The organism is Burkholderia sp. E168m15 (assembly GCF_016586105.1).
Classification (GTDB): domain Bacteria; phylum Pseudomonadota; class Gammaproteobacteria; order Burkholderiales; family Burkholderiaceae; genus Burkholderia; species Burkholderia orbicola.
The window spans coordinates 1-55719 of the sequence record NZ_BCPO01000029.1; the positions used below are offsets into that span (position 1 = coordinate 1).

A 55719-nucleotide genomic window follows, 5' to 3' on the forward strand; every position below is an offset into this window, starting at 1 on the left:
CCGCGAGCGCGCAGAATGCGCCGCCGGCCTACCTGAAGCAGAGCGACACACCGTGGTCGGTGTTCGGCCGGATCGTCGCGGCGCGAGCGCGGCGGCTGTTCGATCGCGCCGGCCAGCGCATCACCCAGCGCACGTTGCGCATCGGCGTGTCGGCGCGGATCTTCCATCCGGAGCCGGGCGCGAAGGGGCTGCGCGGCAAGACGCTGCAGTATCTCGAGGAATCGATCGCCCACTGGGTGATGTCGCGCGACGTGCTCGTGTTCATGATTCCGACCGTCGGCCATCAAGGCATGATCCATCCGAGCAACATCCGCCTGCGCGATTACGCGAAGCATCTCGATGGCCTGCTGCTGCAAGGCGGCGCCGACGTATCCCCGCAGACCTACGCGGCGTCGGACGCGCGTCCCGAATGGCCGGGCGATCGCGTGCGCGACATGTACGAGCTCGAGCTGCTGCACGAATTCGTCGAGTCCGGCAAACCCGTGCTCGGCGTGTGTCGCGGCTGCCAGCTGATCAACGTCGCGTTCGGCGGCTCGCTGTACCAGGACATCGCCACCGACGTGCCGACCGCGAATGCGCACGTGAGCGAGCATTACGACCAGCATCGTCACGCGATCCGCTTTCCCGATTCGTCGACGCTCGCGAGCATGTTCCCGGGGCGCAGCGAGGCGATCGTCAACTCGATTCACCACCAGGCGATCCGCGATCTCGGCCGCGATTTGAACATCGAGGCCGTGTCGGCCGGCGACGGGATCATCGAAGGCATTCGCCATCGGCGTTCGCCGTTCGTCGTCGGCGTGCAGTGGCATCCGGAGTTCCATCGCGCAGGCGGCTCCGAACTGCTCGACTGCACGCCGCTGCTCGATGCGTTCCTGCGCGCGGCGCGCGAAACGCGCCTGTAGCACGCCGAATTTTCCGTGTTGGACGAAGGCCGGCCGCGTCTCGATAAATTCGAGATGCGGCCGTTTCGTTTTGAACGATAATCGCGAGTTCCGATTCGTTCGCCGGAGTCTGACGTTGGCTTTCCGAAACTTTTCCCCTGCACGATGCGCAACGTGGATCGTTGCACTGGTTGCCTGCGCGCAAGCGGGCACGGCCTGGTCCGCCGAGGCAACCGCCCCCGTCGCCGGTACGCGTCCGGCGGTCACGAGCCTGAGCGGCAGCGCGTCGCCTGCGGCATCGGCCGCGGCCGAGACGGACGCCGCCGCGCAAGGCAACGTCGCCGAGCTGACGCAGATGCTGCACGACGGCCGGATCGTCGAGATGCGTACTACGTACAACGGCAGCTACGGCGCGAGCCTGATGTTCGATCCGCGCGAGATGACGTATTACGTCGCGCTGTTCCAGGACAAGAATCTGTGGCGCGTGATCCGCTCGCAGGAAAAGAATCGCGCGGAGATGGTGTACGCGAACTTCGTCCAGCAGACCGCGCAGCTCGCCGATATCGAGATCCGCCGGACCGAGCTGCAGGCGCAGAAGGCATTTCTCGAACGCGTGATCGCGCTGCAGGCGAATCGTGCGCAGCAGTTGCAGGCCGACCTGAGCGTCGCGCGCAGCCAGCAGGCCGAAGTCGCGCAGCGGCAGCGGTCGGCGCAGGAGCAGGCCCAGGCGCTGCAGGTCGAGAAGCGGGCTGCGCAGTTGCAGTTGCGCGATCTGCAGGAGCAGGTGCGGCAACTCGAGAGACAGAACGAGACGGGGCTGCCCGCGCACAAGTAACGATTCGTCGAACGGACGGAGCGAGACGAACGAAAACCCGGCGAAGCGATCTTCGCCGGGTTTTTTATTGCGCGGGCGTCAGTGCGCGAACGCGTCCGGCACGTCGGTCACGCGACGGTGCGACAGTTGCGACGTCCAGTCGAAACCGGCCACGCTCGGGTGCGCCGGGCGGGCCGGCTGCGTGGCGCGCAGCGCGTTCGCCATGGCGATCAGCGTGGCCGGATCGTCGAGTGAGTCGCGTGTATCGCGCGTGTCTGCCGTGCGCGGCGGTGGAGCGAGCCGATCGTGTGTGCCGGTGTTGGTCGCAGCGCGCTGGAGCGGCGCACGCTGGGTCGGCGGATGTGCGGCGAGTCGCGGCACGACCGGTGTGTGGGCCGGTGCCGGCATCGTGCGCTGGCCGGTTGCCCGACGGGGCGACGCAGGCGCGCCGTGCCGCATGTCGGACGCCGTTTGCGGATGAAGCGATGGGGGGCGAAGCGGGGCGCGGTGCGTGGCGGGCGGCGTTTTCATCGTGTTCGCGACAGGCGCCGCGACCTTGCGCTGCGGCACGGCGTTCGTCGAGGTGGCCGGGTGAGTCGCGGCCATATGTATGGTGCCGGTCGACGTCGTGACGTGATCGGCCATACCGCCGGTCGCTTGAATCGCATACGCGGGACCGAAGCCCGCGGGCGGGTCGTACGTGCCGATCAGCCAGCCGATGATGCCGAGTGCGCCGATGCTCCAGTAGAGCGCGTACATCGCGCGCCGGTCACGAGGGCGGCGATGGCGCAAGCGCCGGCCGGCGGCCGCAGCCGGCGGGGCAGGCAGCCCGCCCGAAGCCGGCAGCGCGGTCGCCGGCAGCGGTTGCCACCGGCATGCGGAGTGCGGCCAGTCGACGTCGATGCAGGACGTCGTCAGTGTCGCGAGGCAGTTCTTGCTGGACCGTGCACCGGGGGCACCGAGAAATCGCCATTCGCGACCGAACGGCGGGACCTGATCGAGCGGGTTGATGCGAGGGCGGGCGAGCGCGCCTTCGACCGGGACGAGGGGCGATGGGATCATGAAAGGGGTACGTCGTGCGACACGGGCGACCGTGCCGGCGCGGCGCGGAAATGTCGTCGCAAATCGTGACATTGTGGTCAGCCGGCGAAGGCAGGTCGATCAGATCAATCTGATTCTTGTGCCTTTTTGGGGGCGACTTGTACGAGGCGGATGCCGCGACGGTCGTGACAGGGGCGCCAAGGGGCACCACAAGGCAAATGTCGGCCTGGCGTGGCATGATTCGCGAATCATGCCGGCGGCGCGCCGTTACGCGCCGTGCCGCCGGCGGGCAGCGATGCCCGGGCGCGCGGGGCTCACCCTGCGCGTCGCGCATCGTCGGATTCATGCGGCGGCGCGGTATTCGCGCCACCCGAGCTGAGCGAGAAAATATGTCCACAGCGTCCCCTGCGATCGCGCAGGAATCGAAAGTCCGCACCGTCTTCCGGGTCGTCAGCGGCAACTTCCTGGAAATGTACGACTTCATGGTCTACGGGTATTACGCGTCGGCCATCGCGAAAACGTACTTTCCGAGCGGCAACGCGTTCGCGTCGCTGATGCTGTCGCTGTCGGTATTCGGCGCGGGTTTCCTGATGCGCCCGGTCGGTGCGATCGTGCTCGGCGCGTACATCGATCATCACGGCCGCCGCAAGGGGCTGATCCTGACGCTCGGGCTGATGGCGATCGGCACGCTCACCGTGGCTGCGATCCCGGGCTACGCGACGATCGGCGTGCTCGCGCCGGTGCTCGTGCTGCTCGGCCGGTTGTTGCAGGGCTTCTCGGCGGGCGTCGAGCTCGGCGGCGTGTCGGTCTACCTGTCGGAGATCGCGACGAAGGGCCACAAGGGGTTCTATACGTCGTGGCAGTCGGGCAGCCAGCAGGTGGCCGTCGTGTTCGCCGCGTTCGTCGGTGTCGTGCTGAACCGCGCGCTGCCGGTCGAGGAAATGACCGCGTGGGGCTGGCGCATTCCGTTCCTGATCGGCTGCCTGATCGTGCCGTTCCTGTTCCTGATCCGCCGGTCGCTGAAGGAGACCGACGAGTTTCTTGCGAAGCGTCACCGGCCGACGATGGGCGAGATCATGCGCTCGATGCTCGACAACTGGGGTGTCGTGGTGGCCGGCATGGGGATGGTGATCATGACGACGGTGTCGTTCTACATGATTACCGCCTACACGCCGACCTTCGGCAAGGAAGTGCTGCACCTGTCGTCGCTCGACGCGCTCGTCGTGACCGTTTGCGTCGGGATCTCGAATCTCGTGTGGCTGCCGCTGTCCGGCGCGCTGTCCGACCGCATCGGTCGCCGCCCGGTGCTGATCGCCTTCACCGTGCTGACGCTGGTGTCGGCTTATCCGGCCGTGCTGTGGCTCGTCGGCGATCCGTCGTTCCTGCGGCTGCTCGCGGTCGAGCTGTGGCTGTCGTTCCTGTACGCGTCGTACAACGGCGCGATGGTCGTCGCGCTGACCGAAGTGATGCCGGCCGACGTGCGGACGGCCGGCTTCTCGCTCGCGTACAGCCTGGCCACGACGATCGGCGGCTTCACGCCGGCGATCTCGACGCTGCTGATCCACCAGACGGGCAACAAGGCGGCGCCGGGGCTGTGGCTGAGCGTGGCCGCGATCTGCGGCCTGATCGCGACGCTCGTGCTGTATCGCACGGCCGATGCGCGCAACCAGTACAAGTCAGCCTGACGGCGGCCGGTATATCGCGCGGTGTCGGCCGCGCATCACATCGAAAAGGGAGCGCGATGCGCTCCCTTTTTCGCTTGCGGTCATGCGTTGCGCAGCATGTCGGCCACCGAGGCCGCCACGTCGCGCCACGCGCCCGGGGCCGGCTGGCGGGCGATCCTGGCTCGCGGATACCACGGACAGTCGTCGCCGGTGAACCAGCGCCAGTCGGCCGCGAACGGCAGCATGACCCACAGCGGCTTGCCGAGCGCGCCCGCGAGGTGCGCGACCGCCGTGTCGATCGTGACGACGCCGTCCAGGCGCTCGATCAGCGCGGCCGTATCGGCAAAGTCGTTCAGCCGGCCGTCGAGACGATGCACGCGCGGATGCGCGTCGACGCGCGCCCGTTCGTCGTCGTCGAGCGCGGGCTGCAGCACGATCCAGTCGATGTCCGGCAGCGCGAGCAGCGGCGCGAGCGCGTCGAACGGCATCGAGCGGTTTTCCTGCGCCTGCCGGCGCCCCGACCATGCCAGGCCGAACTTGCGCTTCGATTGCCCGCCGAGCGAACCGCGAAAGCGTCGCCGGGCGCCGTCGGGTGCGTCGAGGTAGCGCGAGCCGACGATGTCGTCCGGCTGCAGCCCGAGCAGGAACGGCAGGCTCATCAGCGTGCACGCGACGTCCGCGGCAGGCGGCTTCGCGGCGCCTTGCGGGACGAGCGTCACGCGCCAGCGCGATGCGGCCGGCGTCAGCAGCGCGACGAGTTCCGGCTGGACTTCGAGCACCACGCGCGCGCAGCGTGCGCGGGCCAGCGGCACGAAGCGGACGAACTGCAGCGTGTCGCCGAACCCCTGTTCCGCGCGGATCAGCAGCGTGCGCGACGCGATCGGCTCGCCGTGCCAGCGCGGCAGCGCGCCGAGCGGTGTCGCGCCGGGCGTCTCGTGGCGCGCTTCGTAGGCGGGCAGGCCGCGCGTGAAGTCGCGCAGCGTCAGCAGCGTGACCGCGCGGTGCAGCCGCGCGAGCGTGAGATCGGGCGCGACCCGCAGCGCCTGGTCGAAAGCACGCAGCGCCATCTCGTGCGCGCCGAGCGCGTGATGCGCGTTGCCAAGATTCAGCCATGCGAGCCCGAACGACGGATCGAGCCCGACGGCACGCTCGTAGTAGGGCAGCGCGTCGCGGTGGCGCGCCTGCGCGCAGAGCGCATTCGCGAGCCCGAACAGCGCGAGCGGAAACGGCGGGTGCAGCGCGAGCGCGGCTTCGAATGCCGCGGCTGCCTCGGCATGCCGGCCGACCGCGTCGAGCGTGTTGCCGAGATTGAAATGCGCGGCGACGAACCGCGGCTGCGCGGCGATCGCGGCCTGGAAGTGCGTGATCGCCTCGTCGGCGCGACCCATCGCGCTCAGCGCCATCGCGAGGTTGTTGTGCGCACCCGCATGCCCGGGCCGGAGCTCGAGTGCGCGACCGAACGCGGCGAGCGCGTCGTCGTGGCGGCCGAGCGCGTTCAGCGCGTTGCCGAGATTGTTGTGGATCGACGCGTCGTCGGGCGTGAGCCGCAGCGCACGACCGAAGGCGTCGATCGCATCGTCGTGACGCTGCAGTGCCGCATACGCGTTGCCGAGGTTGTAGTGCGCGAGCGGAAATTCGGGCGCGAGCGTCAGCGCGTTGCGAAAGCGGTCGATCGCTTCGTCGAGCCGGCCGAGCGCTTTCAGCGCGTTGCCGAGATTGAGCTGCAGCGCGGCATCGTCCGGACGCAGCGCGACGGCGCGGCCGACGAGATCGGCCGCCTCGGCGTGCTGGCCCTGCTGGTGCCGCAGCACGCCGAACAGGTGCAGCGCATCGGCATCGGCGGGGTTGGAGGCGAGCGCGTTGCGATAGCCGTGCTCGGCCTCGGCGAGGCGGCCGGCACGGTGCGCGGCGTACGCCTGGTCGAATGCGGAATCCATGACGCGAAAACTGGCGGAAAGCGCGTATTTTCCCACACCGCGCGGCGCGGCCGCGTATCGGCCGGTCGGCATATGGCCCCGTGACGCGGAGCGGCGTAGACTTGCAGAGTCGCGTGTCATCGAGGTTCTCATGGCTGACACACTGCCTGATATCCCGCCCGTGCTGATCGTCGGCGCGGGGCCTACCGGCCTCGCCGCGGCGATGAGCCTCGCACGGGCCCGCGTGCCGGTGCGCATCATCGATCGTCTCGTCGCGCCCGCGCCGTTTTCGCGTGCGATCGGCATCCAGGCGCGCACGCTCGAACTGCTGGAGCAGCATCGCGCGGTCGAGCCGTTTCTCGCGCTCGGTCATCGCGCGCATGCGGCCGAGCTGCACGCCGACGGCCGCGTGATCGCACGGCTCGATTTCGATCCGCTGCGAACGCGCTATCCGTATCTGATGTTTCTCGACCAGAGCGTTACCGAGCGGCTGCTCGCCGAGCACCTGGCCGGCATGGGCGTGAGCGTTGAACGCGGGACGGTGCTGACCGGCTGCGATGCGGGCGGCACGTCGCTCGACGTGACGCTGCGCCGCGCCGACGGCCGCGACGAGTCGTTCGCTCCCTCGTACCTGATTGCCGCCGACGGCGCGCACAGCACGGTGAGGCATCTGCTCGGCCTGGGCTTTGCCGGGCATGCGTTCGAACAGACTTTCCTGCTGGCCGATTTCGCGGCGATACCCGACTGGCCGGACGAAGAGATTCATCTGTTCACGACACCCGCCGGCATCGCGGGCCTGTTTCCGATGGGAGGCGGCCGTTACCGGCTCGTCGCGGACCGGCCGCCCCGCAGCGACGCGTCGCCCGACGCGCCGGCGCCGTCGCTCGACGAATGCGACGCGATCATCCGTGCGCGCGTCGGCGCATCGATCTCGCCGAGCGATCTCGCGTGGTCGTCCTATTTCCACCTGCACAGCCGGATGGTCGACCGGCTGCGTCACGGCCGCGTGTTCTTCGCGGGCGACGCCGCGCACGTCCACAGCCCGGCCGGCGCGCAGGGCATGAACACCGGCATCCAGGAGGCGTTCAACCTGGGCTGGAAGCTCGCCCGCGTCCTCGGCGCAGGCGCGCCCGAGCGATTGCTCGACACGTATCACGCGGAGCGCCACCCGATCGAGCGGGACGTATTGCGGCAGACCGGTTTCGTCACGCAGATCGTCGAAGCCGAGCGCGGCGCGATGAAGCTGCTGCGTGATCACGTCGTGCCGCTGCTGGCGTCGTTCGGGCCGATGCGCGACGCGGTCAGGCGCACGGTCAGCGAGCTCGGCGTGCAATACCGGAAGAGTCCACTCACGCTCGAGCGCGTGCTCGACGGCGGCCCGCGCGCGGGCGAGCGGGCGCCCGACGCACTCGTACACGTGCTCGACGGGCCGCTCGGTCGCGCGCCCGGTACGGCGCGGCTATACGATCTTCACGATCCGGCCTGCTTCACGCTGTTGCTGCTGGAAGAGCCGATGAATGCCGACGCCGGCGAGGTGCCGCCGATCCCGGCCGATGCGCAGGCGCTCGTGCAGGGGCTCGAGCGGATCATGCCGGAAGCGGTGCGCGTGTGGCGTGTCGCCGATGCCGAAGGCGATGGTACGGCCGGGCTCGCGCAGGAATACGGCCGCTCGCGCCCGTCGTTCTATCTGCTGCGGCCCGACGGCTACGTTGCCGCGCGCGGGCGCACGGCAACCGACGCGAACGCGCTGCTGCGCCACTGCGAAAGCTGGTTCGCGGGCATGTCGGTATCCGCGTAGCCGCGCGGTCAGGCGGGCGCCGCGGCGGGGACGAGCGACGCGCGATGCGCGGCGATCGCATCGCGCACGATCGGCGTCGCGCGTTGCCCGGCTTCGCTCGACGGATCGGCGAGCGCGGCGAGCAGCGCACGGCGCATCCGCGGCTCCCAGAAGCGCCGGATATGCTCGGCGATCCCGGTCAGCGCTTCGTCGCGATCGGGCATCGATTCGAAGAATGCGCCGATCTGGTTGGCCATGTCGATCAGGTGTTCGCTGTTCATCGCAGTCTCACTTGCCCGTCGTCACGGCGGCCGGCTCGGCGGCGCGGCGCTCGAGCAGACCGAGCTGCTCCGAGTTGAAGCGCGCATACGCTTGTTGCCAGTCGGACGGTTGCGCAACCGGCAGCACCTGAACGGCCGTCACCTTGTATTCCGGGCAGTTCGTCGCCCAGTCGGAGCTTTCCGTCGTGATCACGTTCGCACCCGATTCGGGGAAGTGGAACGTCGTGTAGACGACGCCCGGCTGCATGCGCTCGGACACCAGCGCGCGCAACACCGTCTGACCGGCACGCGACTCGATGCCGACCCAGTCGCCCGTCCGGATTCCGCGATCTTCCGCGTCGTGCGGATGGATCTCGAGGCGATCCTCTTCGTGCCACCGGACGTTCTCGGTCCGGCGCGTCTGCGCGCCGACGTTGTATTGCGACAGGATGCGGCCCGTCGTCAGGATCAGCGGATAGCGCTGCGTGACTTTCTCCGGCGTCGGAATGAACTTGGTGATCACGAACCGGCCCTTGCCGCGCACGAACGTGTCGATGTGCATGGTCGGCGTGCCTTCCGGCGCGTGTTCGTTGCACGGCCACTGGATGCTGCCGAGCGCGTCGAGTTTCGCGTACGACACGCCCGAGAAGGTCGGCGTGAGCCGCGCGATCTCGTCCATGATTTCCGACGGATGCGTGTAGTGCATGTCGTAGCCGAGCGCCTGCGACAGCAGCAGCGTCACTTCCCAGTCCGCGTAGCCCGCGAGCGGCGGCATCACCTTGCGCACGCGCGAGATGCGGCGCTCCGCGTTCGTGAACGTGCCGTCCTTCTCGAGGAACGTCGAGCCCGGCAGCAGCACGTGCGCGTATTTCGCGGTTTCGTTCAGGAAGATGTCCTGCACGACGATGCATTCCATCGCCGACAGCGCGGCCGCGACGTGCTGCGTGTTCGGGTCCGACTGGACGATGTCCTCGCCCTGGCAGTAGAGCCCCTTGAAGCTGCCGTCGAGCGCCGCGTCGAACATGTTCGGGATGCGCAGGCCGGGCTCCGGCTGCAGCGTGGCCGACCAGGCTTCTTCGAACTGCGTGCGCACGACCGTGTCGCTGATGTGCCGGTAGCCGGGCAGTTCGTGCGGGAACGAGCCCATGTCGCACGAACCCTGCACGTTGTTCTGGCCGCGCAGCGGATTGACGCCGACGCCTTCGCGGCCGACGTTGCCGGTCGCCATCGCGAGGTTCGCGATGCCCATCACCGTCGTCGAGCCCTGTGCGTGTTCCGTCACGCCCAGGCCGTAATAGATCGCCGCGTTGCCGCCCGTCGCGTAGAGGCGCGCGGCCTCGCGCACCAGTTCGGCCGGCACGCCCGTCACGTCGGCGGTCGCCTCGGGCGCATTGTCGGCCTGCGCGACGAAGTCGCGCCATTGCTCGAACGCACGCGTATCGCAGCGCTCGGCGACGAATGCGTCGGCCACCAGCCCTTCGGTGACGATCACGTGCGCCAGCGCATTGACGATCGCGACGTTGGTGCCCGGGCGCAACTGCAGATGATGCGTGGCCTTTACGTGCGGGCCGTCGACGACGTCGATGCGGCGCGGATCGATCACGATCAGCTTCGCGCCTTCGCGTATGCGCCGCTTCAGCCGCGAGCCGAACACCGGATGGCCGTCGGTCGGGTTCGCGCCCATCACGACGATCACGTCGGCCTGGCCGACCGAGGCGAACGTCTGCGTGCCGGCCGATTCGCCGAGCGTCGTCTTGAGGCCATAGCCGGTCGGCGAGTGGCACACGCGTGCGCAGGTATCGACGTTGTTGTTGCCGAACGCGGCGCGCACGAGCTTCTGCACGAGATAGGTTTCCTCGTTCGTGCAGCGCGACGACGTGATGCCGCCGATCGAATCGCGGCCATACTTCTGCTGCAGCTTGCGGAACTGCGTCGCCGCGTAGGTGAGGGCTTCGTCCCAGCTGACTTCGCGCCACGGGTCGGTGATCTTCTCGCGGATCATCGGCTTCGTGATGCGGTCCTTGTGTGTCGCGTAGCCCCACGCGAAGCGTCCCTTCACGCACGCGTGGCCTTCGTTCGCGAGCCCGTTCTTGTGCGGCGTCATGCGCACGACCTGCGTGCCCTTCATCTCGGCCTTGAACGAGCAGCCGACGCCGCAGTACGCGCAGGTCGTGACGACCGAGTGCTCGGCCTGCCCGAGCTGCACGACGGATTTTTCCTGCAGCGTGGCCGTCGGGCAGGCTGCCACGCACGCGCCGCACGACACGCATTCCGACGCCATGAACGATTCGCTTTCGCCGGCGGCGACGCGCGATTCGAAGCCGCGCGCGGCGATCGTCAGCGCGAACGTGCCCTGCGTTTCCTCGCACGCGCGCACGCAACGGTTGCAGACGATGCACTTCGACGGGTCGTACGTGAAGTACGGGTTCGATTCGTCCTTCGTGTCCTTCAGGTGATTCGCGCCATCGAAGCCGTAGCGCACTTCGCGCAGGCCGACCACGCCGGCCATGTCCTGCAGCTCGCAGTCGCCGTTGGCCGGGCAGGTGAGGCAGTCGAGCGGATGGTCGGAGATGTACAGCTCCATCACGTTGCGGCGCAGCGACTGCAGCCGGTCCGACTGCGTGCGCACCTTCATGCCGGCTTCGGCGGGCGTCGTGCACGACGCCGGATAGCCGCGTCGGCCCTCGATCTCGACGAGGCACAGCCGGCACGAGCCGAACGGTTCGAGCGAATCGGTCGCGCAGAGCTTGGGGACGTTGACGCCGGCTTCGATCGCCGCGCGCATCACCGACGTGCCGGCCGGCACCGTGACCGGCTGGCCGTCGATTTCGAGCGTGACGTCGGTGTCGGCATGCCGTTGCGGCGTACCGTAGTCGGTGTCGTCGAACGGATCGAATGCGCGCGCCTGGGCGGCGCTCTTGCACGCGCATTGGCCCGAGCCGCAGCCGCCTTGGCGGACGTTATTCGTGTCGAGGGACATGCAGGGCTCCTTCTGGGTCAGGCCGCAGCCTTGACCGGGCCCGACGCGGCATCCTTGCCGGCAGCGAGCCCGAAATCTTCGGGGAAATGGTCGAGCGCGGACAGCACCGGGTACGGGGTCATGCCGCCCATCGCGCACAGCGAGCCGGCGAGCATCGTGTCGCACAGGTCGCGCAACAGCGTGACCTGCCGCTCCGACGTATCGCCGTGGCGAATCCGCGCGATCGTCTCGACGCCGCGCGTGGAGCCGATTCGGCACGGCGTGCACTTGCCGCACGATTCGATCGCGCAGAACTTCATCGCGTATTCGGCCAGCTCGGCGAGATTCGACGTGTCGTCGTGCAGCACGATGCCGCCGTGGCCGACGACCGCGCCGATCGCCGTGTACGCCTCGTAGTCGAGCGGCACGTCCCACTGATGGTCGGGCAGGTAGGTGCCGAGCGGGCCGCCGACCTGCGCGGCGCGTGCCGGCCGGCCGCTGGCCGTGCCGCCGCCGAAGTCGAACAGCAGTTCGCGCAGCGTGACGCCGAACGCGAGCTCGACGAGGCCGCCGTGACGGATGTTGCCGGCAAGCTGGAACGGCAGCGTGCCGCGCGAGCGGCCCATCCCGTAGTCGCGATAGAACGTGGCGCCGCGCGCGAAGATCACGGGCGCCGTCGCGAGCGTGATCACGTTGTTGATCACGGTCGGTTGGCCGAACAGGCCCGCGAGCGCGGGCAGCGGCGGCTTCGCGCGCACGACGCCGCGCTTGCCCTCGAGCGATTCGAGCAGCGCCGTTTCCTCGCCGCATACGTACGAGCCCGCGCCTTTCGCGACGTGCAGCTCGAACGCATGCGCGGAGCCGAGCACGTGCTCGCCGAGCCAGCCGGCTTCACGCGCGCGGACGATCGCGGCTTCGAGCGTCGCGATCGCGTGCGGGTATTCGCTGCGCACATAGATGTAGCCGACCGTCGCGCCGGTGGCGACGCCCGCGATGATCATCCCTTCGATCAGGCAGTACGGATCGCATTCCATCAGCAGGCGGTCGGAGAACGTGCCCGAATCGCCTTCGTCCGCGTTGCATACGATGTATTTCTGCGCGGCGCGTGCTTGCCGCACGGTACGCCACTTGATGCCGGCCGGGAACGCCGCGCCGCCGCGGCCGCGCAGCCCCGATTCGATCAGCGTTTCGCAGGCGGCGTCGCCATCGAGCGCCAGTGCGTTCTTCAGGCCGGCGAGGCCGCCGTGCTGCAGGTAGTCGTCGATCGACAGCGGATCAGTCAGGCCGATCCGCGCGAACGTGAGCCGCTGCTGACGGGCGAGGTAGGGCAGCGCGTCGACGAGGCCGACACTGCTCGGATGCGTGCCGCCTTCGAGCCAGCCGGCGTCGAACAGGGCCGGCACGTCGGCGGCCGACAGGTTCGCATAGCCGACGCGGCCGGCGGCCGTCCCGACCTCGACGAGCGGCTCGAGCCACAGCAGCCCGCGCGACCCGTTGCGGATCAGTTCGACCGCGATGCCGCGCCGTTCGGCTTCGGCCACGATCGCGGTGGCGAGCGCGTCGGCGCCGAGCGCCAGCGCGGACGAATCGCGCGGAACGTAGATGCGGGTCGTCATGCGGCCTCCGGTGTGTGGGCGACCGCGTCGGCCAGCAGCGCGTCGAACTTCTCCGGCGTGACCTTGGCGTGGAGCACGCCGTTGACCGTCATCGACGGCGATTGCGCGCACAGTCCGAGGCAATAGACCGATTCGAGCGCGACGTCGTCCGGCGTACGGGGCGCGGCGGCATCGCCGTGCGCGGCATCGAACCGGCAGCCGGTGCGGGCTTCCGCATGGGCGGCGAGCGTTTCGCAGCCCATGCTGCGGCACGCTTCGGCGCGGCACATCTGGATCGTCACGCGGGCGGGCGGCGCGGTGCGGAAGTGATGGTAGTAGGTCAGGACGCCGTGCACTTCCGCGCGCGACAGGTTCAGCGCCTTGGCGAGCGGCGCGACGCAGCCCGGCGGCACGTAGCCCGCGTCGTCCTGGATCGCGTGCAGGATCGCGACGAGCGACCGGCCGGCGCGCGCATGGCGCTCGACGAGCACGTCGGGCGCAGGGGAATTCGGGGACATCGTTATGCTCCTCCAAAGTCTCATATGCGCTCGCAATTCATATATGGCGCAGCGGGACTTGGTTCTGATTGATTTTGACCAACGATAAGCGGAAGATTTCGCGGTCGCAATAGGAAATTGGAGTGCATAATTGATTCGAATCGAATGCGACGCGTATCTGACCGTACGCGACACGGAAGGCCGCTCGGCCAGTCTGTCCGACGTCGCTCCACTGCTGGAACTCGTGGCGGAGACGGGCAGCATCGCGCAGGCCGCGCAAGCCAAGGGACTGTCGTACCGGCATGCATGGGGCATGCTCCGCGCGCTGGAATCGTGCATCGGCGGGGAGTTGATCGAAACCGCGCGCGGCAAGGGTTCGACGTTGTCGGCGCTGGGGCAGGCCGTCGTCGATGCGCAGCGTCTGGCACGCAGCCGCCTCGACGGGAATCTGCGCACGCTCGCGGCCGAGGTGGCCAGTGAGCTGAACCGGCGGCTCGCGCAGCGCGACGGCGCCGTGCGCATTCATGCGTCGCATGGTTATGCGGTCGCGACGCTGGTCTCCGCGCTCGTCGATGCGCAGGCGGCCGTCGACATCAAATATCGCGAGAGCGTCGAGGCCGTGCAGGCGCTCGCGCGCGGCGAATGCGACCTCGCCGGCTTCCATTTGCCGCGCGGCGCGTTTCGCGCGCAGTGCGCGCAAATCTACCGGCCCTGGCTCGACGACACACGCCACGTGCTGATCCACCTGACGCGCCGCCAGCAGGGGCTGTTCGTGCCGCGCGGCAATCCGAAGCAAGTGCGCGGGCTGGCGGATCTGGCGCGCAACGACATCCGCTTCGTCAATCGCCAGCCGGGGTCGGGCACGCGCATGCTGCTGGATCTCGCGTTGCGCGCGATCGGCATCGATCCTGAGCGCATCGACGGCTATGCGTCGGCCGAACTCACGCATTCGGCGATCGCGGCGTTCGTCGCGAGCGGCATGGCCGATCTCGGTTTCGGCGTCGAGCCGGCCGCCCGTCACTTCGGGCTCGACTTCATCCCGATCGTCGACGAGGATTATTACTTCGCGTGCGAACGTGCGCGGCTCGATGTGCGGCCGCTCGCCGATGTGCTGGCGCTGCTGCGCGACGCGCGGTTCGTCGAGCGCGTCGCGCATCTCGACGGCTACGATCCGGCCGCGTGCGGCGCGCTGGAACACATCGCGACGGGGCTTGCCGGCAGCGACGGCACGAGCGTGCCGGATCGCAATTCCCCGTAACGAGAACGCGACCGGACCGCGCTGCAGCAGTGGGGGATTTGCGCTACGCTTGCCGCTTGATCAACGTTCCAACAAGCACGCCGTTCAGGCGTCATCCCGCCATGAAATTTTCCGTTCCCCTTGCCGCGGCAGCGTTGACCGCAGGGCTGCTGATCGTCGCTTCGCCGCTTGCGTTCGCGCAGAATTCCCCGGGTGTGCCCGGCGGGATCCTGAGCGAACAGTTCCGCCTGAACGAACATCCGCAGATGCCGTTCGCGGCGTCGGCGCCTTCCGAGAAATACCAGAGCGGCAAGAAGTCGGCATTGCGCCGCAAGGGTGACCTGGGCGACCCGAACGGCTGCAACCTGAAGTGCCCGATGGATACCCGGTAACGCGCAGGCGGCGCGTCTGCGCCTGAATGGGGCGCGGTCTTCTGCGCAGCGGCTCGATCGACTGATAGACGGCTGCGCACGTTCCGCCCCGATTCCGCTTTATTCGAGCCCCGCGAAGCCCGTCGCCTCGCGGGGCTCGTGCTTTTCGGCGAGCCTTCTCGCAACGCGGGGGCGGACGAAGCGACCGATCGCCCGCGTTGCCGTTCCGACAGGAATATAGGGTTAACCCGTAAATCAGGAAGGATGTCTTCCTGAAACCTGCCTTATTCTTAAGCATCTACCTACATAAACTTCGGTTTGTCGGCGCTGATCAAGGTGTTCACCGCCGAATCAGACAAATCTGGAGGTAGGTCATCATGAAGTCGCTCGTTCAAGCCGTTGTCGTTGCCGCTGCTCTCGTTGCCCCGGTCGTGTCGTTCGCCCAGTCGGGTTCGACGATCACCCGTGCGCAGGTTCGTGCCGAACTGGTTCAACTCCAGCAGGCCGGTTACAACACCGCCCGCGGCGAAGATCCGCATTATCCGGAAGCGATCCAGGCCGCAACGGCACGTATCGCGGAGCAGCAGCGCAGCGCGCTGGCGCAAGCGCAAGGCGCCGACGCCAGCGGCTACGGTGCGCAGGCACAGGGCGCTTCGGCGTCCGGATCGCGCGCCATGGGCGTGCGCCCGGCCAGCGCGGAAGAAATGAAGTCGCTGTATCGCGGCAGCTAAGCCGCACGTTGTCTGGTATGGGCGAACACGGGCGCGGCGATGCGTCGTGCCCGACGCCTGCGCCCCGGGCCGGCCGCCATTCGGCGCAACCAATGATGGCGCCGGCGCGGCAGAACATCCGTCACCTCCTGCCGCCGCGACACCGGTGGCATTCCGCCCGGCCCGTCCGGGGCTGGGCGCTTTTTCGGAGGGGTGGGGCGGGTGCGTCTCGCAGGCAAGAAAAAACCCCGCGGAGCAACGCTCGGCGGGGTTTTCTTTGCGAAACGTGGTGAACGTTTGGCGGGTATTTGGTGGAGGCGGCGGGAATCGAACCCGCGTCCAGAAGCGCTCCACGACTAGTTCTACATGTTTAGTCCAGTCTTTTGATTTAACCGCAGCGACGCGGACGAACACGCTGCACTACGGCGATTCGCTAGATTTTCGACCCTGGCGTCGCGACGCCGACAGGGCTTAACTGACGTAAATGACCTCTGGCGGTATTGCTACCGGTCTTGCGACACTAGCCCGTCAGTGAACTAGGCAGAGGACGGCGGCCCTTAGGCTGCCAGTGCGAACGTATCGTCGTTTGCAGTTACGATTTTCCCATTGATTAACGAGGTGACGGGTCCTCGACATGCCCTAGCCGCTTCACAACCCCTGTCGAAACCAGGTCGCCCCCGCGGATAAGATCGACCATTATAGCCCAACATCGCGCAGCAGGTGCCGCAGTTCCTGCGTCGTGCCGACGAGGTGCTGGGCTTGCCAGTCGGCCGGCGCGATACCGTCGCCGCAATAGCCGTATGCGGCCGCGACCGTAGCCATGCCCGCGGCGCTGCCGGCCTGGATGTCGCGCAGGTCGTCACCCACGTAGACGATACGCTCGGGCGCGAGTGTCAGTTGCTCGGCGGCATGCAGCAGCGGGGCCGGATGCGGTTTCGAGTGCGGTGTTGTGTCGCCCCCGACGACGCAGGCGGCGCGCGGCGCGAGGCCGAGCAGCTCGACGAGCGGTGCGGTGAGCCGCATCGCCTTGTTCGTGACGATGCCCCAGCGTACGCCGCGCGCATCGAGTTCGTCGAGCACGTCGCCGATGCCGGGGAACAGCGTCGTATGCACGCACAGATCGGTCGCGTAGTTGGCCAGGAACTCGTCGCGCATCGCTTCGTAGCCGGGCGTGTGAGGATCGATGCCGAACGCGCCGCCGAGCAGGCCGCGCGCGCCGGCCGAGGCCAGCGGCCGCAACACGTCGAGCGACGTTTCGGGCAGGCCGCGCTCGCGCTGCATCTTGTTGACGGCTGCCGCGAGGTCGGGCGCCGTGTCGGCGAGCGTGCCATCCAGATCGAACAGGACCGCATCGCAGTGCAACAGGCGCGGTTCGTCTGCGATCCGCGCGGTCGAAAGGGGAGTCGTCATGCCGGGTGGAGGGTCACGCGCCGCGACGGCACGCAACCAGGTAGTTGATGTCGGTGTCGTTCGACAGCGCGAAGCGCTTGCCGATCGGGTGGTACGTGATGCCCTTGATCTCGACGATGTGCAGATCCGTCGCGCGCACGAAGCCGGCCAGTTCCGACGGGCGGATGAACCGCGCGTAATCGTGCGTGCCCTTCGGCAGCATTTGCGCGATGTATTCCGCGCCGATCACGGCGAACAGGTAGGACTTCAGGTTGCGGTTCAGCGTCGAGAAGAACACCCAGCCGCCCGGTTTCACGAGCGTCGCGCACGCGGCCACGATGTCGCCGGGCGACGGTACGTGCTCGAGCATTTCCATGCATGTGACGACGTCGTAGGTGCCCGGTTCGCGCGCGGCGATTGCTTCGGCGGCGATCGCCTCGTACTCGACCGAAATGCCGCTTTCGAGGCTGTGCAGGTCGGCCACGCCGAGCGCCTCGGTCGACAGGTCGATGCCTTTCACCTGGGCGCCGAGCCCGGCCATCGATTCGGACAGGATGCCGCCGCCGCAACCGATGTCGAGTGCGCGCTTGCCGGCCAGGTGCGCATGCGCGTCGATCCAGCCGAGCCGGACCGGGTTCAGGTCGTGCAGCGGTTTGAATTCGGCATTCGGATCCCACCATCGGTGGGCGAGGTCGCTGAATTTCTGGAGTTCGTGCGGATCGGCGTTGGTCATGTCGGCAAACGGGCTACGAGAGGAGGGCGGTGCTTCGGTGCGTCAGCCCCGAGTATATAAGCGGGCGGACGACGAGGCCAGCGAGCGCCTGGACGGGCGTCAATGAAAAAGCCCCGCCGGAGCGGGGCTTTGAAGCAGTCGAAAACCGCGGCTTAGTTTGCCGGAACGGTCGTCTTCTGCACTTGCTGCGTACCAACCACTTCGACTTCCACGCGGCGGTCCGGTGCGAGGCAGGCGATGAGTTGCTTGCGGTTCTTCTGGTTGCAGCCAGTCGTAACCGGGTTGCGCTTGCCCTTGCCTTCCGTGTAGATCTTGTTGGCCGGCACACCCTTGCTGACCAGGTACGACTTCACGGCTTGCGCACGGCGCAGCGACAGACGGTCGTTGTACTTGTCCGAACCGATGCGGTCCGTGTAGCCCGTTGCGACGACCACTTCCGTGTTCATGCCTTCGATCTTCGAAGCCAGTTCGTCCAGCTTTTGCTTGCCCAGCGGCTTGAGCGTTGCCTTGTCGAAGTCGAACAGTGCGTCAGCTTGATACGTGATCTTCTGGCTCGTGATGGCCGGAGCGACCGGAGCGACCGGCGGCTGCGGTGCCTGGGCGACCAGTGCGCCATCGCACTTCGCGTTGGCGGTGGCCGGCGTCCAGAACGCATCGCGCCAGCAGAGCTCGTTCGTGCCGTTCATCCACACCCATTCGCCCGTGCCGTTCACCCAGTTGTCATTGACGGCTTGACGCGACGCCGGCACCGACTGTGCCGAAGCGGATGCAGCCATAACTGCGGTAGCTGCAATGAACGCGAGCTTTGAAAGTTTATTCATATTTCTCCTCTCGAAATTGAGATTACCGCAGGTTTACTGCGAGCCTGTTGACGGTGACAAGTCATACATTGCTCGAAGTATAACATTGGTGCGGCACAAAAAACGCGGCACCGCTCTGTGTAGACTTCGAGCAGCGTCTAACTTTCAGTGCGTTGGCATTTTGCCATATCGTTCCCTTCCTACGAAAAAAAATCCTCCCCACCCCAAGATCGCTTCAACTTTGTGGTGCATGCGCAACACCGGCCTGCCGTAACTTTTAGAGATTGTCAAGAGCGGGGCGGCGAAATTGCGTGAATGCATGCAGTTGTTTACTCGTGCGCATGAAACGCGGGGGCGACCGCCTGCGACGTCGAGTCGCACGCGATTTCGGCCGATTCGCGGCGACCGCGATTTTTGCTGTTTACATATAGAGGGGGAGGCGGATTGGCGGCTGATGGGCGCATGTTAGAATCTCGCGTTGCGTTGCGCATGCAGCGCCCACGCGAAAGGCGTTCGCCGTCTTCGCTCCGAAACGATACGGATACATGGATCAATTCGCCAAAGAGACCCTGCCCACCTCCCTAGAGGAGGAAATGCGCCGTTCGTATCTCGATTACGCGATGAGCGTGATCGTCGGACGTGCCCTCCCGGATGTCCGCGATGGCCTCAAGCCCGTGCACCGGCGCGTGTTGTTCGCGATGCACGAACTGAACAACGACTGGAACCGCGCGTACAAGAAGTCGGCGCGTATCGTCGGTGACGTGATCGGTAAATATCACCCTCACGGCGATACCGCGGTCTACGACACGATCGTGCGGATGGCGCAGGACTTCTCGCTGCGCTACATGCTGATCGACGGGCAGGGCAACTTCGGCTCGATCGACGGCGACAATGCCGCGGCGATGCGTTACACCGAAATTCGCATGGCGAAGATCGGTCACGAGCTGCTTGCCGACATCGACAAGGAAACGGTCGATTTCGAGCCGAACTACGACGGCAACGAAATGCAGCCGTCGGTCCTGCCGTCGCGCATTCCGAACCTGCTGATCAACGGCTCGTCGGGCATCGCGGTCGGCATGGCGACCAACATCCCGCCGCACAACCTGAACGAAGTCGTCGACGCGTGCCAGCACCTGCTCGGTAACCCGGAAGCGACGATCGACGAGCTGATCGAGATCATTCCGGCGCCGGACTTCCCGACGGCCGGCATCATCTACGGCGTCGCCGGCGTGCGCGACGGCTACCGCACCGGGCGCGGCCGCGTCGTGATGCGGGCGGCCACGCACTTCGAGGAGATCGACCGCGGCCAGCGGATGGCGATCATCGTCGACGAGTTGCCGTATCAGGTGAACAAGCGCTCGCTGCTCGAGCGGATCGCCGAGCTCGTCAACGAGAAGAAGCTCGAAGGCATCTCCGACATCCGCGACGAGTCCGACAAGAGCGGCATGCGCGTCGTGATCGAGCTCAAGCGCGGCGAAGTGCCGGAAGTGGTGCTGAACAACCTGTACAAGGCGACGCAGCTGCAGGACACGTTCGGCATGAACATGGTCGCGCTCGTCGACGGCCAGCCGAAGCTGCTGAACCTGAAGGAAATCCTGCAGTGCTTCCTGTCGCACCGACGCGAAGTGCTGACGCGCCGCACGATCTACGAACTGCGCAAGGCCCGCGAACGCGGCCACGTGCTCGAAGGTCTCGCGGTCGCGCTCGCGAACATCGACGAGTTCATCGCGATCATCAAGGCCGCGCCGACGCCGCCGATCGCGAAGCAGGAACTGATGGCGAAGCCGTGGGATTCGTCGCTCGTGCGCGAGATGCTGACGCGCGCCGAGAGCGAGAACGCGGCGGCCGGCGGTCGCTCCGCGTACCGTCCGGAAGGCCTGAACCCGGCATTCGGGATGCAGGCCGACGGGCTGTACCGCCTGTCCGACACGCAGGCGCAGGAAATCCTGCAGATGCGTCTGCAGCGCCTGACCGGACTCGAGCAGGACAAGATCATCGGCGAGTACCGCGACGTGATGGCACAGATCGCCGACCTGCTGGACATCCTTGCGCGCCCCGAGCGGATCACGACGATGATCGGCGACGAGCTGACCTCGGTGAAGGCCGAATTCGGTGATGCGCGCCGCTCGAAGATCGAGCTGAACGCGACCGAGCTGAACACCGAGGATCTGATCACGCCGCAGGACATGGTCGTCACGATGTCGCATGCGGGCTACGTGAAGTCGCAGCCGCTGTCCGAGTACCGTGCGCAGAAGCGCGGCGGTCGCGGCAAGCAGGCGACGCAGATGAAGGAAGACGACTGGATCGAGACGCTCTTCATCGCGAACACGCACGACTACATCCTGTGCTTCTCGAACCGCGGCCGCGTGTACTGGGTCAAGGTCTATGAAGTGCCGCAGGGCTCGCGCAACTCGCGCGGCCGCCCGATCGTCAACATGTTCCCGCTGCAGGAAGGCGAGAAGATCAACGTCGTGCTGCCGGTCAAGGAATTCTCGGCCGACAAGTTCATCTTCATGGCGACGTCGCTCGGCACCGTGAAGAAGACGCCGCTCGAAGCGTTCAGCCGCCCGATGAAGAAGGGCATCATCGCGGTCGGCCTCGACGAGGGCGACTACCTGATCGGTGCGTCGATCACCGACGGCGCGCACGACGTGATGCTGTTCTCCGACGCCGGCAAGGCCGTGCGTTTCGACGAGAACGACGTGCGTCCGATGGGGCGCGAGGCGCGCGGCGTGCGCGGCATGCAGCTCGAGGACGGGCAGCAGGTCATCGCGATGCTGGTTGCCGGCAGCGAGGAGCAGACCGTGCTCACCGCAACCGAAAACGGCTACGGCAAGCGCACGCCGATCACCGAGTACACGCGCCATGGCCGCGGTACGAAGGGTATGATCGCGATCCAGACGTCCGAGCGCAACGGCAAGGTCGTGGCTGCCACGCTCGTCGACGCCGAGGATCAGATCATGCTGATCACGACGGCCGGCGTGTTGATTCGCACCCGCGTATCCGAGGTTCGCGAGATGGGGCGTGCCACGCAAGGTGTTACACTCATCAGTCTCGATGAGGGCACCAAGCTCTCTGGCCTGCAGCAGATCGCGGAGGCCGAAGAGGGAGAGGGCGAGGCCGACGAGGCGTCGGACGGCGAAGCCTGAAGAACGGATGAGACTCTGGCCGCCGCGGGCGAAAAGCGCCGCGGCCGGCGAGCAACCATTCATATTTCCAAAAGGGAGTGATGATGCAAAAGCAATTCAAGCAACTGGTTCTGCTGGCTGCACTGGTGCCGACGTTCGCGATGGCGCAAGCGCTGTCGAATTCCGCACCGGCAGCTCCGGCGGCAGCTGCGCCGATCGACGCCGACAAGAAGGCAGCGATCAAGGATCTGCTCGACGCGATCGACGCGCCGAAGCTCGTGTCGGCAATCGGCAACAGCGCCGAAATGCAGGCCAAGCAACTCGTGCCGGCCATCCTGTCGGACGCGCTGTCGGAAAACAAGACGCTGAACGACAAGCAGAAGCAGGCTGCCGTTCCGACGCTGCAGAAGAACGCGGTGCCGAAGCTGGTCGACGGCGCAGGCAAGGTGTTCGGCACGCAACAGTTCCAGAGCGACGCGATGTCGGCTCAGTACGACGCATACGCGAAGTACTACAGTACGTCGGAGATCAAGGATCTGACGACGTTCTACAAGAGCCCGACGGGCCGCAAGTTCATCCAGGTTCAGGATCAGGTCGGTCGCGACGTGGTCAACGGCCTGATGCAGAAGTACATGCCGCAAGCGATCCAGGCAACGCGTACGCAGGCTGACAAGGAAGTCGCAGCAGTCAAGCCGGGCAAGTAAGCTGTCCGGGCACGCCCCCGGCCGTTCGGCCGGGTTTGGCGGGAGCCTGACGACAGTGCGATAATGGCCGTTTGCGCGCGAGCGCAAGCGGCCATTTCTTTTCTGGCGCGTTTTGCCGGCGGCAAGCCGGTCGCGTCCCTCCCGAGGTTTTCACGATGCGCGTCTTTAATTTCTCCGCCGGCCCTGCGGCGATGCCCGAGGAAGTGCTGCGGCAGGCCGCCGACGAAATGCTCGACTGGCACGGCAGCGGCATGAGCGTGATGGAGATGAGCCATCGCGGCAAGGAATTCATGTCGATCCACGAGGCCGCGCTGACCGACCTGCGCGACCTGCTCGGCGTGCCGGCGAGCCACCGGATCCTGTTCCTGCAGGGCGGCGGCATCGCGGAAAACGCGATCGTGCCGATGAACCTGCTCGGCGCGCGCAAGACGGCCGACTTCGTCGTGACGGGTTCGTGGTCGCAGAAATCGTTCGGCGAGGCGAAGAAGTTCTGCACGCCGCATCTGGCCGCGAGCGGCAAGACGGAGGCCGGCTTCACGCGTGCGCCCGCGCGCGCCGAATGGCAGCTGTCGGACGATCCGGCCTACGTGCACCTGTGCACCAACGAGACGATCGACGGCGTCGAGACGTTCGAGATCCCGGATCTCGGCGACGTGCCGCTGGTTGCCGACGTCTCGTCGCACATCCTGTCGCGCCCGATGGACGTCGCGAAGTACGGCGTGCTGTTCGGCGGCGCGCAGAAGAACATCGGGATGGCTGGCGTGACGGTCGTGATCGTGCGCGAGGATCTGCTCGATCGCGCGCTGTCGATCTGCCCGTCCGCATTCGAATGGAAGACCATCGCCGCGAACAACTCGCTGTACAACACGCCGCCCACCTACGCGATCTACATCGCGGGCCTCGTGTTCCAGTGGCTGAAGCGGCAGGGTGGCCTCGAAGCGATCGAGGCCCGCAACATCGAAAAATCGAAGCTGCTCTACGACACGATCGACGCGAGCAGCTTCTATCTGAACAAGGTCGAGCCGGCAGCACGTTCGCGGATGAACGTGCCGTTTTTCCTGGCCGACGAAACGCGCAACGAAGACTTCCTTGCCGGCGCAAAGGCGCGCGGGCTGCTGCAGCTGAAGGGCCACAAGTCCGTCGGCGGCATGCGGGCGTCGATCTACAACGCGGTGCCGCTCGAGGGCGTGAAGGCGCTCGTCGAGTACATGAAGGACTTCGAGCAGCGCGGCGCCTGACGGCGGCGCTGTTCAAACAGCACGGCAAAACGCATGGACGACGAACTGAATTCCCGCCTGAAACCGCTGCGCGACCGCATCGACGCGATCGACGCGCAGCTGATCGCGCTCCTGAACCAACGCGCCGCGGTGGCGCTCGAGGTGGGCGAGGTCAAGAAGCATTTCAACGCGCCGGTGTTCCGGCCGGAGCGCGAGCTGCAGGTGATCGCGCGGCTGCAGGACATGAGCGCCGGGCCGCTCGCGAGCGAGCACATCAGCGCCATCTGGCGCGAGATCATGGCCGCGAGCCGCGCGCTCGAGCAGACGATCCACGTCGCGTTCCTCGGGCCGGTCGGCACGTATAGCGAACAGGCGATGTTCGAGTATTTCGGCCAGTCGATCGAAGGGCTGCCCTGCCCGTCGATCGACGAGGTGTTCCGCTCGGTCGAGGCCGGTGCGTCGGCATTCGGCATCGCGCCGGTCGAGAATTCGACCGAAGGCGCCGTATCGCGCACGCTCGACCTGCTGCTGCAGACCCAACTGCTGATTAGCGGCGAGCTCGCGCTGCCGATTCATCACAACCTGCTCACGCAGAGCGGCACGCTCGACGGCGTGAAGCGTGTCTGCGCGCATGCGCAGGCGCTTGCACAATGCCAGCAGTGGCTCGCGGCGAATGCGCCGCAGCTCGAGCGGCAGGCCGTGGCGAGCAACGCGGAGGCCGCGCGCCTCGCAGCAGCCGATCCGACCGTCGCCGCGATCGCGGGCGACCGCGCAGCCGCGCATTACGGCCTGCAGATCGCGTTCTCGCTGATCCAGGACGATCCGCACAACCGCACGCGCTTCGTGATCATCGGCAAGCAGCCGGCCGGCCAGAGCGGTCACGACCAGACGTCGCTGATCGTGTCGGTGAAGAACGAGCCGGGCGCCGTGTTCAAGCTGCTCGAGCCGCTCGCGCGGCACGGCGTGTCGATGACGCGCTTCGAGTCGCGTCCGGCGCGCGTCGGCACGTGGGAGTACTACTTCTACATCGACATCGAAGGGCACCGCGACGATGCGGCGGTGGCGGCCGCGCTGGCGGAACTCGGCCAGAAGGCCGCGTTCCTGAAGGTACTCGGTTCGTATCCGCGCGCACGCTGATACGCGGCGGCCCGTCGCCTGCTTGGGGCAGGCGTCGTGGCCGGGCGGGCAGGGCAGGCCGGTCGGCGCTGCCGAAGGCGGGTTCGGGCGGTATCCGGTGCAGGTTGCGCCGGGTGCGCGCCCGTTGCCCGGAATCTGGAATTCCGCATGCGGGGCGTCGTCCTGCACGCGTAACTTGGCTCTTGTCGTGTCAGGCTTTGCATTCAACAAACTGGTCATCTTCGGCGTCGGCCTGATCGGCGGATCGCTGGCCTGCGCGCTGCGCGAGCGCGCGCCGGGCGGCGCGGGCGAGATCGTCGGCGTGGGCCGTTCGCGCGCGTCGGTCGAGCGCGCGCTGTCGCTCGGCGTGATCGATCGCGCGGCGGCGCTCGACGACGACGCGCAGTTGCGCGACGCGCTCGCCGGCGCCGATCTCGTCTTGCTGGCCGCGCCCGTCGCGCAGACGGGCCCGTTGCTCGCGCGCATCGCCCCGTGGCTCGACGGCGCGACGATCGTCACCGATGCGGGCAGCACTAAGTCCGATGTCGTCGCGGCCGCGCGCGACGCGCTCGGCGCGCGGATCGCGCAGTTCGTGCCGGGTCATCCGATCGCGGGGCGCGAGTCGAGCGGCGTCGAGGCGGCGTTGCCGGACCTCTACGTCGGCCGCAACGTCGTGCTGTGCCCGCTGCCGGAGAACGCGCCCGACGCGGTGGCCAGGATCGACGCGATGTGGCGCGCGACCGGCGCCGACGTGCGCATGATGAGCACCGAACAGCACGATCGCGTATTCGCGTCGATCAGCCATCTGCCGCACGTGCTGTCGTTCGCGCTCGTCGAGCAGATTCTCGGCGAGGCCGACGCGGAGCTGAAATTCTCGTACGCGGCCGGCGGTTTCCGCGATTTCACGCGCATCGCGGCGTCGAACCCGGAAATGTGGCGCGATGTGTGCGTCGCGAACCGCGCGGCGCTGCTCGACGAACTCGACGGCTACACGCGCGTGCTCACGCGGCTGCGCGCGGCGATCGATGCCGGCGACGGCGCGGCGCTCGAAGCCGTATTCACGCGCTCGCGCGCCGCACGCAAGGCATGGCAGGAACGCGGCGGCACACCCGCTGCCGAACCGGTCAAGAAATAACAGGACGATTCCCATGGACTACCTCGATCTCGGCCCGTACTCCAGCGCATCGGGCACCGTGCGCCTGCCCGGCTCGAAGAGCATTTCGAACCGCGTGTTGCTGCTCGCGGCGCTCGCCGAAGGCGAAACGACGATCACCAACCTGCTCGACTCCGACGACACGCGCGTGATGCTCGACGCACTCGGCAAGCTCGGCGTGAAGCTCGCGCGCGATGGCGACACCTGTGTCGTCACCGGCACGCGCGGCGCGTTCACCGCGAAGACGGCCGATCTGTTCCTCGGCAACGCGGGCACGGCCGTGCGGCCGCTGACCGCCGCACTCGCGGTGAACGGCGGCGACTACCGCGTGCACGGCGTGCCGCGCATGCACGAGCGGCCGATCGGCGATCTCGTCGACGGCCTGCGCCAGATCGGCGCGCAGATCGACTACGAGCTGAACGAAGGTTACCCGCCGCTGCGGATCAAGCCCGCGACGATTTCGGTCGATGCGCCGATCCGCGTGCGCGGTGACGTGTCGAGCCAGTTCCTCACCGCGCTCCTGATGACGCTGCCGCTCGTGAAGTCGAAGGATGGCCGGACCGTCGTCGAAGTCGACGGCGAGCTGATCTCGAAACCGTACATCGACATCACGATCCGGCTGATGGAGCGCTTCGGCGTGACCGTCGAGCGCGATGGCTGGCAGCGCTTCGTGGTGCCGGCCGGCGTCCGCTACCGCTCGCCGGGGCGAATCATGGTCGAGGGCGACGCGTCGTCCGCGTCGTATTTCCTCGCGGCCGGCGCGCTCGGCGGCGGCCCGCTGCGGGTCGAAGGCGTGGGGCGGGCGAGTATCCAGGGTGACGTCGGTTTCGCGAATGCGCTGATGCAGATGGGCGCGAACGTGACGATGGGCGACGACTGGATCGACGTGCGCGGCATCGGCCACGATCACGGCAAGCTCGAGCCGATCGACATGGACTTCAACCTGATTCCCGACGCGGCGATGACCATCGCGGTCGCGGCGCTGTTCGCGAACGGCACGAGCACGCTGCGCAACATCGCGAGCTGGCGTGTGAAGGAGACCGACCGCATCGCCGCGATGGCGACCGAGTTGCGCAAGGTCGGCGCGATCGTCGAGGAAGGCCCCGACTATCTCGTCGTCACGCCGCCGGAAAAGCTCACGCCGAACGCGGCGATCGATACGTACGACGATCACCGGATGGCGATGTGCTTCTCGCTCGTGAGCCTGGGCGGCGTGCCCGTGCGGATCAACGATCCGAAGTGCGTCGGCAAGACGTTCCCCGACTATTTCGACCGCTTCGCCGCGCTCGCCAAGGCCTGACCCGACTGTTCCGATGAAATCGACCCGACCCTTTCACCCGACTCCCGTCATCACGATCGACGGCCCGACTGCTTCCGGCAAGGGCACCGTCGCGGCGCTCGTCGCCGCGCACCTCGGTTTTCACCTGCTCGACAGCGGCGCGCTGTACCGGCTCGCGGCGCTCGCGAGCGTGCGCTACGGCATCGCCGCGGAAGACATCGACGCGCTGGTGAAGCTGATCGACGATCTGCACATCACGTTCCGTGAAGGTTGCGCGCAGCTCGACGGCGTCGACGTGTCGAACGACATTCGTGCCGAAGCGGTCGGCAACCGCGCGTCGGCGATTGCCGTGCACGGCCCCGTGCGCACCGCGCTCGTCGCGCGCCAGCGGGCGTTCCGCAAGACGCCGGGCCTCGTGGCGGACGGCCGCGACATGGGCACGGTGATCTTCCCGGACGCCGTCCTGAAGGTGTTCCTGACGGCCAGCGCCGAGGCACGCGCGACCAGGCGGCATAAGCAATTGATGCAAAAAGGTTTTTCTGCTAATATAGATGACTTGCTCCGGGATCTTCGTGAACGTGACGCGCGCGACAGCAATCGCGCGGCCGCGCCGCTGAAGCCTGCGGCAGACGCCAAGCTGCTCGATACGTCGGCACTTTCGGTCGATGAAGCCGTCGACCAGGTGCTGCAGTGGTACCGGGCGCTCGGCCAGCCCGCCTGAGAAGGCGAGCAGCGGTAGGTGCTCCGCGTCGCAAGCGCGGAGCGTGTTTCGAACCCTTAACCCCGTGTGGTCCTCGATCTGGCCCTTTCAGCCTGCCATTCCGGCCGGCGTGGCACAGCGAGCCATGCACAATCAGATTTTTATGTCCGACCTGCAAACCTCCACCCCGAATACCGAATCCTTTGCGGCTCTGTTCGAAGAGTCGCTGACCCGCCAAGACATGCGCGCCGGCGAAGTGATTTCCGCCGAAGTCGTGCGCGTCGACCACAACTTCGTGGTCGTCAATGCAGGCCTGAAGTCCGAGGCTTACATTCCGATCGAGGAATTCCTGAACGATCAGGGCGAGGTTGAGGTGCAGTCGGGCGATTTCGTGTCCGTCGCGATCGACGCACTCGAAAACGGCTACGGCGACACGATCCTGTCGCGCGACAAGGCGAAGCGCCTTGCATCGTGGCTGTCGCTGGAAAAGGCGCTCGACAACAACGAGCTCGTCACCGGCACGATCACCGGCAAGGTGAAGGGCGGCATGACCGTGATGGTCAACGGCATCCGCGCGTTCCTGCCGGGTTCGCTGGTCGACACGCGTCCGGTCAAGGACACGACCCCGTACGAAGGCAAGACGCTCGAGTTCCGCGTGATCAAGCTCGATCGCAAGCGTAACAACGTCGTGCTGTCGCGTCGTGCAGTGATCGAAGCAACCCAAGGCGAAGAGCGCGCGAAGCTGCTCGAGACGCTGAAGGAAGGCGCGATCGTCAACGGCGTGGTCAAGAACATCACCGACTACGGCGCGTTCGTCGACCTCGGCGGCATCGACGGCCTGCTGCACATCACCGACATCGCATGGCGTCGTGTGCGTCACCCGAGCGAAGTCCTGTCGGTTGGCCAGGAAGTCACCGCGAAGATCCTCAAGTTCGACCAAGAGAAGAACCGCGTCTCGCTGGGCATCAAGCAACTGGGCGACGATCCGTGGGAAGGCATCTCGCGCCGTTACCCGTCGGGCACGCGCCTGTTCGGCAAGGTCACGAACATCACCGACTACGGCGCATTCGTCGAAGTGGAATCGGGCATCGAAGGCCTCGTCCACGTGTCGGAAATGGACTGGACCAACAAGAACGTTGCGCCGTCGAAGGTTGTCCAGCTGGGCGACGAAGTCGAAGTCATGGTCCTCGAGATCGACGAAGACCGTCGTCGTATCAGCCTCGGCATGAAGCAGTGCAAGCCGAATCCGTGGGATGACTTCAGCCGCAACTTCAAGAAGGGCGACAAGATCACGGGCGCAATCAAGTCGATCACCGACTTCGGCGTGTTCATCGGTCTGCCGGGCGGCATCGACGGCCTGGTCCACCTGTCGGACCTGTCGTGGAGCGAAGCCGGCGAAGAAGCCGTTCGCAAGTACAAGAAGGGCGACGAAGTCGAAGCAATCGTGCTCGGTATCGACGTCGAGAAGGAGCGCATTTCGCTCGGCATCAAGCAGCTCGAAGGCGACCCGTTCAGCAACTACGTTGCAATGAACGACAAGGGCTCGATCGTCGACGGCGTCGTGAAGACGGTCGATGCGAAGGGTGCGGTCGTCACGCTGACGGGCGACATCGAAGGCTACCTGCGCGCGTCGGAAATCTCGCAGGATCGCGTCGAAGATGCACGCAACGTGCTGAAGGAAGGCGACAAGGTCAACGCGATGGTGATCAACATCGATCGCAAGTCGCGCGGCATCAACCTGTCGATCAAGGCGAAGGATTCGGCCGAACAACAGGAAGCGATCCGCGGCCTGCAGTCGGACTCCAGCGCTGCTGCGACCGGTACGACCAACCTCGGCGCGCTGCTGAAGGCGAAGCTCGACGGCCAGAACCAGTAAGCCTTACGAGGTCTGCTGAAGTATGACCAAATCCGAGTTGGTCGCGCAGCTGGCATCGCGATTTCCGCAACTTGTCCTCAAGGATGCGGATTTCGCGGTGAAAACGATGCTCGATGCGATGTCCGACGCCCTGGCGAAAGGGCATCGCATTGAAATTCGGGGTTTCGGCAGCTTTGGCCTCAATCGTCGCCCGGCGCGCGTCGGACGCAACCCGAAGTCGGGGGAGAAAGTGCAGGTGCCCGAGAAATTCGTGCCGCACTTCAAACCTGGCAAGGAATTGCGTGAACGCGTCGACGGCCGCGCCGGTGAACCGCTGAAGGCTGACGATCCGGACGACGACCGTTGAGCGTCGTTCGGTGTGCCCGGAACCTGTCCGGCGAAGGCTGAAAAGAAAAGCGCCCCTTGCGGGCGCTTTTTTCATTTCCGTCCAGCGATGCGCAACGCCGCGCACAGGATGTGCGCAGCCGCGGAAACGCTTCCTTTACAATACGGGTCGATTCGGTGCGACGAAGGGGAGTCGCGCGCCGCGGCAAACCTCAACAAAGAGAGGGCTTCATGAAGTTTATCGTCTGGCTGATCCGGGTATTGGTGTTCGTCCTGCTGCTGGTGCTTGCGCTGGCCAATACACAAACCGCGACGCTGAATTTCGTTGCCGGCTACGCATGGCAAGCGCCGCTGATCCTGATCGGCCTGGCATTCTTCGCCGTGGGGCTGCTGGCCGGCCTGCTGTCCGCGCTGCCTTCGATCTTCCGGCTGCGTCTCGAGAACGGGCGTTTGAAGCGCGATCTGCGTGCGGCGCGCGAAACGCCCGCCGTCATCGACCAGCCGCCGATGCCGCCCGTCATTTAACACGGACGCCGCGCGATCATCGCGCGGTTTTCGTCTCTGCTTCGATATTTCGCATGGATCTGGATTTCTGGTGGTTGCTCGCGATTCCGGTCGCGTTTGCGCTCGGTTGGGCGGCGTCACGCTATGACCTGAAGAATCTCCTGTCGGAGAGTGCCAACCTGCCGCGCTCGTATTTTCGCGGCCTCAATTTTCTGTTGAACGAACAACCCGACAAGGCGATCGATGCGTTCATCGAGGTGGCCAAGCTCGATCCCGAAACGGTCGAGCTGCACTTCGCGCTCGGCAACCTGTTTCGCCGTCGTGGCGAGACCGACCGCGCGATCCGCGTGCACCAGAACCTGCTGAGCCGCACCGACCTGCCGGTCAACGAGCGCGACCACGCGCTGTACGAACTGGGGCAGGATTTCCTGAAAGCCGGCCTGCTGGATCGCGCCGAAGAGGCGTTCCACAAGCTCGCGGACGGCGACTACGCACTGGGTGCGCAGCGGGCGCTGCTGACGATCTACGAGATCGAGAAGGACTGGAACAAGTCGATCGACACGGCGAAGCGCATCGAATCGATGAGCGACAAGCCGCTCGGCGTCGAAATTGCGCAGTTTCACTGCGAACTCGCGCAGGACGCGCTGCAGCGCAAGAATGCTGCTGCGGCGGCCGAACAGTTGCGCCTCGCGCTGACCGTGAATCCGCAGAACGTCCGTGCGACGGTGCTGTCCGGCGACGCGGCGGAAGCAGCGGGCGACCACGCGGCCGCGATCGAGCACTGGAAGCGCGTCGAAGCGCAGAACCCGGCATATCTGCCGCTCGTCGCCGACAAGCTGATGAAGGCGTACGTCGCGCTCGGCAAGAACGCTGAAGGCGCCGAACTGCTGATGGGGTACGTCGATCGTTATCCGTCGAACGACCTGCTCGACATCGCCTATCAGCATATCGCCGGGTTGCGCGGCCAGGATGCGGCGCACACACTCGCGCGCACGCAGATGGAAAAGTCGCCGAACCTGTCGGGGATGCTGCACCTGCTCGATGCGCAGATCGCGGCGGCCGAGGAGCCGCGTCGTAAGGAACTTGAAATGATGCGTGCGCTGATCAAGCAGCGCACGAAAAATCTGCCGCGGTATACGTGCCAGAATTGCGGTTTCCGGGCACGGCTCTTCTACTGGCAGTGCCCCGGATGCAGCGGCTGGGAAACCTATGCGCCGCGCCGCGTCGAACCTGCGATGCCGGGCTGATCCCGGCACGCGGAGCCAACGCGCTGCGGTTGCCGCCGGGCTCGTCCCGGCGGCCAAGTTAGTCAATTACCGGGAAGTACCGGAACATCTATGAAAATCACCATCATCGGCACCGGCTATGTCGGCCTCGTCACGGGCGCCTGCCTCGCGGAGATCGGTCACGACGTCTTCTGTCTCGATGTCGATCCGCGCAAGATCGACATCCTGAACAACGGCGGGATGCCGATTCACGAACCGGGGCTGCTGGACATCATCGCGCGCAACCGCACGGCGGGGCGCCTGCGTTTCTCGACCGACATCGAGGCGAGCGTCGCGCATGGCGAGATCCAGTTCATCGCCGTCGGCACGCCGCCTGACGAGGACGGCTCGGCCGACCTGCAATACGTGCTCGAGGCCGCGCGCAACATCGGCCGCCACATGACGGGCTTCAAGGTGATCGTCGACAAGTCGACGGTGCCGGTCGGCACCGCGCGGCGCGTGCACGGCGTGGTCGACGAGGCGCTTGCCGCACGCGGGCTCGCGGGCAGCGTCGCGCATCGCTTCTCGGTCGTGTCGAACCCGGAATTCCTGAAGGAAGGCGCGGCGGTCGAGGACTTCATGCGCCCGGACCGGATCATCATCGGTGTCGACGACGACGAAACCGGCACGATCGCGCGCGAGAAGATGAAGAAGCTCTACGCGCCGTTCAACCGCAACCACGAACGCACGATCTACATGGACGTGCGTTCGGCGGAATTCGCGAAGTATGCGGCGAACGCGATGCTCGCGACGCGCATCTCGTTCATGAACGAGATGTCGAATCTCGCCGACAAGGTCGGCGCCGACATCGAGGCCGTGCGCCGCGGGATCGGCTCCGATCCGCGCATCGGCTATCACTTCCTGTATGCCGGCGTCGGCTACGGCGGCTCGTGCTTCCCGAAGGACGTGCAGGCGCTGATCCGCACCGCCGGCGAGAACGGCCAGCCGCTGCGTATCCTGGAGGCTGTCGAGGCCGCCAACCATGCGCAGAAGGACGTGCTGATCGGCAAGATCGAGCAGCGCTTCGGCGCCGACCTGACGGGCCGCGAGTTCGCGGTCTGGGGCCTCGCGTTCAAGCCGAACACCGACGACATGCGCGAGGCGCCGAGCCGCCGCCTGATCGCCGCGCTGCTCGAACGCGGTGCGACCGTGCGCGCCTACGATCCGGTCGCCATCGACGAAGCGCGGCGCGTGTTCGCGCTGGATTTCGGCGACGATGCGAAGGCGCTGGCGCGGCTGCATCTCGTCGACACGCAGGACGCCGCGGTCACGGGCGCGGACGCCCTCGTGATCGTCACCGAATGGAAGGAATTCCGCAGCCCCGATTTCACGCGCCTGAAGGCCGAGCTGAAGGCGCCGGTGATCTTCGACGGGCGCAACCTGTACGAGCCGGATGCGATGGCCGAGCTGGGCATCGACTATTACGCGATTGGCCGGCCGTATGTCGATCCCCAGTCGTCCTCCCGTGGCTGAACGTACGATGAATACTCTTCGCGAAGTCGTTCCGGTGCCGCGCGAGCAACTCGCGCGCTCGCGTGTGCTCGTCGTCGGCGACGTGATGCTCGACCGTTACTGGTTCGGCAATGTCGATCGCATTTCGCCTGAAGCGCCGGTGCCGGTCGTGCACGTGCAGCGTCAGGAGGAGCGGCTCGGCGGCGCGGCCAACGTCGCGCGCAATGCCGTGACGCTCGGCGGCCAGGCCGGCCTGCTGTGCGTCGTCGGTTGCGACGAACCGGGCGAGCGGATCGTCGAGCTGCTCGGCAGCAGCGGCGTGACGCCCCATCTCGAGCGCGACCCGGCACTCCCGACCACGATCAAGCTGCGCGTGCTCGCGCGCCAGCAGCAACTGCTGCGCGTGGACTTCGAGGCGACGCCGACGCACGAGGTGCTGCTCGCGGGGCTCGCGCGCTTCGATGCGCTGCTGCCGCAGCACGACGTCGTGCTGATGTCGGATTACGCGAAAGGCGGCCTGACGCACGTCACGACGATGATCGAGAAGGCGCGCGCGGCCGGCAAGGCGGTGCTGGTCGACCCGAAGGGCGACGACTGGGCACGCTATCGCGGCGCATCGCTGATCACGCCGAATCGCGCGGAGTTGCGCGAGGTGGTCGGGCAGTGGAAATCGGAAGACGACCTGCGCGCGCGCGTCGCGAATCTGCGTGCGGAGCTCGGCATCGACGCGCTGTTGCTCACCCGTTCGGAAGAGGGCATGACGCTCTTTTCCGCGGGCGGCGAACTGCATGCACCGGCGCTCGCGCGCGAAGTGTTCGACGTGTCGGGCGCGGGCGACACCGTGATCGCGACGGTCGCGACGATGCTCGGCGCCGGTGTGCCGCTCGTCGACGCCGTGGTGCTCGCGAATCGCGCGGCAGGCATCGTGGTCGGTAAGCTCGGCACGGCCACGGTGGATTACGACGAACTGTTTCACTGAGCGCATTCGGCGGCGCGACGAGCGCGCCGCACGAGTGGCTCGCACTTTTTCAGGCAGGACGATCATGACCCTCATCGTCACCGGCGCAGCCGGTTTTATCGGCGCGAACATCGTCAAGGCGCTCAACGAGCGCGGCGAGACGCGCATCATCGCGGTCGACAACCTGACCCGCGCGGACAAGTTCCGCAATCTCGTCGACTGCGAGATCGACGACTATCTCGACAAGACCGAATTCGTCGAACGCTTCGCGCGTGGCGATTTCGGCAAGGTGCGCGCGGTATTTCATGAAGGCGCCTGTTCGGACACGATGGAAACCGACGGCCGCTACATGATGGACAACAACTTCCGCTACAGCCGCGCGGTGCTCGATACCTGCCTCGCGCAGGGCACGCAGTTCCTGTATGCGTCGTCGGCCGCGATCTACGGCGGCTCGACGCGTTTCGTCGAGGAGCGCGACGTCGAGGCGCCGCTGAACGTGTACGGCTATTCGAAGTTCCTGTTCGACCAGGTGATCCGTCGCGTGCTGCCGAGCGCGAAGAGCCAGATCGCGGGCTTCCGCTATTTCAACGTGTACGGCCCGCGCGAGACGCACAAGGGTCGCATGGCGTCGGTCGCGTTCCACAACTTCAACCAGTTCCGCGCGGAAGGCAAGGTGAAGCTGTTCGGCGAGTACAACGGTTATGCGCCGGGCGAGCAGACGCGCGATTTCGTGTCGGTCGAGGACGTGACCAAGGTGAACCTGTTCTTCTTCGATCATCCGGAGAAGTCGGGCATCTTCAACCTCGGCACGGGGCGGGCGCAGCCGTTCAACGATATCGCGTCGACGGTCGTGAACACGCTGCGTGCGCTCGACAACCAGGCGCCGCTGACGCTCGCGCAGCAGGTCGAGCAGGGGTTGATCGAATACGTGCCGTTCCCCGATGCACTGCGCGGCAAGTACCAGTGCTTCACGCAGGCCGACCAGACGAAACTGCGCGCGGCCGGCTACGACGCACCGTTCCTGACCGTGCAGGAAGGCGTCGACCGCTACGTGCGTTGGCTATCCGGCCAGGTTTAAACCGAAGCGTTGCATCGATAGACTGGGTCTCACGGTCGGCAGCCGCCGGCCGTTTTTCTTCGGAGATCCAGCACATGATCAGGAAATGGTTTGCCGCAGCGGTCATGCTCGGCGCAGTCGCGTCGGCCTGGGCGGCCGTCGACGTCAACACCGCGAACGAGGATGCGCTCGTCGGCATCAAGGGCATCGGCCCGGCGCGGGCCAAGGCGATTCTCGACGAGCGCGGCGCACGCGGTCCGTTCAGGAATGCGGACGATCTCGCCACGCGCGTGAAGGGCATGGGCGGGCATACCGTCGAGCGGCTTCAGCAGGAAGGTTTGACGATCGGTGCAGCGGCGGGTACGAGCGCTACGCCGTCGGCCGCGGCCAAACCGGTGGCAGCGAAGCCTGCCGCCGCACCGGCCCGCACCGCGCAGAAATAACGCGTCAAGCAACCGACACAAGCGCTCCTTCAGTCGCCGTCGTTGCGACGGCTTCCCGCGGCATGCCGCGGGTTTTTTGCGTGGAGCGGCGTGCGTGGCGAACCGCGAACCGCGCGGCACGCGTATTCCATCGTCGCAATGGGGTTGCCGGCGCGGGTGCCGGTGCTGGTTTACAATCGATCGATTGATCGGCCTCGCACTCACGGTATATCCATGGCTTACAAAACTATCGAAGACACGATCGGCAATACGCCGCTCGTGCAACTGGTCCGCCTGCCGGACGACGAGATTCGCGCCCGCAACAACGTGCTGCTCGCGAAGCTCGAGGGCAACAATCCGGCCGGCTCCGTGAAGGATCGCCCGGCGCTGTCGATGATCAGCAAGGCCGAGGCGCGCGGGCGCATCAAGCCGGGCGATACGCTGATCGAGGCGACGAGCGGCAACACGGGCATCGCGCTCGCGATGGCCGCGGCGATCCGCGGCTACAAGATGGTGCTGATCATGCCGGAGGATCTGTCGGTCGAGCGCCGCCAGAGCATGGCCGCTTATGGTGCCGAGATCATCCTGACGCCGGTGAAGGGCGGGATGGAGCTGGCGCGCGACCTCGCGGAGCAGATGCAGCGTGAAGGCAAGGGCGTGATCCTCGACCAGTTCGGCAACCCCGACAATCCCGTCGCGCACTACGAAGCAACGGGGCCGGAGATCTGGCGCGATACCGAAGGGCGCATCACGCACTTCGTGTCCGCCATGGGCACGACGGGCACCATCATGGGCACGTCGCGCTATCTGAAGGAACAGAATCCGGCGATCGAGATCGTCGGTGCGCAGCCGGAAGACGGCTCGCGTATTCCGGGCATCCGCAAATGGCCGGAAGCGTACATGCCGACCATCTTCGATCGCAGCCGTGTCGACCGCGTCGAGAGCGTGAGCCAGGCTGCGTCGGAAACGATGACGCGCCGGCTCGCGGCGGTCGAAGGCATTTTCGCGGGCATTTCGTCGGGCGGCGCATGCGAAGTCGCGATGCGTATCGCGCGTCAGGTCGAGAATGCGACGATCGTGTTCATCGTTTGCGATCGTGGCGACCGCTATCTGTCCACGGGTGTGTTTCCCGCCTGAGCGAGATCGGTGCGCGAGGCGCGCATCGATAAAAAAAGCGCCGCTTCTGCGGCGCTTTTTCTTTGGGCGGCCAGCGCTTACTGCGGCTGCTCGTCGGCAGCGGCGGGTGGCAGCGCGCCACTGGCTTCCATCTGCGCCTTCACGGCTTCGCCGAGCTGGTACACGGTGAGTGCGTAGAAGAAACTGCGGTTGTAGCGCGTCAACACATAGAAGTTCTTCAGGCCGAGCATATATTCGGTCGCACGCCCCGGCGTCGGCAGGTCGACGACCGTCACCGGCGTGCCGGCTTCGGTCGTGATGTTGACCGTCGGCTCGTTCAGCGTCATGCCGGCGCGCAGCAGTTGCGACAGCGCCCAGTGCGGTTCGGGCTGGCCGTCGGCGGCGGCCTGTGCGATGCCCAGACTGCCCGTGTCCGGCGTGATCTGCCAGACCACCGGTCGGTCGGTTTCCCAGCCGTGCTGCTTCAGGTAGTTCGCGACGCTGCCGATCGCATCGACAGGACTGCTGCGCAGATCGACGTGGCCCGTGCCGTCGAAGTCGACCGCATATTCGCGGATGCTGCTCGGCAGGAACTGCGGAATCCCGATCGCGCCGGTGTACGAGCCGAGCACGGTGGTCGGGTCGAGCTGGTTGTCGCGGGTCCAGACCAGGAAGTCTTCGAGGTTCTTGCGGAAGGTGGCCTGGCGGCTGTCGCGATTCGGCGTGTCCGGGTAGTCGAATGTTAGCGTCGTCAGCGCGTCCAGCACGCGGAAATTGCCCATGTAGCGGCCATAGATGGTTTCGACGCCGATGATGCCGACGATCACCTCGGGCGGCACGCCGAACTGCTCGGACGCGCGCTGCAGCGCCGCCTGGTTCGCCTTCCAGAACTTCACGCCCGCGTTGATGCGGATCGGTTCGATGAAGCGCGAGCGATAGACGCGCCAGTTCTTGACCGAGGGCGTCGGGGCCGGCCTCACGAGCTTGACGGCCGTCGCCGAGTAGCTGATGCGCGAGAACAGCGCATGCAGGCTCGCCGAATCGAAGCCGTTGCGGCTCACCATCTCGTCGATGAATGCATCGACCTTCGCGTTGCTCGCGTAACGCTGTGGAACGATTTCCTCTTCGAAGGTCTGGCCTTGCGGCGTCGGCTGCTGCGGCTGGGCCTGGGCGACGAGCGTGCCTGCAGGCTTCGCCGGCTGCGTTTGTGCGACGGCAGGCGCGGTGCCGAGGGCCGCGGCGATGGCAGCGACGACGAGCGGAGCGCGAACACGGAACAGCGCGGAAAGAAGGGCGGCGGGCTTGCTGGAATTCATGTCGAAGCGGGCGGACAGGGCGATTGTGTTCGGCGCAGTATACCCGACGCATCCGGCGCCTCGGGCCGAAGCCGGCCCCCGTTGTGGTAAGTTAGCGGCGAATTCGCGGCAGACGATGGACATCATTGACGGAGACCTGCGGCGCACCGTGCGCCGCGGACGACAGCTTATGGCAACCGCTTTCTACACGCACCCCGACTGCATGCTGCACGAGATGGGGGAATGGCATCCGGAATGCCCGGCCCGCTTGTCGGCGATCCAGGATCAACTGATTGCGAGCCGCATCGACGACCTGATCGTGCACGAAACCGCGCCATTCGCGAGCGAGGTCGCGCTGGGTCGCGTGCATACGCAGGCGCACATCGACTACATCCGGAGCATGACGCCGGTCGACGGTCACGTCGAGATCGATCCCGATACGCTGATGAATCGCGACACGTGGCGCGCGGCGCTGCGCGCGGCCGGCGCCGCGATCGCGGCGACCGACGCGGTGATCGAAGGCCGCTATGCGAATGCGTTCTGCGGCGTCCGTCCACCCGGTCACCATGCGGAACCCGCGCGCGCGATGGGCTTCTGCTTCTTCAACAACGTCGCGATCGCCGCGCGGCATGCACTCGACGTACACGGCATCGAGCGTGTCGCGATCATCGATTTCGACGTGCACCACGGCAACGGCACCGAGGCGGCGTTCGCGAACGACGAGCGCGTGCTGATGTGCAGCTTCTTCCAGCATCCGCTGTATCCGTTCTCGGGCGTCGATCATCAGGCGCCGAACATGGTCAACCTGCCGATGCCCGCGCGCAGCAACGGGATGGCGATCCGCGAAGCCGTCGACATGTTCTGGCTGCCGCGCCTCGATGCGTTCAAGCCGCAGATGCTGTTCGTGTCGGCCGGGTTCGATGCGCATCGCGAGGACGACATCGGCAATCTCGGCCTCGTCGAGGCCGACTTCGAATGGCTGACCGCCCAGATCGTCGACGTCGCGCGCCGGCATGCGCAGGGCCGCATCGTCAGCTGCCTCGAGGGCGGCTACAACCTGTCCGCGCTCGGGCGCAGCGTCGTCGCGCACCTGCGCGTGCTGGCCGGGATCTGATTCCCGCTCGACCGGCCGGGCCGGGCGCGCTCAGCGCGCCGGCACGCGCGCGTGAATCCACGCGATCAGCGCGTCGATCACGCGGTCGCGTTCGAGATCGTTCATCGTTTCATGGAAGCCGCCTTCGTACAGCGTCAGCGTACGGTCGGGCGAACCGACACGCGCGCCGAACGCGCGGCTGCCGTCGGGTTCGGTGAGCTTGTCCTCGGTGCCGTGATAGACGAGCACCGGCACGCGCAGCGCGCCGCGGCCGTTTTCGATGCGCGTCATCGCGTCGAGAATCTCCGCGCCGGTGCGTGCGGGCACCGCGCCGTGATGCACGAGCGGATCGGCGCGATTGGCCGCGACGATGGCTGGATCGCGCGACAGCAGGGCCGCATCGATCCTGATCGCGGGGAAAGTGGGCCACACACGGCTGATGATGCGGCTGAGCGCAAGCATCCAGCGCGGCACGTCGCGCCCGGGTGCCAGCGCCGGGCTCGACAGCACGAGGCCCGCCAGCGCGTGGCCGCGAGCCGGCGCGCGTTCGATCGCGTAGAGCGCGGCGACCGCGCCGCCCATGCTGTGCCCCATCAGGAAGAGCGGCGCCGCGCCGCGCGCGGCTTCGGCGACCAGCGCCTCCGCATCGTTCAGGTAGTCGCCGAAACGCTCGACCCACACGCGCTTGCCGGGCGACTGGCCATGCCCGCGCAGGTCGACCGCCAGCACGTCGATGCCGGCCGCGTTCAGCCGGCCGGCGAGCGTGGCATAGCGGCCCGCGTGCTCGGCGAGGCCGTGCACCAGCGCGATCGTCGCGCGCGGCGGCACGGTGCCGTCGCTTGCCGGCCAGCGGTACGACGCCAGTTCGAGCCCGTCCGCGGTACGCAACCGACCCATCCGCGGCGCGGGCGCCGATCCGGCGGTGGCGGGCACGGCGGCCGGTGTGGTGGTGGCGCTCATCTGGCGGGTCTCCTGTTCGTTGGTCTGCGTTTCGCGATCATAGTCGCGCCCCTCCCGCGCGGGCCCGGCAGCGCCCCTCTAATTTCGTCTGGTTATGAAAAGATCGAAATCGATTATTAAGGGGAATGAGGGGTTTGCGGTAAAATCGCCGGCTATTCCAGATGCATCGGCGGCCGACTGGCGGGCCATCTCGCCGGCCGGCCGCCGTTTTGTTTACATGATCGAATTACGCAATCTCTCGCAGCGTTTCCCCGGCCCGGGCGGCTGGGTTGAAGCGCTGCACAACGTCAACCTGACGATCCCGCAAGGCGAGGTGTTCGGCATCATCGGCCGAAGCGGCGCCGGCAAGAGCACGCTCGTGCGCACCATCAACCTGCTCACGCGGCCGACCGAAGGCAATGTCGTCGTCGGCGGGCGCGATCTGACGCTGCTGTCGGCCGGCGCGCTGCGCGAAGCGCGCCGCGAGATCGGCATGATCTTCCAGCACTTCAACCTGCTGTCGTCGCGCACGGTGTTCGACAACGTCGCGCTGCCGCTGGAACTGGCCGGCGCGAGCCGTGCCGACATCGAGGCCGCCGTGCTGCCGCTGCTCGATCTGGTCGGGCTGTCCGCGCAGAAGGATCGCTATCCGTCGCAGATCAGCGGCGGGCAGAAGCAGCGCGTCGGCATCGCCCGCGCGCTGGCGAGCCAGCCGAAGGTGCTGCTGTCGGACGAAGCGACGTCCGCGCTCGATCCCGAAACCACGCGTTCGATTCTCGACCTGCTGAAACGCATCAATCGCGAGCTCGGCCTGACGATCGTGTTGATCACGCACCAGATGGAAGTGATCAAGCAGGTCTGCGACCGCGTCGCGGTGCTCGATGCCGGGCGCGTGGTCGAGGAAGGCCGCGTGATCGACGTGTTCCTGCAGCCGCATCACGAAGTGACGCGTGCGCTGATCGGCGACGTGATCGCGCAGGAACTGCCGCCCGCGCTGAAGGCGCGCGTGGCCGAGCGGTTGAAGACGGGCCGCGGGCATCTGCTGCGGCTCGCGTTCACGGGCTCGGGGGTCGACCAGCCGATCCTGTCGGAGACGATCCGCCGGTATGAACTCGATTTCAACATCCTGCATGGCCAGATCGACGAGATCCAGGGGCAGGCATTCGGTTCGCTCGCGGTGCTCGCGGGCGGCGAGCCGGGCAAGGTCGGGCAGGCGCTCGCGTTCCTGCGCGAGCAAGGTGTGGTGGTAGAGGAGCTTTCGTATGTTGAGTGAGATGTTCGATATGTTCGTGCAGTCGTTCTGGGAGACGCTGATCATGGTCGGCATCTCCGGGGCGGTCGGCGCGCTCGTCGGCCTGCCGCTCGGCGTGCTGCTCTACCTGACCGATCGCCAGGGCGTGCTGCAGAACCTCGCGGTGAATCGCGTGCTCGGCGGCATCGTGAATGCGGTCCGTTCGACGCCGTTCATCATCCTGCTGGTCGCGGTGATCCCGTTCACGCGGCTCGTCACCGGTTCGTCGATCGGCACGGCCGCGGCGGTCGTGCCGCTGACGCTCGCGTCCGCGCCGTTCATCGCGCGTCTCGTCGAAACGGCGCTGCGCGAGGTCGACCGCGGATTGATCGAGGCCGCGCAATCGATGGGCGCGACCACGTCGCAGATCGTCTTCAAGGTGTTGTTGCCCGAATCGCTGCCGGGCATCGTCGCGGGCCTGACGATCACGTTCGTGTCGCTGGTCGGCTATTCGGCGATGGCGGGCGCGATCGGCGGCGGCGGCCTCGGCGATCTCGGTATCCGTTACGGTTACCAGCGCTATCTGCCGGAAGTGATGTGGACGGTCGTCGCGATCCTGATCGTGTTCGTGCAGATCGTGCAATCGTTCGGCGACTGGCTGGTGCGCCGGTTGAGCCACAAATAAGACCAAACCGATCCGACAGGGGAGAAACGATGCAACGACGCTTCATGCTGAAATTCGCGGCGGCGCTGGGCGCGGCCGCGCTGTTCGCGGGCGCGCATGCCCAGGCCGAAACCATCAAGGTCGGCGTGACGGGCGGCCCGCACGCGCAGATCATGGAAGTGGTGAAGAAGGTCGCGGCGAAGGACGGCCTGGAGATCCGCATCGTCGAATTCTCCGATTACGTGCAGCCGAACGCCGCGCTCGCGTCGGGCGACCTCGACGCGAACAGCTACCAGCACGATCCGTATCTGCAGGCGCAGGTGAAGGATCGCGGCTACAAGCTGATCAAGGTTGCCGATACCGTCACGTTCCCGATGGGCATCTACTCGAAGCGCGTGAAGTCGCTGGCCGAACTGAAGCCGGGCGCGCGCGTCGCGGTCCCGAACGATCCGACCAACGGCGGCCGCGCGCTGCTGTTGCTGCAGAAGCAGGGGCTGCTGAAGCTGCGCGCGGATGCGGGGCTGAAAGCGACGCCGCTCGATATCGTCGACAATCCGCGCAAGCTGAAGATCGTCGAACTCGATGCCGCGCAGATTCCGCGCTCGCTCGGCGACGTCGACGCGGCCGCGATCAATACCAATTACGCGATGGAAGCGGGGTTGAAACCGAAGCAGGACGCGATCGCGATCGAGGGCCCGAGCGGCCCGTACGCGAACATCCTCGCGATCCGTGAGGCGGACCGGAACAAGCCGTGGGTCGCCAAGCTGATTGCGGCATATCACTCGGCCGACGTGAAGCAGTTCATCGAAGGCAAGTTCGGCGGCGCGGTCATCGCCGCCTGGTAACGGGGCGGAGCACGGGACGCCCGGCGGGATTAGAGTCGATGATCGAAAACCCGGGCTTTGCGTCCGGGTTTTTTCTCTTTTAAAATAGAACGACCGTTCGCTATCATTGGCGCGTCGCCAAGAAGCGGTATCCTCGACAACCATCATGGTTGGGTCCGCCTGGCCGCGCAGTCATGAGGCCTCGCTATAAAATGGCCTCTGGTCGTATTCGTAACTTTGGAGCGTGTGCATGAAAATCCTGGTGCCAGTGAAAAGAGTGGTCGATTACAACGTGAAGGTCCGCGTGAAGTCGGACAACACGGGCGTCGACATCGCGAACGTGAAGATGTCGATGAACCCGTTCGACGAAATCGCCGTTGAAGAAGCGGTGCGCCTCAAGGAAGCAGGCGTCGCGACCGAAGTGATCGCGGTGTCGGTGGGCGTCACGCAAGCGCAGGAAACGCTGCGCACGGCGCTTGCGATCGGCGCGGATCGTGCGATCCTCGTCGAGTCGAACGACAGCGTCGAGCCGCTGGCCGTCGCGAAGATCCTGAAAGCGCTGGTCGACAAGGAACAGCCGCAGCTGGTGATCCTCGGCAAGCAGGCGATCGACGACGATTCGAACCAGACGGGCCAGATGCTGGCCGCGCTGGCAGGCCTGCCGCAAGCGACGTTCGCGTCGAAGGTGACGGTGGCCGACGGCAAGGCAACGGTGGCACGCGAAGTCGACGGCGGCGCGGAAACGCTGTCGCTGACGCTGCCGGCGGTCGTGACGACCGACCTGCGCCTGAACGAGCCGCGCTACGTGACGCTGCCGAACATCATGAAGGCGAAGAAGAAGCCGCTGGAAACCGTGAAGCCGGAAGACCTCGGTGTGGACGTCGCACCGCGTCTGAAGACGCTGAAGGTGGTCGAGCCGCCGAAGCGCGCAGCCGGCGTGAAGGTGCCGGACGTGAAGACGCTGGTCGAGAAGCTGAAGACCGAAGCCAAGGTGCTGTAAGAGGGAGCGGAAAGAAATGACGATTCTGGTGATTGCAGAACACGACAACGCGTCGATCAAGGCCGCGACGTTGAACACGGTGGCGGCGGCCGCGAAGATCGGCGGCGACATCCACGTGCTGGTCGCGGGCCACAACGCGCAAGCGGCTGCCGACGCGGCAGCGAAGATCGCAGGTGTCTCGAAGGTGCTGCTGGCCGACGCGCCGCAACTGGCCGAAGGCCTGGCGGAAAACGTCGAAGCGACCGCGCTGAACATCGCGAAGGACTACTCGCACATCCTCGCGCCGGCCACGGCTTACGGCAAGAACATCGCGCCGCGCATCGCCGCGAAGCTGGACGTCGCGCAGATCTCGGACATCACGGCAGTCGATTCGGCCGACACGTTCGAGCGCCCGATCTACGCGGGCAACGCGATCGCGACGGTGCAGTCGAGCGATCCGATCAAGGTCATCACGGTGCGTGCGACCGGTTTCGATCCGGTGGCAGCGGAAGGCGGCAGCGCATCGGTCGACAAGATCGAAGCAGCGGCAGACGCCGGCAAGTCGCAGTTCGTGAGCCGTGAAGTGACGAAGCTGGACCGTCCGGAACTGACGTCGGCGAGCATCATCGTGTCGGGCGGCCGTGGTCTGGGCAGCGGCGAAAACTACACGAAGGTGCTGGAGCCGCTGGCCGACAAGTTGTCGGCGGCGCTCGGCGCATCGCGCGCGGCAGTCGACGCCGGCTACGTGCCGAACGACTACCAGGTCGGCCAGACCGGCAAGATCGTCGCGCCGCAGCTGTACATCGCGGTCGGCATCTCGGGTGCGATCCAGCATCTGGCCGGCATGAAGGATTCGAAGGTGATCGTCGCGATCAACAAGGACCCGGAAGCGCCGATCTTCAGCGTGGCCGATTACGGCCTCGTCGGCGATCTGTTCTCGCTCGTGCCGGAGCTCGTGACCGAGCTCGGCTGATGCGGCGTGACGCTTCGGCGGTAAGCATGTAGCACGAGGGGCGCAATGAGCGCCCCTTTTTGTTGTGTCATCGCCTGAAGGGGCGCGGGCGTCGTTCGCCCGGACGATCCGCGGTCGCCCCGTGCCGTGCGGAACGCATCGTCGCGCACGTACGTCCGTTCGATAGCGTCGATTCGCCCGACGCGCGACAAGCGCCATGCACAAGTCGACCGAAGCCTCGTGCCGAGCGGGCGCTCGCACGCGCAGTCGCCGAAACGAAAAAAGCGCCCGAGGGCGCCTTTTTCGCTGATGCAACGAGCCCGCACCGCCGCGGGCCGTTCCGATTTACGCGTAGGCCGGGCGCGTCTGGCCGGGCGCGTCCTTCAGGTAACGATGCACCGACAGGTCGTCGGCCTGGATCGCCGGCTTCTTCCCGGAGATCAGGTCGGCGAGCAGTTGGCCGGAGCCGCACGACATCGTCCAGCCGAGCGTGCCGTGGCCGGTGTTCAGGAACAGGTTCGACACCGGCGTGCGGCCGACGATCGGCGTGCCGTCCGGCGTCATCGGGCGCAGGCCCGTCCAGAACGTGGCCTTCGACGTGTCGCCGCCGCCCGGGAACAGGTCGTTTACGCACATTTCGAGCGTCTCGCGGCGCGCCGCGCGCAGCGTCTTGTCGAAGCCGACGATTTCCGCCATGCCGCCGACGCGGATGCGTTGGTCGAAGCGCGTGATCGCGATCTTGTAGGTCTCGTCGAGCACGGTCGATACGGGCGCGGCCGCTGCGTCGACGATCGGCGCGGTGATCGAATAGCCCTTCAGCGGATAGACGGGGATCTTCATCAGGTTCGAGATGAAGTTCGTCGAGTACGAGCCGAGCGCGACGACGTACGCATCCGCGCGCACCGTCTCGCTGCCGCACTGCACGCCGGCGATCTTGCCGCCCGCGATCGCGAGCGCATCGATCGGCGTGTTGTAGCGGAACTTGACGCCGAGCGATTCGGCGAGCGCGGCGAGGCGCGTCGTGAACAGCTGGCAATCGCCCGTTTCGTCGCCCGGCAGGCGCAGGCCGCCCGTCAGCTTGTGCGAGACGGCGGCGAGCGCCGGTTCGGCATGCTTCAGTTCAGCCGGCGACAGCAGTTCGAACGGCACGTTCGCTTCCTGCAGCACGGCGATGTCCTTCGCCGCGCCGTCGAGCTGCTGCTGCGTGCGGAACAGTTGCAGCGTGCCGCCCGTGCGGCCTTCGTACTGGATGCCGGTATCGGCGCGCAGCGCCTGCAGGCAGTCGCGGCTGTATTCGGCGAGACGGACCATCCGGCCCTTGTTGACTGCATAGCGCTCGGCCGTGCAGTTGCGCAGCATCTGAACCATCCACTGGAGCTGGAAGCGCGTGCCGTCGAGGCGGATCGCGAGCGGCGCGTGCTTTTCGAACATCCATTTGACGGCCTTCAGCGGCACGCCGGGCGCGGCCCACGGCGCCGCATAGCCGGGCGAGATCTGGCCTGCGTTCGCGAAACTCGTCTCCAGCGCCGGGCCGGCTTCCCGGTCGATCACCGTGACTTCATGGCCGGCGCGCGCAAGGTAATACGCGCTTGCCACGCCCACTACACCGCTGCCCAGAATGACGACTCGCATAGCTGCTCCAGATCGAAGGAATCAGGTCGAGGCCGGGCGCACCTGCGGCTCCGTGTAACCTCTAGCTGATCTAGTTTTTTGCGCTATGGTATTGTCGAATGTGCAGTTTTTGTTATTGTATTTTTCTGGTTTTCAGCATAAACAAATGAGAACGCAACGTCAGCCCGTACGCTCGCTCGACAAGCTCGACCGGCGCATCCTGAAACTGCTCCAGGACGACGGCCGGATGGCGATGAAAGACCTCGCGGAACAGGTCGGCCTGACCGTCACGCCGTGCATCGAGCGCGTGAGGCGCATGGAGCGCGACGGCGTGATCACCGGCTATCACGCGCGGGTCGATCCGGGCCAGTTGGGGGCCGCGCTGCTGGTGTTCGTCGAGATCACGCTCGGCCACAAGGGCGGCAACATGTTCGAGCAATTCCGCCGGGAAGTGATGAAGATCGACGAGGTGCTCGAATGTCATCTCGTCTCCGGCGATTTCGACTATCTGATCAAGGCGCGGATCGGCGAGATGGCCGACTACCGGAAACTGCTGGGCGACATCCTGCTGCAGTTGCCCGGCGCCGTGCAGTCGAAGAGCTATGTCGTGATGGAGGAAATCAAGGAAACGTTGACGATCGCCGTCGGCGAGTGACGCGCCCGCGGCTCGTCGTCGGGCCCTTTATGCCGCCCTTGGCATGCTGCACCCAATACTGTATAAATGTACAGTATTGGGTGCAGGCGAATGGGTGGGCACATGGACGATCGGTCCGACAACGAATTTCCGATAGCGCCGCCCGTGCCCCGCAAGGGGCGCGGTGCGGTCGATAACCTGCAGGGGCGGTATGAGCTCGCGCAGCGCGAAGCCGTGGACGACGGCTGGACGCACGCGTCCGATGACGCCGATTTCCCCGCGCCGCTGCGCACGCAGGTATTCGAGGAGCGGGCGAAGAGCATCCTGACGCGTAACCAGTCGCCCGATATTCCGTTCAGCGTGTCGCTCAATCCGTATCGCGGCTGCGAGCACGGTTGTATCTACTGCTTCGCGCGGCCGACGCACAGCTACCTCGGGCTGTCGCCGGGGCTCGATTTCGAAAGCCGCATCTACGCGAAGGTGAACGCGGCCGAACTGCTCGAGCGCGAGATTTCGCGCAAGCGCTACGTGCCGGAGCCGATCGCGCTCGGCGTCAATACCGACGCGTACCAGCCGGTCGAGCGCGACCTGCGCATCACGCGCAGCGTGATCCAGGTGATGCACGATCGCGGGCTGCCGTTCGCGGCGATCACGAAGTCGTCGCTGATCGAGCGCGATCTCGACCTGCTCGCGCCGATGGCCGAACGCGGGCAGGTGATGGCGGCGGTCACGATCACGACGCTTGATGCCGAGCTCGCGCGCACGCTCGAGCCGCGCGCGGCCACCCCGGCGCGGCGGTTGCGCACGATCCGCGCGCTGCGCGATGCGGGCGTGCCGGTCGGCGTGAGCATCGCACCGGTGATCCCGTTCGTGACCGAGCCCGACATGGAGCGCGTGCTGGAGGCCTGCGCGGAAGCCGGCGCGACGCATGCGAGCTACATCATCCTGAGGTTGCCGTGGGAGGTTGCGCCGCTGTTCAAGCAGTGGCTTGCCGCGCATTTTCCCGATCGTGCGGAGCGCGTGATGAACCGCGTGCGCGACATGCGCGGCGGCAAGGATTACGACTCGGATTTCTCGAAACGGATGAAGGGGGAGGGGATCTGGGCCGACCTGTTGCGGCAGCGCTTCCGTCAGGCGGTCAAGCGGCTCGGGTTGAACGAACGCACGAACGGCATTCTCGATCTGTCGCGGTTCAGCGGTGCGCCGGCCGCTGCGGTGCCGGCGCCGCGTGTCGCGGTTCGTGCAGCCGGCGCGAAGTCGCGCGACGACATGCAGTTGAACCTGTTCTGACCGGCAGGCAACGCAGTTGCCGGCGAGCCGTATCGACCGTATTGGTCGTGCTTACTGCGAAATCTGCTTGGCTGCTTCGACCTGCGATTCGAAGTATGTCTGGAACGACAGCGCGAGCGCGGTCATCAACAGGAACGCGCCGATCAGCAAGGAGAAGATCACGACGAAGATCACGGTCCAGCCCGACTTGCTGTGCTTGCCGGTGTCCGCGTTGAATTGCGCATCCCATTTTTCGTCGGGACGCAGCCCGTAGACGAGTGCGGCGAGAAACGCCGCCAGCAGCGAGATGGCGCCGGGTACCGCGAGCCACCAGCCGAGGCCGGCGCTGCGCTGGGTGGCGGCGAGCAGCAGGAAGCCCGGGATGCCGACGATCGTGGCGAGCAAGTGGGCCCAGCCGTATACGTCGCGGAAACCGTACAGATAGAAGCGGTGTGCGCCGATCGACCCGAGCAGGAACGCGAGGGCGGCGGTGAGCGTCTTGGAGCGGAAGCGGCGGGGCGATGCGGTGCTGCTGGACATGGATGGCGGCGTGTTGTCGTTGGCATGGGCGGGGCCGGCAGGCCGGCGCGGGCGCGCGGCCCGGCACGCATTCTACGATGCCCGGTCGGGCCCGGTCACCCCTCGGCTGCGTCAAGGTGCCGCATAAGTCACGCGGTAGATCGCGCCCGCGTAATCGTCGCTGACGAGCAGCGATCCGTCCGGCAGCGGCAATACATCGGCCGGGCGTCCCCATACCGTGCCGTCGGGCCGCAGCCAGCCCGTGACGAACGGCGTCTGCTGAGCGTGGCTGCCGTTCGCCGAGACGACCACGCGCATCACGCGGTAGCCGACCTTCGTGCTGCGGTTCCACGAGCCGTGTTCGGCAATGAAGACATTATTGCGATACGACGCCGGAAACATCGGCCCGGTGTAGAAGCGCATCCCGAGCGCCGCGACGTGCGCGCCGAGTTTCAGGACGGGCGGCACGTAACGTCGGCAGACGTCGGCGCTGCCGAATTCGGGGTCGGGCGTATCGCCGCCGTGGCAGTATGGAAAGCCGAAATCGAGGCCGGCGCGCGGCGTGCGGTTCAGCTTGTCGTCTGGTACGTCGTCGCCCATCATGTCGCGCCCGTTGTCGGTGAACCACAGCTCGCCCGACTCCGGGTGCCATGCAAAGCCGACCGTATTGCGTATGCCGCGGGCGACCACTTCGCGTCCGCTGCCGTCGGCATTCATCCGCGCGATGATCGCGTAGCGATTGCGATCGGGGAGGCAGACATTGCACGGCGCGCCGGTCGGCACGTACAGCTTGCCGTCGGGGCCGAACGCGATGAATTTCCAGCCGTGATGGTGGTCGGTCGGCAGCGCGTCGGTCACGACGACGGGGGCGGGCGGTTTTGCGAGCCGGTCGTCGATATGATCGAGGCGCAGGATGCGCGAGACGGCGGATATATAGAGGGCGCCGTCGCGGTAGGCGACGCCGACGGGCAGGTCGAGCCCGAACGCGACGACATAGTGCGCATTGATCCGGCCCTCGTGCATGACGAACGCGTGGACGCGGCCGTCCCGCGAGCCGACATACAGGATGCCGCGTGGCGACCACGCCATTTCGCGCGCGGCCGGGACGGCGTCGGTCAGCACGTCTATATGGAAGCCGGGCGGTACGACGAGTTCGTTCACCGGCAGCGGCGCGGCAAACGCCGATGCGGACGCGAGGCAGGCAAGGCCGGCCAGCAGCGCTGCGACTTGGCGCTGGGCGCGGCGCATCGGGGCGGCGCGAAGGGGCGGCATGACGGTCGGGAACGTCCTGGACACGACGATTGTATGCCCGGCGGACGGGCCGTCCGCGGTTTTTTACGCGTAAGTGTTTGTTGTACCTCTGGTTTCCGGCTATAATCGCGTGTTTCAGTAGTTTCGAACCCGGTTTTCCCGAAGGACATCATATGGTTATCATCCGTCTGGCTCGTGGCGGCTCGAAGAAGCGCCCGTTCTACAACATCGTTGCTACCGATTCGCGCAACCGTCGTGACGGCCGCTTCATCGAGCGCGTCGGCTTCTACAACCCGGTCGCCACGAAGGGCGAATCGCTGCGTATCGCTCAGGATCGCCTGACGTACTGGCAAGGCGTTGGCGCGCAACTGTCGCCGACCGTCCAGCGTCTCGTGAAGGAAGCGCAAAAGGCGCAACCGGCTGCCTAACATGGCACGGTGTGCCGGTCGTGCCGGCTGTGAGGTGCATTGATGGCGGGTCACGATTCCGGTAATGCAAGGCGCGGGCGTGCGTCATTCGGCGCATTCGTCCGCAAGCCGGTCGAGCGCGACTCGGTCGCGAACGCCGGTCAGGCTGCCGAACAAGGTAGTCCCGAAGCGACGCAGGCCTGGCCCGACGATGCCGTCGAGGTCGGAGCGGTGGTCGACGCCTACGGCCTGAAGGGCTGGGTCAAGGTGGCGACGCATGCCGATGCCGGTCGCGGCGGCGACGCGCTGCTCAACGCGCGTCGCTGGTGGCTGGAGCGCGGTGCGGAGCGGCTTTCCGTCCGCATCATGCAGTCGAAGACGCACAGCGACACTGTCGTTGCGCAACCTGCGGGCGTCAGCGACCGCGATGCTGCGCTGTCCATGCGCGGTTTTCGCGTGTTCGTGCGCCGGGAAGATTTCCCGGCACTCGCCGCGGACGAATTCTATTGGGTCGACCTGATCGGTCTCGAGGTCGTCAACGAGCAATCGGTGGCGCTCGGGAAGGTGAGCGGGATGATCGACAACGGCGTGCATTCGATCATGCGTGTCGAGTATCCGGCAACCGGCAAAGACGGTCAGCCGACCACCGACGAGCGGTTGATTCCGTTCGTCGGTGTCTACGTCAAAACGGTGGATCAGGCGGCGCGTCGCATCGTCGTCGACTGGGAAGCCGATTACTGAAATGAACCAGGTTACCGAGAGCGCGGTGCAGTTCGACGTCGTCACGCTCTTTCCCGAGATGTTCCGTGCACTGACCGACTGGGGAATCACCAGCCGGGCCGTCAAGCAGGGGCGCTTCGGGTTGCGCACCTGGAACCCGCGTGATTTCACGACGGACAACTACCGCACGGTCGACGATCGTCCGTACGGCGGTGGTCCGGGCATGGTGATGCTGGCCAGGCCGCTCGAAGCTGCAATCGACGCCGCGAAAGCGGCGCAGGCGGAGCAGGGCATCGCGAGCACGCGCGTCGTGATGATGTCGCCGCAAGGCGCGCCGCTCACGCACGATCGCGCGGTGCGGATGGCGCAGGAACCCGGCGTCGTCGTGCTGTGCGGTCGCTACGAAGCGATCGACCAGCGCCTGCTCGACCGTTGCGTCGACGAGGAAATCAGCCTCGGCGATTTCGTGCTGTCGGGCGGCGAGCTGCCGGCGATGGCAATGATGGATGCAGTCGTGCGGTTGCTGCCCGGCGTGCTGAACGATTCGTTGTCGGCCGTGCAGGACAGCTTCGCCGATGGCCTGCTCGATTGTCCGCACTACACGCGCCCCGAGGAATACGACGGTGTACGCGTGCCGGACGTGCTGCTCGGCGGGCATCATGCCGAGATCGAGAAGTGGCGGCGCCAGGAAGCATTGAGGAATACGTTGCGGAAGCGGCCGGACCTGATCGTCCGGGCGCGCCGCGAAAAGTTGTTGAGCCGGGCCGACGAGGCCTGGCTCGCGAACCTCGCACGCGAAGCGAAGGACGCCTCCTGAGGCGGCTGCGCGAGCGGGAATTGGCGGTGCCGTACATGCGTGTGCGGCGCCTGATGTGAATCCATCCTCTATCGGGGCCAGGCCTGCAAGCAGGCGGGTGTCAACGCCGACACGATGGCATAAGGAGTCAGTAATGAATCTGATCGCAAAACTTGAGCAGGAAGAAATCGAGCGCGCGCTCGCCGGCAAGACCATCCCCGATTTCGCCCCGGGCGACACGGTGATCGTGAACGTGAACGTGGTTGAAGGTAACCGCAAGCGCGTTCAGGCTTACGAAGGCGTCGTGATCGCGATTCGCAATCGTGGTCTGAACTCGAACTTCATCGTCCGCAAGATCTCGTCGGGCGAAGGCGTCGAGCGTACGTTCCAGACGTACTCGCCGCTGCTGGCAAGCATCGTCGTGAAGCGTCGCGGTGATGTGCGTCGTGCGAAGCTGTACTACCTGCGCGAGCGTTCGGGCAAGTCGGCTCGTATCAAGGAAAAGCTGGTGTCGAAGGATCGCGCCGCAGCAGCTTCCCAAGAGTAAGAGCTGTAAGGAAAAAGCACCCAGCCGGGTGCTTTTTTCATTCTGGCGCGACAATATGCTCGATACGACACGAACCCGAGAGCCCCATTGAATCGCCGCCCCATCATCGATCCCGAAGTCTTGCCGGTCGAAGGCACCGGTGCCGGCCTGCCTGTCATCGATTCCCGGTTGCTGACGCCGTCCGGCCTGCGCGAACGTTTCGCGCGTACGCTCGAATGGAGCGTCGAGCCCGGCGAGGCGAGGCTGCAGGAGGGCGTCGATCCGCGTAGCGCGGCCGTTCTCGTGCCGCTCGTCGTCCGCGAGTCGGGCCTCACCGTGCTGCTGACGCAGCGCGCCGATCACCTGAACGACCACGCCGGGCAAATCAGTTTTCCCGGCGGCCGTCGCGAGCCGTTCGACCGCGATGCGACAGCCACCGCACTGCGCGAGGCGAAGGAAGAGATCGGACTGGACGCCGAACGCGTCGAGATTCTCGGTGTGCTGCCCGACTACCTGACCGGCACGGGTTTCTGCGTGACGCCGGTCGTCGGCCTCGTGCATCCGCCGTTCACCGTACAGGCCGACACCTTCGAAGTCGCCGAGATTTTCGAAGTGCCGCTCGCGTTCGTGATGAATCCCGCGAACCATCAGGTCCGCGTGTTCCGGTGGGAAGGCGGCGAGCGTCGTTTTTTTGCCATGCCCTATCCGAACGGCGAGCCGGACGGGCATTACTTCATCTGGGGCGCAACTGCCGCCATGTTTCGCAATCTGTATCGCTTCTTGGCCGCCGGCTAGGCGGGCGTGCCGGCTGGCGCGTGCGAGCTGCCGTCGGGCCACCGCACCGGCAGCCATGCGCGGCTGACGCTGTGCTATCGTTATGCAAAAAATGACATAACTCCGAAGACGGCGCCACGCATGACTTTCTTTTCGGTTCTCCTCGCTCTCATCATCGAACAGGTCCGCGCGTTGTCGCCGAGCAATCCGGTGTTCGCGCTGTTCCAGTTTCATGCGGAAACCGTCGCGCATGGCCTCGACGCCGGCAAGCAGAAACACGGGCTTCTCGCATGGCTCGCGGTCGTGCTGCCGTGGGTGCTGATCGTCGCGCTGATCTATTTCCTGCTGTACAAGGTGAGCTTCGTGCTCGCGTTCCTGTGGAACGTCGCCGTCGTGTATTTCACGCTCGGCTTCCGTCAGTTCAGCCACTACTTCACCGATATCCATCTCGCGCTCAACAACGACGACGTACCGCGCGCGCGCGAAATCCTGCACGAGTGGACGGGTATCGACACGGTCGACATGCCGGTCGGTGAAATCGTCCGCCATACGCTGATCCATGCGGTCGTCGCGTCGCATCGCCACGTCTTCGGCGTGTTCTTCTGGTACGTGCTGCCGCTCGGCCCGGCCGGCGCCGTGCTGTACCGGATTTCCGAATACCTCGCGCGCAGCTGGTCGACGCCGGGCGAGGACCGCACGGCCGCGTTCTCGACGTTCGCGCAGCGCGCGTTCTTCGTGATCGACTGGATTCCGTCCCGACTGACGGCGCTCGGTTTCGCGATCGTCGGCAATTTCGAGGATGCGATCTACGCGTGGCGCAACCATACACGCCAGTGGCCCGACCCGAACGACGGCGTACTGCTGGCCGCCGGCAGCGGGGCGCTCGGCGCGCGTCTCGCGGGGCCGCTCGCGGAACCGTCGAGCCTCGATGCGCTGGCGGTCGGTGACAGCGGTCCGTTGACGGTTGGTGACGATTGCACGCCGCGCACGCTGCAGTCGGCGGTTGGTCTCGTATGGCGAGCGGTGATTCTGTGGATGATCCTGCTGTTGATGCTGACGCTGGCCGTCTGGGTATCGTGACGCGCTAGCGCAGCGCGCGACGAAATGAAAAGGCCGGCTCGATGCCGGCCTTTTCGCTGTGCGCCAGGATAGTGCGTTCAGTCATCGAGCGGGTCGCGCACGGCGCCGCATTGCCAGCACGCGGTGAATTGCGCTTCGAGCGCTTCGCCGCATTGCCGGCAGCGCCAGGGCGCCGCGCCCGCCGACGGGCCGTGCGACGCGGCATCGAGCAGCCGGCGGGCAAGCGCGTCGTCACGTTCGTCGTCGAGCCACAGTTCGGGCGTGCATGCATCGGCGGGCAGGCCGCCGAGCGCGCCGGTCGCGTAGCAGTTGTGCAGCTCGCAACCGATGCCGGCTACCTGGAGCACGTTGGCCCAATGCTGCGCGGTCGCGAGGTCGGGTGCCTTGAAACGCATCGCGGCTCCTGTCGATGAAGGCCGGCCCGCGTGGCGCCGGCCGTCGCACACGTCGCGCGGTCAGCGGACGATCTGGCTCGCCTCGTGCACGAGCTGCGCGTACAGCGCGTGCCGCGACGGCGCGATGCGGCCGTCGGCGACGGCTTCGAGGATCGCGCAGCCGGGCTCGTGCAGATGATGACAATTATAGAAACGGCAGTCCGCGAGCAGCGGCCGGAATTCCGGAAACGCGCGTTCGAGGCGGCCTTCCGTCAAGTGGTAGAGGCCGAATTCCTGGAAGCCCGGCGAATCGATCAGTGCACCGCCGCCTTCCAGCGGGTACAGGCGCGTGAACGTCGTCGTGTGACGGCCGCTGTTGAGCGCGGCCGAAATCTCGCGGGTTGCGGCTTCGGCGTCGGGCACGAGCAGGTTCACGAGCGTCGATTTGCCCATCCCGGACTGGCCGAGCAGGATCGTCGAATGGCCGGCCAGGTGCGGCATCAACTGCGCGCGTGCATCGTCCGGCGCACCTTTCACCGACAGCTCGAGCACGTCGTAGCCGAGCGCGCGGTACGGCGCAAGACGCTCTCGCGCGACCGGCAGCGCGGCCTCGACGTCGATCTTGTTCAGCACGACGAGCGGCTTCAGCTCGTTCGCTTCGGCGGCGATCAGCGCACGGCCGAGCAGATCCTCGCTGAAATAGGGCTCGGTCGCGAGCACGATCAGCAACTGGTCGAGGTTCGCCGCGAACAGCTTCGACTTGAACTGGTCGGAGCGGTACAGCAGGTTGCGCCGTTCGCCGATCTCCACGATCACGCCCTGGTCGGCCGACGCGAGTTCGTATGCGACGCGGTCGCCGACCGCGA

General features: G+C 66.3%; 53 protein-coding genes and 1 other RNA gene (1 of these 54 only partly in view). 37 read left to right on the plus strand and 17 right to left on the minus strand.

What is annotated here, in order from left to right:
* Nucleotides 1-902 (plus strand): gamma-glutamyl-gamma-aminobutyrate hydrolase family protein (locus JMF86_RS04730; protein WP_201316774.1); only part of this gene is annotated, 902 nt, incomplete at its 5' end.
* A gap of 115 nt (nt 903-1017) precedes the next feature.
* Nucleotides 1018-1716 carry a DUF2968 domain-containing protein gene (locus JMF86_RS04735; protein WP_012328113.1) on the plus strand — a complete coding sequence of 233 codons (699 nt, stop codon included), beginning with the start codon at nt 1018-1020 and terminating at the stop codon, nt 1714-1716.
* Nucleotides 1717-1794: 78 nt separating this feature from the next.
* On the opposite strand, the gene JMF86_RS04740 is transcribed toward JMF86_RS04735, so the two are convergent.
* Complete coding sequence (locus tag JMF86_RS04740; RefSeq protein WP_230463116.1) at nt 1795-2757, minus strand: hypothetical protein; 963 nt, start codon at nt 2755-2757, stop codon at nt 1795-1797.
* Nucleotides 2758-3125: 368 nt separating this feature from the next.
* Here JMF86_RS04740 and JMF86_RS04745 point away from each other — a divergent pair, with 368 nt between their 5' ends.
* Nucleotides 3126-4421: an MFS transporter gene (locus tag JMF86_RS04745; protein ID WP_011694210.1), complete on the plus strand. Its 1296-nt coding sequence runs from the start codon at nt 3126-3128 to the stop codon at nt 4419-4421.
* Nucleotides 4422-4501: 80 nt separating this feature from the next.
* On the opposite strand, the gene JMF86_RS04750 is transcribed toward JMF86_RS04745, so the two are convergent.
* The gene (locus JMF86_RS04750; protein ID WP_175803957.1) at nt 4502-6409 is read right to left on the minus strand and encodes a tetratricopeptide repeat protein; all 1908 of its coding nucleotides are present in this window, start codon (nt 6407-6409) and stop codon (nt 4502-4504) included.
* 58 nt (nt 6410-6467) lie between these two features.
* On the opposite strand from JMF86_RS04750, the gene JMF86_RS04755 reads away from it, so the two are divergent.
* Entirely contained in the window at nt 6468-8114 is a 1647-nt protein-coding gene (locus JMF86_RS04755) for an FAD-dependent monooxygenase (protein WP_201316775.1), read from the plus strand.
* An 8-nt stretch (nt 8115-8122) separates the two neighbouring features.
* Here JMF86_RS04755 and JMF86_RS04760 read toward each other — a convergent pair whose 3' ends face one another.
* The 4 genes from JMF86_RS04760 to JMF86_RS04775 are packed head-to-tail and all read right to left on the minus strand — an operon-like array spanning nt 8123 to nt 13425.
* Complete coding sequence (locus tag JMF86_RS04760; protein WP_201316776.1) at nt 8123-8374, minus strand: formate dehydrogenase subunit delta; 252 nt, start codon at nt 8372-8374, stop codon at nt 8123-8125.
* 7 nt (nt 8375-8381) lie between these two features.
* On the minus strand, nt 8382-11333 hold the full coding sequence (fdhF, locus tag JMF86_RS04765) for a formate dehydrogenase subunit alpha (protein ID WP_201316777.1): 2952 nt from the start codon (nt 11331-11333) through the stop codon (nt 8382-8384).
* A gap of 17 nt (nt 11334-11350) precedes the next feature.
* The gene (locus tag JMF86_RS04770) at nt 11351-12928 is read right to left on the minus strand and encodes an NADH-quinone oxidoreductase subunit NuoF (protein WP_054927510.1); all 1578 of its coding nucleotides are present in this window, start codon (nt 12926-12928) and stop codon (nt 11351-11353) included.
* Entirely contained in the window at nt 12925-13425 is a 501-nt protein-coding gene (locus tag JMF86_RS04775) for an NAD(P)H-dependent oxidoreductase subunit E (protein WP_006476589.1), read from the minus strand. Before JMF86_RS04775 ends, JMF86_RS04770 begins: the two co-directional genes overlap by 4 nt.
* Nucleotides 13426-13555: 130 nt before the next feature.
* Here JMF86_RS04775 and JMF86_RS04780 point away from each other — a divergent pair, with 130 nt between their 5' ends.
* The 3 genes from JMF86_RS04780 (at nt 13556) to JMF86_RS04790 (ending at nt 15743) form a co-directional block, all read left to right on the plus strand.
* The gene (locus JMF86_RS04780; protein ID WP_054927511.1) at nt 13556-14662 is read left to right on the plus strand and encodes a substrate-binding domain-containing protein; all 1107 of its coding nucleotides are present in this window, start codon (nt 13556-13558) and stop codon (nt 14660-14662) included.
* A gap of 101 nt (nt 14663-14763) precedes the next feature.
* Nucleotides 14764-15033, plus strand: a complete 270-nt coding sequence (locus tag JMF86_RS04785) for a hypothetical protein (protein ID WP_006476587.1) — start codon at nt 14764-14766, stop codon at nt 15031-15033.
* Nucleotides 15034-15389: 356 nt separating this feature from the next.
* Nucleotides 15390-15743: a DUF4148 domain-containing protein gene (locus JMF86_RS04790; RefSeq protein WP_011544878.1), complete on the plus strand. Its 354-nt coding sequence runs from the start codon at nt 15390-15392 to the stop codon at nt 15741-15743.
* 288 nt (nt 15744-16031) lie between these two features.
* Here the strand turns inward: JMF86_RS04790 and ssrA are convergent.
* The 4 genes from ssrA to ompA all read right to left on the minus strand — a co-directional run bounded on the left by ssrA (nt 16032) and on the right by ompA (nt 18665).
* Nucleotides 16032-16401: a transfer-messenger RNA gene (gene ssrA, locus JMF86_RS04795) on the minus strand.
* Between the two features lie 17 nt (nt 16402-16418).
* On the minus strand, nt 16419-17132 hold the full coding sequence (gene gph / locus JMF86_RS04800) for a phosphoglycolate phosphatase (RefSeq protein ID WP_054927512.1): 714 nt from the start codon (nt 17130-17132) through the stop codon (nt 16419-16421).
* 13 nt (nt 17133-17145) lie between these two features.
* On the minus strand, nt 17146-17844 hold the full coding sequence (gene ubiG / locus JMF86_RS04805) for a bifunctional 2-polyprenyl-6-hydroxyphenol methylase/3-demethylubiquinol 3-O-methyltransferase UbiG (RefSeq protein ID WP_023475819.1): 699 nt from the start codon (nt 17842-17844) through the stop codon (nt 17146-17148).
* Nucleotides 17845-17996: 152 nt separating this feature from the next.
* Complete coding sequence (ompA, locus tag JMF86_RS04810; RefSeq protein WP_006476579.1) at nt 17997-18665, minus strand: outer membrane protein OmpA; 669 nt, start codon at nt 18663-18665, stop codon at nt 17997-17999.
* A 524-nt stretch (nt 18666-19189) separates the two neighbouring features.
* On the opposite strand from ompA, the gene gyrA reads away from it, so the two are divergent.
* The 16 genes from gyrA (at nt 19190) to cysM (ending at nt 36936) form a co-directional block, all read left to right on the plus strand.
* Nucleotides 19190-21793 (plus strand): DNA gyrase subunit A, encoded by a 2604-nt coding sequence (gene gyrA / locus JMF86_RS04815; RefSeq protein ID WP_054927513.1) that lies wholly within the window; start codon nt 19190-19192, stop codon nt 21791-21793.
* A gap of 83 nt (nt 21794-21876) precedes the next feature.
* On the plus strand, nt 21877-22476 hold the full coding sequence (locus JMF86_RS04820; protein WP_006486966.1) for a DUF2059 domain-containing protein: 600 nt from the start codon (nt 21877-21879) through the stop codon (nt 22474-22476).
* 155 nt (nt 22477-22631) lie between these two features.
* Nucleotides 22632-23714 carry a 3-phosphoserine/phosphohydroxythreonine transaminase gene (gene serC, locus JMF86_RS04825; RefSeq protein ID WP_006496544.1) on the plus strand — a complete coding sequence of 361 codons (1083 nt, stop codon included), beginning with the start codon at nt 22632-22634 and terminating at the stop codon, nt 23712-23714.
* Nucleotides 23715-23747: 33 nt separating this feature from the next.
* The gene (gene pheA / locus JMF86_RS04830) at nt 23748-24830 is read left to right on the plus strand and encodes a prephenate dehydratase (RefSeq protein WP_027807564.1); all 1083 of its coding nucleotides are present in this window, start codon (nt 23748-23750) and stop codon (nt 24828-24830) included.
* A gap of 187 nt (nt 24831-25017) precedes the next feature.
* Entirely contained in the window at nt 25018-25944 is a 927-nt protein-coding gene (locus tag JMF86_RS04835; RefSeq protein ID WP_054927514.1) for a prephenate dehydrogenase/arogenate dehydrogenase family protein, read from the plus strand.
* A gap of 13 nt (nt 25945-25957) precedes the next feature.
* The gene (gene aroA, locus JMF86_RS04840) at nt 25958-27262 is read left to right on the plus strand and encodes a 3-phosphoshikimate 1-carboxyvinyltransferase (RefSeq protein WP_054927515.1); all 1305 of its coding nucleotides are present in this window, start codon (nt 25958-25960) and stop codon (nt 27260-27262) included.
* Nucleotides 27263-27275: 13 nt separating this feature from the next.
* Complete coding sequence (gene cmk / locus JMF86_RS04845) at nt 27276-27962, plus strand: (d)CMP kinase (RefSeq protein ID WP_006476573.1); 687 nt, start codon at nt 27276-27278, stop codon at nt 27960-27962.
* A 142-nt stretch (nt 27963-28104) separates the two neighbouring features.
* Nucleotides 28105-29817 carry a 30S ribosomal protein S1 gene (gene rpsA / locus JMF86_RS04850; RefSeq protein WP_011544885.1) on the plus strand — a complete coding sequence of 571 codons (1713 nt, stop codon included), beginning with the start codon at nt 28105-28107 and terminating at the stop codon, nt 29815-29817.
* 22 nt (nt 29818-29839) lie between these two features.
* Nucleotides 29840-30163: an integration host factor subunit beta gene (locus JMF86_RS04855; RefSeq protein WP_011544886.1), complete on the plus strand. Its 324-nt coding sequence runs from the start codon at nt 29840-29842 to the stop codon at nt 30161-30163.
* A 209-nt stretch (nt 30164-30372) separates the two neighbouring features.
* Entirely contained in the window at nt 30373-30666 is a 294-nt protein-coding gene (locus JMF86_RS04860; protein ID WP_012328123.1) for a lipopolysaccharide assembly protein LapA domain-containing protein, read from the plus strand.
* A 53-nt stretch (nt 30667-30719) separates the two neighbouring features.
* On the plus strand, nt 30720-31892 hold the full coding sequence (gene lapB / locus JMF86_RS04865) for a lipopolysaccharide assembly protein LapB (protein ID WP_011544888.1): 1173 nt from the start codon (nt 30720-30722) through the stop codon (nt 31890-31892).
* 90 nt (nt 31893-31982) lie between these two features.
* Nucleotides 31983-33383, plus strand: coding sequence for a UDP-glucose/GDP-mannose dehydrogenase family protein (locus JMF86_RS04870; RefSeq protein WP_011544889.1), 1401 nt, complete (start codon nt 31983-31985; stop codon nt 33381-33383).
* A gap of 7 nt (nt 33384-33390) precedes the next feature.
* Nucleotides 33391-34341 carry a D-glycero-beta-D-manno-heptose-7-phosphate kinase gene (gene rfaE1, locus JMF86_RS04875; protein ID WP_011694215.1) on the plus strand — a complete coding sequence of 317 codons (951 nt, stop codon included), beginning with the start codon at nt 33391-33393 and terminating at the stop codon, nt 34339-34341.
* Nucleotides 34342-34405: 64 nt separating this feature from the next.
* The gene (rfaD, locus tag JMF86_RS04880; protein WP_006476566.1) at nt 34406-35398 is read left to right on the plus strand and encodes an ADP-glyceromanno-heptose 6-epimerase; all 993 of its coding nucleotides are present in this window, start codon (nt 34406-34408) and stop codon (nt 35396-35398) included.
* 74 nt (nt 35399-35472) lie between these two features.
* Nucleotides 35473-35820, plus strand: coding sequence for a helix-hairpin-helix domain-containing protein (locus JMF86_RS04885; RefSeq protein ID WP_006476565.1), 348 nt, complete (start codon nt 35473-35475; stop codon nt 35818-35820).
* Nucleotides 35821-36033: 213 nt separating this feature from the next.
* Nucleotides 36034-36936: a cysteine synthase CysM gene (gene cysM, locus JMF86_RS04890; RefSeq protein ID WP_006476564.1), complete on the plus strand. Its 903-nt coding sequence runs from the start codon at nt 36034-36036 to the stop codon at nt 36934-36936.
* Between the two features lie 77 nt (nt 36937-37013).
* On the opposite strand, the gene mltB is transcribed toward cysM, so the two are convergent.
* Nucleotides 37014-38357 (minus strand): lytic murein transglycosylase B, encoded by a 1344-nt coding sequence (gene mltB / locus JMF86_RS04895; RefSeq protein ID WP_074800775.1) that lies wholly within the window; start codon nt 38355-38357, stop codon nt 37014-37016.
* Nucleotides 38358-38400: 43 nt separating this feature from the next.
* On the opposite strand from mltB, the gene JMF86_RS04900 reads away from it, so the two are divergent.
* The gene (locus tag JMF86_RS04900; protein WP_011544892.1) at nt 38401-39324 is read left to right on the plus strand and encodes a histone deacetylase family protein; all 924 of its coding nucleotides are present in this window, start codon (nt 38401-38403) and stop codon (nt 39322-39324) included.
* Between the two features lie 30 nt (nt 39325-39354).
* Here JMF86_RS04900 and JMF86_RS04905 read toward each other — a convergent pair whose 3' ends face one another.
* On the minus strand, nt 39355-40263 hold the full coding sequence (locus JMF86_RS04905) for an alpha/beta hydrolase (protein WP_011544893.1): 909 nt from the start codon (nt 40261-40263) through the stop codon (nt 39355-39357).
* 217 nt (nt 40264-40480) lie between these two features.
* On the opposite strand from JMF86_RS04905, the gene JMF86_RS04910 reads away from it, so the two are divergent.
* The 5 genes from JMF86_RS04910 to JMF86_RS04930 all read left to right on the plus strand — a co-directional run bounded on the left by JMF86_RS04910 (nt 40481) and on the right by JMF86_RS04930 (nt 44913).
* Entirely contained in the window at nt 40481-41515 is a 1035-nt protein-coding gene (locus JMF86_RS04910) for a methionine ABC transporter ATP-binding protein (protein ID WP_006476560.1), read from the plus strand.
* Nucleotides 41505-42158, plus strand: a complete 654-nt coding sequence (locus JMF86_RS04915) for a methionine ABC transporter permease (protein ID WP_006476559.1) — start codon at nt 41505-41507, stop codon at nt 42156-42158. The genes JMF86_RS04910 and JMF86_RS04915 overlap by 11 nt, the downstream gene beginning before the upstream one ends.
* A 29-nt stretch (nt 42159-42187) precedes the next feature.
* Complete coding sequence (locus JMF86_RS04920; protein ID WP_011544895.1) at nt 42188-42982, plus strand: MetQ/NlpA family ABC transporter substrate-binding protein; 795 nt, start codon at nt 42188-42190, stop codon at nt 42980-42982.
* A 229-nt stretch (nt 42983-43211) separates the two neighbouring features.
* Nucleotides 43212-43961 (plus strand): electron transfer flavoprotein subunit beta/FixA family protein, encoded by a 750-nt coding sequence (locus JMF86_RS04925; RefSeq protein WP_006496532.1) that lies wholly within the window; start codon nt 43212-43214, stop codon nt 43959-43961.
* A 16-nt stretch (nt 43962-43977) separates the two neighbouring features.
* Nucleotides 43978-44913, plus strand: a complete 936-nt coding sequence (locus JMF86_RS04930) for an electron transfer flavoprotein subunit alpha/FixB family protein (protein ID WP_011544897.1) — start codon at nt 43978-43980, stop codon at nt 44911-44913.
* Nucleotides 44914-45237: 324 nt separating this feature from the next.
* Here JMF86_RS04930 and JMF86_RS04935 read toward each other — a convergent pair whose 3' ends face one another.
* Nucleotides 45238-46524, minus strand: a complete 1287-nt coding sequence (locus tag JMF86_RS04935; protein WP_011544898.1) for a D-amino acid dehydrogenase — start codon at nt 46522-46524, stop codon at nt 45238-45240.
* Nucleotides 46525-46669: 145 nt separating this feature from the next.
* On the opposite strand from JMF86_RS04935, the gene JMF86_RS04940 reads away from it, so the two are divergent.
* Together JMF86_RS04940 and JMF86_RS04945 are read left to right on the plus strand one after the other, a co-directional pair.
* Nucleotides 46670-47158: an Lrp/AsnC ligand binding domain-containing protein gene (locus JMF86_RS04940; protein ID WP_012492860.1), complete on the plus strand. Its 489-nt coding sequence runs from the start codon at nt 46670-46672 to the stop codon at nt 47156-47158.
* 90 nt (nt 47159-47248) lie between these two features.
* A complete protein-coding gene (locus JMF86_RS04945) occupies nt 47249-48427 on the plus strand; it encodes a PA0069 family radical SAM protein (protein WP_011544899.1) in 1179 nt (392 codons plus the stop codon).
* Between the two features lie 51 nt (nt 48428-48478).
* Here JMF86_RS04945 and JMF86_RS04950 read toward each other — a convergent pair whose 3' ends face one another.
* Nucleotides 48479-48946 carry an NINE protein gene (locus JMF86_RS04950; RefSeq protein WP_006476552.1) on the minus strand — a complete coding sequence of 156 codons (468 nt, stop codon included), beginning with the start codon at nt 48944-48946 and terminating at the stop codon, nt 48479-48481.
* A gap of 111 nt (nt 48947-49057) precedes the next feature.
* Nucleotides 49058-50197, minus strand: a complete 1140-nt coding sequence (locus JMF86_RS04955) for a sorbosone dehydrogenase family protein (RefSeq protein WP_011544900.1) — start codon at nt 50195-50197, stop codon at nt 49058-49060.
* Between the two features lie 152 nt (nt 50198-50349).
* Here JMF86_RS04955 and rpsP point away from each other — a divergent pair, with 152 nt between their 5' ends.
* From rpsP to JMF86_RS04985, 6 genes are all read left to right on the plus strand, one after another.
* Nucleotides 50350-50604, plus strand: coding sequence for a 30S ribosomal protein S16 (gene rpsP / locus JMF86_RS04960; protein ID WP_006476550.1), 255 nt, complete (start codon nt 50350-50352; stop codon nt 50602-50604).
* 42 nt (nt 50605-50646) lie between these two features.
* Complete coding sequence (gene rimM, locus JMF86_RS04965; RefSeq protein ID WP_011694218.1) at nt 50647-51324, plus strand: ribosome maturation factor RimM; 678 nt, start codon at nt 50647-50649, stop codon at nt 51322-51324.
* A 1-nt stretch (nt 51325) separates the two neighbouring features.
* A complete protein-coding gene (gene trmD, locus JMF86_RS04970) occupies nt 51326-52120 on the plus strand; it encodes a tRNA (guanosine(37)-N1)-methyltransferase TrmD (RefSeq protein ID WP_006476548.1) in 795 nt (264 codons plus the stop codon).
* 133 nt (nt 52121-52253) lie between these two features.
* Nucleotides 52254-52646: a 50S ribosomal protein L19 gene (gene rplS / locus JMF86_RS04975; RefSeq protein ID WP_006486838.1), complete on the plus strand. Its 393-nt coding sequence runs from the start codon at nt 52254-52256 to the stop codon at nt 52644-52646.
* Nucleotides 52647-52733: 87 nt separating this feature from the next.
* Entirely contained in the window at nt 52734-53420 is a 687-nt protein-coding gene (locus tag JMF86_RS04980; RefSeq protein WP_011544902.1) for a CoA pyrophosphatase, read from the plus strand.
* 120 nt (nt 53421-53540) lie between these two features.
* On the plus strand, nt 53541-54479 hold the full coding sequence (locus tag JMF86_RS04985) for a CobD/CbiB family protein (RefSeq protein WP_006476545.1): 939 nt from the start codon (nt 53541-53543) through the stop codon (nt 54477-54479).
* A gap of 77 nt (nt 54480-54556) precedes the next feature.
* Here JMF86_RS04985 and JMF86_RS04990 read toward each other — a convergent pair whose 3' ends face one another.
* Both JMF86_RS04990 and rsgA read right to left on the minus strand, forming a co-directional pair.
* The gene (locus JMF86_RS04990) at nt 54557-54874 is read right to left on the minus strand and encodes a putative signal transducing protein (RefSeq protein WP_011351362.1); all 318 of its coding nucleotides are present in this window, start codon (nt 54872-54874) and stop codon (nt 54557-54559) included.
* A gap of 60 nt (nt 54875-54934) precedes the next feature.
* Nucleotides 54935-55719, minus strand: the 3' portion of a protein-coding gene (gene rsgA, locus JMF86_RS04995) for a ribosome small subunit-dependent GTPase A (protein ID WP_011544903.1). 157 nt of this gene lie beyond the right edge of the window; 785 of the gene's 942 nt are visible here — the last part of the coding sequence; the start codon falls outside the window, past its right edge; its stop codon occupies nt 54935-54937.

What these genes read in the sequence shown, in the direction of transcription:
- JMF86_RS04740 (WP_230463116.1), bottom strand. Translation starts at nt 2,757, where the DNA reads ATGATCCCATCGCCCCTCGTCCCGGTCGAAGGCGCGCTCGCCCGCCCT.
- JMF86_RS04745 (WP_011694210.1), top strand. Translation starts at nt 3,126, where the DNA reads ATGTCCACAGCGTCCCCTGCGATCGCGCAGGAATCGAAAGTCCGCACC.
- JMF86_RS04750 (WP_175803957.1), bottom strand. Translation starts at nt 6,409, where the DNA reads ATGCCGACCGGCCGATACGCGGCCGCGCCGCGCGGTGTGGGAAAATAC.
- JMF86_RS04755 (WP_201316775.1), top strand. Translation starts at nt 6,468, where the DNA reads ATGGCTGACACACTGCCTGATATCCCGCCCGTGCTGATCGTCGGCGCG.
- JMF86_RS04760 (WP_201316776.1), bottom strand. Translation starts at nt 8,374, where the DNA reads ATGAACAGCGAACACCTGATCGACATGGCCAACCAGATCGGCGCATTC.
- fdhF (WP_201316777.1), bottom strand. Translation starts at nt 11,333, where the DNA reads ATGTCCCTCGACACGAATAACGTCCGCCAAGGCGGCTGCGGCTCGGGC.
- JMF86_RS04770 (WP_054927510.1), bottom strand. Translation starts at nt 12,928, where the DNA reads ATGACGACCCGCATCTACGTTCCGCGCGATTCGTCCGCGCTGGCGCTC.
- JMF86_RS04775 (WP_006476589.1), bottom strand. Translation starts at nt 13,425, where the DNA reads ATGTCCCCGAATTCCCCTGCGCCCGACGTGCTCGTCGAGCGCCATGCG.
- JMF86_RS04785 (WP_006476587.1), top strand. Translation starts at nt 14,764, where the DNA reads ATGAAATTTTCCGTTCCCCTTGCCGCGGCAGCGTTGACCGCAGGGCTG.
- JMF86_RS04790 (WP_011544878.1), top strand. Translation starts at nt 15,390, where the DNA reads ATGAAGTCGCTCGTTCAAGCCGTTGTCGTTGCCGCTGCTCTCGTTGCC.
- gph (WP_054927512.1), bottom strand. Translation starts at nt 17,132, where the DNA reads ATGACGACTCCCCTTTCGACCGCGCGGATCGCAGACGAACCGCGCCTG.
- ubiG (WP_023475819.1), bottom strand. Translation starts at nt 17,844, where the DNA reads ATGACCAACGCCGATCCGCACGAACTCCAGAAATTCAGCGACCTCGCC.
- ompA (WP_006476579.1), bottom strand. Translation starts at nt 18,665, where the DNA reads ATGAATAAACTTTCAAAGCTCGCGTTCATTGCAGCTACCGCAGTTATG.
- gyrA (WP_054927513.1), top strand. Translation starts at nt 19,190, where the DNA reads ATGGATCAATTCGCCAAAGAGACCCTGCCCACCTCCCTAGAGGAGGAA.
- JMF86_RS04820 (WP_006486966.1), top strand. Translation starts at nt 21,877, where the DNA reads ATGCAAAAGCAATTCAAGCAACTGGTTCTGCTGGCTGCACTGGTGCCG.
- serC (WP_006496544.1), top strand. Translation starts at nt 22,632, where the DNA reads ATGCGCGTCTTTAATTTCTCCGCCGGCCCTGCGGCGATGCCCGAGGAA.
- pheA (WP_027807564.1), top strand. Translation starts at nt 23,748, where the DNA reads ATGGACGACGAACTGAATTCCCGCCTGAAACCGCTGCGCGACCGCATC.
- aroA (WP_054927515.1), top strand. Translation starts at nt 25,958, where the DNA reads ATGGACTACCTCGATCTCGGCCCGTACTCCAGCGCATCGGGCACCGTG.
- cmk (WP_006476573.1), top strand. Translation starts at nt 27,276, where the DNA reads ATGAAATCGACCCGACCCTTTCACCCGACTCCCGTCATCACGATCGAC.
- rpsA (WP_011544885.1), top strand. Translation starts at nt 28,105, where the DNA reads ATGTCCGACCTGCAAACCTCCACCCCGAATACCGAATCCTTTGCGGCT.
- JMF86_RS04855 (WP_011544886.1), top strand. Translation starts at nt 29,840, where the DNA reads ATGACCAAATCCGAGTTGGTCGCGCAGCTGGCATCGCGATTTCCGCAA.
- JMF86_RS04860 (WP_012328123.1), top strand. Translation starts at nt 30,373, where the DNA reads ATGAAGTTTATCGTCTGGCTGATCCGGGTATTGGTGTTCGTCCTGCTG.
- lapB (WP_011544888.1), top strand. Translation starts at nt 30,720, where the DNA reads ATGGATCTGGATTTCTGGTGGTTGCTCGCGATTCCGGTCGCGTTTGCG.
- JMF86_RS04870 (WP_011544889.1), top strand. Translation starts at nt 31,983, where the DNA reads ATGAAAATCACCATCATCGGCACCGGCTATGTCGGCCTCGTCACGGGC.
- rfaE1 (WP_011694215.1), top strand. Translation starts at nt 33,391, where the DNA reads ATGAATACTCTTCGCGAAGTCGTTCCGGTGCCGCGCGAGCAACTCGCG.
- rfaD (WP_006476566.1), top strand. Translation starts at nt 34,406, where the DNA reads ATGACCCTCATCGTCACCGGCGCAGCCGGTTTTATCGGCGCGAACATC.
- JMF86_RS04885 (WP_006476565.1), top strand. Translation starts at nt 35,473, where the DNA reads ATGATCAGGAAATGGTTTGCCGCAGCGGTCATGCTCGGCGCAGTCGCG.
- cysM (WP_006476564.1), top strand. Translation starts at nt 36,034, where the DNA reads ATGGCTTACAAAACTATCGAAGACACGATCGGCAATACGCCGCTCGTG.
- mltB (WP_074800775.1), bottom strand. Translation starts at nt 38,357, where the DNA reads ATGATGTCCATCGTCTGCCGCGAATTCGCCGCTAACTTACCACAACGG.
- JMF86_RS04900 (WP_011544892.1), top strand. Translation starts at nt 38,401, where the DNA reads ATGGCAACCGCTTTCTACACGCACCCCGACTGCATGCTGCACGAGATG.
- JMF86_RS04905 (WP_011544893.1), bottom strand. Translation starts at nt 40,263, where the DNA reads ATGAGCGCCACCACCACACCGGCCGCCGTGCCCGCCACCGCCGGATCG.
- JMF86_RS04910 (WP_006476560.1), top strand. Translation starts at nt 40,481, where the DNA reads ATGATCGAATTACGCAATCTCTCGCAGCGTTTCCCCGGCCCGGGCGGC.
- JMF86_RS04915 (WP_006476559.1), top strand. Translation starts at nt 41,505, where the DNA reads ATGTTGAGTGAGATGTTCGATATGTTCGTGCAGTCGTTCTGGGAGACG.
- JMF86_RS04920 (WP_011544895.1), top strand. Translation starts at nt 42,188, where the DNA reads ATGCAACGACGCTTCATGCTGAAATTCGCGGCGGCGCTGGGCGCGGCC.
- JMF86_RS04925 (WP_006496532.1), top strand. Translation starts at nt 43,212, where the DNA reads ATGAAAATCCTGGTGCCAGTGAAAAGAGTGGTCGATTACAACGTGAAG.
- JMF86_RS04930 (WP_011544897.1), top strand. Translation starts at nt 43,978, where the DNA reads ATGACGATTCTGGTGATTGCAGAACACGACAACGCGTCGATCAAGGCC.
- JMF86_RS04935 (WP_011544898.1), bottom strand. Translation starts at nt 46,524, where the DNA reads ATGCGAGTCGTCATTCTGGGCAGCGGTGTAGTGGGCGTGGCAAGCGCG.
- JMF86_RS04940 (WP_012492860.1), top strand. Translation starts at nt 46,670, where the DNA reads ATGAGAACGCAACGTCAGCCCGTACGCTCGCTCGACAAGCTCGACCGG.
- JMF86_RS04945 (WP_011544899.1), top strand. Translation starts at nt 47,249, where the DNA reads ATGGGTGGGCACATGGACGATCGGTCCGACAACGAATTTCCGATAGCG.
- JMF86_RS04950 (WP_006476552.1), bottom strand. Translation starts at nt 48,946, where the DNA reads ATGTCCAGCAGCACCGCATCGCCCCGCCGCTTCCGCTCCAAGACGCTC.
- JMF86_RS04955 (WP_011544900.1), bottom strand. Translation starts at nt 50,197, where the DNA reads ATGCCGCCCCTTCGCGCCGCCCCGATGCGCCGCGCCCAGCGCCAAGTC.
- rpsP (WP_006476550.1), top strand. Translation starts at nt 50,350, where the DNA reads ATGGTTATCATCCGTCTGGCTCGTGGCGGCTCGAAGAAGCGCCCGTTC.
- rimM (WP_011694218.1), top strand. Translation starts at nt 50,647, where the DNA reads ATGGCGGGTCACGATTCCGGTAATGCAAGGCGCGGGCGTGCGTCATTC.
- trmD (WP_006476548.1), top strand. Translation starts at nt 51,326, where the DNA reads ATGAACCAGGTTACCGAGAGCGCGGTGCAGTTCGACGTCGTCACGCTC.
- rplS (WP_006486838.1), top strand. Translation starts at nt 52,254, where the DNA reads ATGAATCTGATCGCAAAACTTGAGCAGGAAGAAATCGAGCGCGCGCTC.
- JMF86_RS04985 (WP_006476545.1), top strand. Translation starts at nt 53,541, where the DNA reads ATGACTTTCTTTTCGGTTCTCCTCGCTCTCATCATCGAACAGGTCCGC.
- JMF86_RS04990 (WP_011351362.1), bottom strand. Translation starts at nt 54,874, where the DNA reads ATGCGTTTCAAGGCACCCGACCTCGCGACCGCGCAGCATTGGGCCAAC.